The 57671-nt window shown below is 40.3% G+C and carries 50 protein-coding genes (2 of these 50 cut by a window edge); 31 read left to right on the forward strand and 19 right to left on the reverse strand.

Going from position 1 to position 57671, the window contains the following annotated elements:
* Positions 1-2: a 2-nt sliver of a SpoIIE family protein phosphatase gene (locus V7K53_RS05695; RefSeq protein WP_335196647.1), read on the forward strand. The gene continues 1672 nt to the left of window position 1, outside the view; a 2-nt sliver of its 1674-nt coding sequence is all that appears in the window; its start codon lies beyond the left edge, outside the window; only part of the stop codon is in view: it crosses the left edge, with 2 bases visible at positions 1-2.
* A 3-nt stretch (positions 3-5) separates the two neighbouring features.
* A complete protein-coding gene (locus V7K53_RS05700) occupies positions 6-431 on the forward strand; it encodes an ATP-binding protein (RefSeq protein WP_094351551.1) in 426 nt (141 codons plus the stop codon).
* 137 nt (positions 432-568) lie between these two features.
* Here V7K53_RS05700 and V7K53_RS05705 read toward each other — a convergent pair whose 3' ends face one another.
* Positions 569-1000, reverse strand: a complete 432-nt coding sequence (locus tag V7K53_RS05705; RefSeq protein WP_335196648.1) for a ketosteroid isomerase family protein — start codon at positions 998-1000, stop codon at positions 569-571.
* 238 nt (positions 1001-1238) lie between these two features.
* Between V7K53_RS05705 and queG the strand changes: the two genes are divergently transcribed.
* Both queG and V7K53_RS05715 read left to right on the forward strand, forming a co-directional pair.
* The gene (queG, locus tag V7K53_RS05710; protein WP_335196649.1) at positions 1239-2213 is read left to right on the forward strand and encodes a tRNA epoxyqueuosine(34) reductase QueG; all 975 of its coding nucleotides are present in this window, start codon (positions 1239-1241) and stop codon (positions 2211-2213) included.
* On the forward strand, positions 2188-2823 hold the full coding sequence (locus V7K53_RS05715) for an HAD-IA family hydrolase (RefSeq protein ID WP_335196650.1): 636 nt from the start codon (positions 2188-2190) through the stop codon (positions 2821-2823). Before queG ends, V7K53_RS05715 begins: the two co-directional genes overlap by 26 nt.
* A 133-nt stretch (positions 2824-2956) precedes the next feature.
* Here V7K53_RS05715 and V7K53_RS05720 read toward each other — a convergent pair whose 3' ends face one another.
* Entirely contained in the window at positions 2957-3334 is a 378-nt protein-coding gene (locus tag V7K53_RS05720) for a hypothetical protein (RefSeq protein WP_335196651.1), read from the reverse strand.
* Between the two features lie 223 nt (positions 3335-3557).
* On the opposite strand from V7K53_RS05720, the gene V7K53_RS05725 reads away from it, so the two are divergent.
* Positions 3558-4088, forward strand: coding sequence for an orange carotenoid protein N-terminal domain-containing protein (locus V7K53_RS05725; RefSeq protein ID WP_335196652.1), 531 nt, complete (start codon positions 3558-3560; stop codon positions 4086-4088).
* 65 nt (positions 4089-4153) lie between these two features.
* Here V7K53_RS05725 and V7K53_RS05730 read toward each other — a convergent pair whose 3' ends face one another.
* The 4 genes from V7K53_RS05730 to V7K53_RS05745 all read right to left on the reverse strand — a co-directional run bounded on the left by V7K53_RS05730 (position 4154) and on the right by V7K53_RS05745 (position 7434).
* Entirely contained in the window at positions 4154-4918 is a 765-nt protein-coding gene (locus tag V7K53_RS05730) for an ABC transporter ATP-binding protein (RefSeq protein ID WP_335196653.1), read from the reverse strand.
* Positions 4919-4988: 70 nt separating this feature from the next.
* Positions 4989-6011 (reverse strand): zinc-dependent alcohol dehydrogenase, encoded by a 1023-nt coding sequence (locus V7K53_RS05735; RefSeq protein ID WP_335196693.1) that lies wholly within the window; start codon positions 6009-6011, stop codon positions 4989-4991.
* Positions 6012-6121: 110 nt separating this feature from the next.
* Positions 6122-6307: a hypothetical protein gene (locus V7K53_RS05740; RefSeq protein WP_104909358.1), complete on the reverse strand. Its 186-nt coding sequence runs from the start codon at positions 6305-6307 to the stop codon at positions 6122-6124.
* A gap of 56 nt (positions 6308-6363) precedes the next feature.
* Positions 6364-7434 (reverse strand): glycosyltransferase family 4 protein, encoded by a 1071-nt coding sequence (locus V7K53_RS05745; protein WP_335196654.1) that lies wholly within the window; start codon positions 7432-7434, stop codon positions 6364-6366.
* A 457-nt stretch (positions 7435-7891) separates the two neighbouring features.
* On the opposite strand from V7K53_RS05745, the gene xth reads away from it, so the two are divergent.
* Positions 7892-8674, forward strand: coding sequence for an exodeoxyribonuclease III (gene xth, locus V7K53_RS05750; RefSeq protein ID WP_335196655.1), 783 nt, complete (start codon positions 7892-7894; stop codon positions 8672-8674).
* Between the two features lie 112 nt (positions 8675-8786).
* On the opposite strand, the gene V7K53_RS05755 is transcribed toward xth, so the two are convergent.
* The 3 genes from V7K53_RS05755 to V7K53_RS05765 form a co-directional block, all read right to left on the reverse strand.
* Positions 8787-9875: a T3SS effector HopA1 family protein gene (locus V7K53_RS05755; RefSeq protein WP_335196656.1), complete on the reverse strand. Its 1089-nt coding sequence runs from the start codon at positions 9873-9875 to the stop codon at positions 8787-8789.
* Positions 9876-9976: 101 nt separating this feature from the next.
* Positions 9977-11218, reverse strand: a complete 1242-nt coding sequence (locus tag V7K53_RS05760) for a phosphotransferase family protein (protein ID WP_335196657.1) — start codon at positions 11216-11218, stop codon at positions 9977-9979.
* Positions 11219-12156: 938 nt separating this feature from the next.
* On the reverse strand, positions 12157-12477 hold the full coding sequence (locus tag V7K53_RS05765) for a TMEM14 family protein (RefSeq protein ID WP_335196658.1): 321 nt from the start codon (positions 12475-12477) through the stop codon (positions 12157-12159).
* A gap of 102 nt (positions 12478-12579) precedes the next feature.
* On the opposite strand from V7K53_RS05765, the gene V7K53_RS05770 reads away from it, so the two are divergent.
* From V7K53_RS05770 to V7K53_RS05780, 3 genes are all read left to right on the forward strand, one after another.
* A complete protein-coding gene (locus V7K53_RS05770) occupies positions 12580-13938 on the forward strand; it encodes an ATP-binding protein (RefSeq protein ID WP_335196659.1) in 1359 nt (452 codons plus the stop codon).
* Positions 13939-14159: 221 nt separating this feature from the next.
* The gene (locus V7K53_RS05775) at positions 14160-15497 is read left to right on the forward strand and encodes a tellurite resistance TerB C-terminal domain-containing protein (RefSeq protein ID WP_335196660.1); all 1338 of its coding nucleotides are present in this window, start codon (positions 14160-14162) and stop codon (positions 15495-15497) included.
* A 94-nt stretch (positions 15498-15591) separates the two neighbouring features.
* Positions 15592-16920, forward strand: a complete 1329-nt coding sequence (locus tag V7K53_RS05780) for an ATP-binding protein (RefSeq protein ID WP_335196661.1) — start codon at positions 15592-15594, stop codon at positions 16918-16920.
* A gap of 51 nt (positions 16921-16971) precedes the next feature.
* Here V7K53_RS05780 and V7K53_RS05785 read toward each other — a convergent pair whose 3' ends face one another.
* Positions 16972-18348 carry a serine/threonine protein kinase gene (locus V7K53_RS05785; RefSeq protein WP_335196662.1) on the reverse strand — a complete coding sequence of 459 codons (1377 nt, stop codon included), beginning with the start codon at positions 18346-18348 and terminating at the stop codon, positions 16972-16974.
* A 334-nt stretch (positions 18349-18682) separates the two neighbouring features.
* Entirely contained in the window at positions 18683-19864 is a 1182-nt protein-coding gene (locus V7K53_RS05790) for an AGE family epimerase/isomerase (protein WP_335196663.1), read from the reverse strand.
* Positions 19865-20062: 198 nt separating this feature from the next.
* On the opposite strand from V7K53_RS05790, the gene V7K53_RS05795 reads away from it, so the two are divergent.
* Positions 20063-20962: an aspartoacylase gene (locus V7K53_RS05795; RefSeq protein ID WP_335196664.1), complete on the forward strand. Its 900-nt coding sequence runs from the start codon at positions 20063-20065 to the stop codon at positions 20960-20962.
* 201 nt (positions 20963-21163) lie between these two features.
* Here V7K53_RS05795 and V7K53_RS05800 read toward each other — a convergent pair whose 3' ends face one another.
* The 7 genes from V7K53_RS05800 to V7K53_RS05830 all read right to left on the reverse strand — a co-directional run bounded on the left by V7K53_RS05800 (position 21164) and on the right by V7K53_RS05830 (position 28149).
* Complete coding sequence (locus tag V7K53_RS05800; RefSeq protein WP_335196665.1) at positions 21164-21958, reverse strand: Tab2/Atab2 family RNA-binding protein; 795 nt, start codon at positions 21956-21958, stop codon at positions 21164-21166.
* Positions 21939-22142, reverse strand: a complete 204-nt coding sequence (locus V7K53_RS05805; protein WP_335196666.1) for a hypothetical protein — start codon at positions 22140-22142, stop codon at positions 21939-21941. Before V7K53_RS05805 ends, V7K53_RS05800 begins: the two co-directional genes overlap by 20 nt.
* Positions 22143-22163: 21 nt before the next feature.
* A complete protein-coding gene (locus V7K53_RS05810; RefSeq protein WP_114082327.1) occupies positions 22164-22433 on the reverse strand; it encodes a YciI family protein in 270 nt (89 codons plus the stop codon).
* 154 nt (positions 22434-22587) lie between these two features.
* A complete protein-coding gene (gene pheT, locus V7K53_RS05815; RefSeq protein WP_335196667.1) occupies positions 22588-25038 on the reverse strand; it encodes a phenylalanine--tRNA ligase subunit beta in 2451 nt (816 codons plus the stop codon).
* Between the two features lie 282 nt (positions 25039-25320).
* On the reverse strand, positions 25321-25818 hold the full coding sequence (locus V7K53_RS05820; RefSeq protein WP_335196668.1) for a hypothetical protein: 498 nt from the start codon (positions 25816-25818) through the stop codon (positions 25321-25323).
* Between the two features lie 510 nt (positions 25819-26328).
* Complete coding sequence (locus V7K53_RS05825; protein WP_335196669.1) at positions 26329-26532, reverse strand: hypothetical protein; 204 nt, start codon at positions 26530-26532, stop codon at positions 26329-26331.
* Positions 26533-26763: 231 nt separating this feature from the next.
* Positions 26764-28149 carry a response regulator gene (locus V7K53_RS05830; protein ID WP_335196670.1) on the reverse strand — a complete coding sequence of 462 codons (1386 nt, stop codon included), beginning with the start codon at positions 28147-28149 and terminating at the stop codon, positions 26764-26766.
* A 747-nt stretch (positions 28150-28896) separates the two neighbouring features.
* Between V7K53_RS05830 and V7K53_RS05835 the strand changes: the two genes are divergently transcribed.
* The 14 genes from V7K53_RS05835 (at position 28897) to V7K53_RS05900 (ending at position 46668) form a co-directional block, all read left to right on the forward strand.
* A complete protein-coding gene (locus tag V7K53_RS05835; protein ID WP_094351580.1) occupies positions 28897-29571 on the forward strand; it encodes a vWA domain-containing protein in 675 nt (224 codons plus the stop codon).
* A 52-nt stretch (positions 29572-29623) separates the two neighbouring features.
* Positions 29624-30406: a PP2C family serine/threonine-protein phosphatase gene (locus tag V7K53_RS05840; RefSeq protein WP_334837041.1), complete on the forward strand. Its 783-nt coding sequence runs from the start codon at positions 29624-29626 to the stop codon at positions 30404-30406.
* A gap of 57 nt (positions 30407-30463) precedes the next feature.
* Positions 30464-32626, forward strand: a complete 2163-nt coding sequence (locus V7K53_RS05845; protein WP_335196671.1) for a tetratricopeptide repeat protein — start codon at positions 30464-30466, stop codon at positions 32624-32626.
* A 453-nt stretch (positions 32627-33079) separates the two neighbouring features.
* Positions 33080-33853: a glucose-1-phosphate cytidylyltransferase gene (gene rfbF / locus V7K53_RS05850; RefSeq protein WP_335196672.1), complete on the forward strand. Its 774-nt coding sequence runs from the start codon at positions 33080-33082 to the stop codon at positions 33851-33853.
* Between the two features lie 104 nt (positions 33854-33957).
* A complete protein-coding gene (lhgO, locus tag V7K53_RS05855) occupies positions 33958-35172 on the forward strand; it encodes an L-2-hydroxyglutarate oxidase (protein WP_094351584.1) in 1215 nt (404 codons plus the stop codon).
* Between the two features lie 558 nt (positions 35173-35730).
* Positions 35731-36759 (forward strand): NAD-dependent epimerase/dehydratase family protein, encoded by a 1029-nt coding sequence (locus V7K53_RS05860; protein ID WP_292738779.1) that lies wholly within the window; start codon positions 35731-35733, stop codon positions 36757-36759.
* A 221-nt stretch (positions 36760-36980) separates the two neighbouring features.
* Complete coding sequence (locus tag V7K53_RS05865; RefSeq protein ID WP_335196673.1) at positions 36981-37934, forward strand: glycosyltransferase family 2 protein; 954 nt, start codon at positions 36981-36983, stop codon at positions 37932-37934.
* Positions 37935-37972: 38 nt separating this feature from the next.
* Positions 37973-38986, forward strand: a complete 1014-nt coding sequence (locus V7K53_RS05870) for a glycosyltransferase family 2 protein (protein ID WP_335196674.1) — start codon at positions 37973-37975, stop codon at positions 38984-38986.
* A 50-nt stretch (positions 38987-39036) separates the two neighbouring features.
* Positions 39037-39879: a phytanoyl-CoA dioxygenase gene (locus V7K53_RS05875; protein ID WP_335196675.1), complete on the forward strand. Its 843-nt coding sequence runs from the start codon at positions 39037-39039 to the stop codon at positions 39877-39879.
* 21 nt (positions 39880-39900) lie between these two features.
* Positions 39901-40746 carry a phytanoyl-CoA dioxygenase family protein gene (locus tag V7K53_RS05880; RefSeq protein ID WP_335196676.1) on the forward strand — a complete coding sequence of 282 codons (846 nt, stop codon included), beginning with the start codon at positions 39901-39903 and terminating at the stop codon, positions 40744-40746.
* 65 nt (positions 40747-40811) lie between these two features.
* Complete coding sequence (rfbC, locus tag V7K53_RS05885; protein ID WP_322660926.1) at positions 40812-41357, forward strand: dTDP-4-dehydrorhamnose 3,5-epimerase; 546 nt, start codon at positions 40812-40814, stop codon at positions 41355-41357.
* Between the two features lie 351 nt (positions 41358-41708).
* A complete protein-coding gene (locus tag V7K53_RS05890; protein WP_335196677.1) occupies positions 41709-43022 on the forward strand; it encodes an NAD(P)H-dependent oxidoreductase in 1314 nt (437 codons plus the stop codon).
* 188 nt (positions 43023-43210) lie between these two features.
* Complete coding sequence (locus tag V7K53_RS05895; protein WP_335196678.1) at positions 43211-44311, forward strand: glycosyltransferase; 1101 nt, start codon at positions 43211-43213, stop codon at positions 44309-44311.
* Positions 44312-44436: 125 nt separating this feature from the next.
* Positions 44437-46668 (forward strand): GumC family protein, encoded by a 2232-nt coding sequence (locus V7K53_RS05900; protein ID WP_335196679.1) that lies wholly within the window; start codon positions 44437-44439, stop codon positions 46666-46668.
* A gap of 191 nt (positions 46669-46859) precedes the next feature.
* On the opposite strand, the gene V7K53_RS05905 is transcribed toward V7K53_RS05900, so the two are convergent.
* The gene (locus V7K53_RS05905) at positions 46860-48488 is read right to left on the reverse strand and encodes a DUF6745 domain-containing protein (RefSeq protein ID WP_335196680.1); all 1629 of its coding nucleotides are present in this window, start codon (positions 48486-48488) and stop codon (positions 46860-46862) included.
* 667 nt (positions 48489-49155) lie between these two features.
* Here V7K53_RS05905 and hepC point away from each other — a divergent pair.
* The 7 genes from hepC to V7K53_RS05940 form a co-directional block, all read left to right on the forward strand.
* Positions 49156-49875, forward strand: coding sequence for a heterocyst development glycosyltransferase HepC (gene hepC / locus V7K53_RS05910; protein WP_335196681.1), 720 nt, complete (start codon positions 49156-49158; stop codon positions 49873-49875).
* Positions 49876-50071: 196 nt separating this feature from the next.
* Entirely contained in the window at positions 50072-51922 is a 1851-nt protein-coding gene (gene hepA / locus V7K53_RS05915; protein ID WP_335196682.1) for a heterocyst formation ABC transporter subunit HepA, read from the forward strand.
* Between the two features lie 184 nt (positions 51923-52106).
* The gene (locus V7K53_RS05920) at positions 52107-53267 is read left to right on the forward strand and encodes a glycosyltransferase family 4 protein (protein WP_335196683.1); all 1161 of its coding nucleotides are present in this window, start codon (positions 52107-52109) and stop codon (positions 53265-53267) included.
* A 64-nt stretch (positions 53268-53331) separates the two neighbouring features.
* Entirely contained in the window at positions 53332-54324 is a 993-nt protein-coding gene (locus V7K53_RS05925) for a glycosyltransferase family 2 protein (protein ID WP_335196684.1), read from the forward strand.
* 194 nt (positions 54325-54518) lie between these two features.
* On the forward strand, positions 54519-55721 hold the full coding sequence (locus tag V7K53_RS05930) for a glycosyltransferase family 4 protein (RefSeq protein WP_335196685.1): 1203 nt from the start codon (positions 54519-54521) through the stop codon (positions 55719-55721).
* Entirely contained in the window at positions 55639-56595 is a 957-nt protein-coding gene (locus tag V7K53_RS05935; protein WP_335196686.1) for a glycosyltransferase family 2 protein, read from the forward strand. The genes V7K53_RS05930 and V7K53_RS05935 overlap by 83 nt, the downstream gene beginning before the upstream one ends.
* 193 nt (positions 56596-56788) lie before the next feature.
* Positions 56789-57671, forward strand: partial view of an O-antigen ligase domain-containing protein gene (locus V7K53_RS05940; RefSeq protein ID WP_335196687.1) — the 5' portion only. It continues 587 nt past the right edge of the window; only the first 883 of its 1470 coding nucleotides appear in the window; it begins with the start codon at positions 56789-56791; the stop codon falls past the right edge of the window.

Raw genomic sequence — 57671 nt, forward strand, 5'->3', positions numbered from 1 at the left:
AAGTCATGAAAAGTGAGCTTCATGTACCAAGCGATTTGAATTTTCTGAATATTGTTGAAAACTGGTTGTTGGGATGTTTGAAAATTCAGCTAGGGGAATCTGTGGATTGGTCGCGGCAATCAAGTCGTTTGAGACTGGCTTTAGTGGAAGCCTACTCTAATGCAGTCCGTCATGCCCACAAGGATCAACCAAATTTACCCATATTACTACGTTTAGAAGTGAAAGACCGGGATTTTGCTCTAGAAATTTGGGACTACGGCGAAGGCTTTGACATGTCTAACTACTACGCTCCAAACCCGATGGAAAAGCAAGAAGGTGGTTATGGTTGGCTGATTATGAATCGTCTCATGGATAAAGTAGATTACAAGTTGCAGGTTAATGGCGCCAACTGTCTGAAGTTAGAAGCTACTTTACCCGAATTAGTCCAATAGACAAAAGTGACTATTTTTCAAGTCATGCTATTTATGAGTCAGAATTCAGAATTCAGGAGTCAGAATAAAGCTATGAATCCTGCGTGAGTAGGTGAGAAATATTGGTTTAAACTTTGCCCTTTGTAGTTATTTGCTACTTAATTTTCACGACGTAAAGTAAGTAACTCTTTGGGGGAAGCTAAAAGTTTAATTCTAGTATAAGAAATTTGCCGTTGTTGATTGAGGATAAATAGCCACAAGACATTGACACTACACCACGAAGTTTGTGCTTTGCCTGTTACCTGGACTTGGATATCACCATTTTCTAAAGTCTCGGCTATTCCTGTGTTGGGGTAAGCTTTGATGTTTTGACCTTCTTGTTTTAAGTAGGCTGCGATCGCATCTGTCCCGACAATATCAGATTCGAATGGCGGACGCATTACACCATCTATCGCAAATAAGGCAGCAGTTGCCTCAAATTCTCCTGCATTTAAGGTTTCAAAATAACGCAGTACGCTTGATTCTGTAATTCCCTCAATCTGGGATTCTTCTTTAAACTGCGCTGGCGATATAAATTCAGCAGAGGTCATAAAATTATCTGTATTATGGTATCTGAATATTAATTTCAATACAAAAATAAGTAAAAGAAAAGCTGCTGTTGAGATAGATTGCTACATATTAATAAATCTTCCTAACGATGGAAGTCTTGAACTGCTACGCAGTTTGCGAAAGGCTATATGTAGGTAAATTAACAAATCTTAATTAAAGGTATTAACTACTTAAGGTATAATTATAGCGCCTTTCTTTGGGCAAAATCCAGATAAAAAAATGAATCAGAATTCTGTAACGAGCAGCAGTCTGGTGAAAGAAAAAGCCAGCGAGTTGGGCTTTCACAAAGTTGGAATTACTGCTGTAGATCGGATAAATGCCACAGAAGCACAGAGGTTACAAGCATGGATTGAACTAGGTTATCACGCTGATATGAAATGGATGGCTAATCCAAAGCGTCAGGATATCCGCTTAGTGATGCCAGAGGTGCGATCGCTAGTGTGTGTAGCGCTGAATTACTACACACCACATCAACGTCCTGAAAGTGAGGAATACGCCAAAATTTCCCGTTATGGTTGGGGAAGGGATTATCACAAGGTGATGCATGGAAAACTCAAGCAGCTATCTATATGGCTAAAATCACTCGATCCAGGCGTATTGGCTCTTTATTATGCAGATACTGGCCCGGTGCCAGATAAAGTGTTGGCTCAACTTGCCGGAATTGGTTGGATTGCCAAGAATGGTAATGCGATCACACGGGAATATGGCTCTTGGGTATTTTTGGGAGAAGTGTTGACCAATTTAGAATTAGAGAGCGATCGCCCACATACAGAACACTGCGGTAGCTGTACTCGTTGTCTTCAGGCTTGTCCTACAGGTGCAATTACTCAGCCTTTTGTTGTCGATGCTAATCGCTGCATTGCTTATCATACCATTGAAAACCGTGACAAGGAATTGCCAGAGGCGATCGCGTCTAATTTGCAAGGCTGGGTTGCTGGTTGCGATATTTGCCAAGATGTTTGTCCTTGGAATCAACGTTTTGCCCAAACAACTGATATTGAAGAGTTTCAGCCTTATCCTGGGAATATTGCTCCCCACCTGCTAGAATTAGCCCAAATCTCAGATCGGGAGTGGGATAAACGATTTCCAGCATCTGCCTTGCGGCGGATTAAGCCAGAAATGTTACGACGCAACGCCCTAGCTAATCTTGACGCATCCAGGCAGAAGAATGACCCAGAAAGTAATTATTTTTGATTTTGATGGCACAATTGCTGATACAGTAGATGCCCTTGTAAGTATTGCTAATCGTTTAGCTGGAGACTTTGGTTATAGACAAATAAGCCCAGAACAATTAGCCTTCCTTAAGAACTTAACATCAAGGGAAATTATTAAGTACTCAGGAGTTTCTCTATTTCAGATCCCTTTTCTAGTTAAAAAAGTTAAAGGGGAATTAAAAAACAAAATCCCAGAATTAAAGCCAATTCTGGGTATTAAGGAAGCATTAACAGAACTCCAAAATCAAGGATATAAACTAGGTATTATCACTTCTAATTCTAAAGAAAATGTTACGCAATTTCTCACAATCAATGATTTAAATCACCTATTTGATTTTATATACTCAGGAATTACAATTTTTGGCAAGACAACCATCATCAATAATGTCTTGAGACAAAAGCAACTCAAACCTCAAGAAGTTATTTATGTTGGAGATGAAACTAGAGATATAGAAGCATCAAAAAAAGCAAATATCCAAGTGATTGCAGTGACTTGGGGGTTTAACTCACCGGAAGTACTAGCCAAGCAAAATCCAGATTATTTAATTCAACAACCTAGCGAACTACTAGGAGTGATGAACAGTCGTTAATTAATAAATAGTTAAAAGCGGATGAACAATCGAGCGAAACAGTAAAGTGGGCAATGTCTACTAATACCAAAAACCTCAATTTTTACATTGGTGACATTGCCCATCTGACAAAATAGCAAGATATGAGGAAAAATTAATTTTTCCGTTCACCCTTTTCTAAAGCTTGTTTTACTAAATCATCACTGACATTAGTTGCATCCCCAGTCTGAGAATTCCCAACTTCTTTTGCTGACTCGATAAAATCATCGGGATTGCCAGTTGACTGTGTTTGAGGTTTTGTCTCTTGTGGCTTAGAGGCTTTCTGATTAGGTGCAGTAGCTACTTCGGCTGCTGCTCCACCTTTACCTGTGCGATCGACTTCACTCACACTGAATTTTTGTGCAGCTGCATAATCAGCATTAAAATCCACCGTTGGCGCTTTTTCTTCACCACTAGCTATGCTTTCGGCAGCTAATTGTGCATCCTGGGTGGAAGCTTCATTTAAATTGGGCTTTACTTCTTGATCGGGCATAATTAAAACCTTTAGGTAAATTTTTTATTGCTTACTTGAGCAATCATAGCAAAGCAATTGGTTTCTTTATTGCTTCCTATAGAGAGACTTGTACCTCTATTAAAAGGTAGATTAAAGCGGCAATTTCCAATAAATTTAACTCTTTCTATCGATAGTAGAATCTGATTGTCAAACTCTGCTAACAATAAGTTTGCCTATTAAATTATTTTGGAAACAAACAATAATGACTGCAAGTTACGACAAAACTATTTCTCAAGCTCAGAGCAATGAAACTCAAGAATTGGTGGATAAGTTTAACGCCTTAGATACCGATGCCAAATTAGCCTGGTTCTATTTTGTTTATAAAAAAATGGGTGATTCGATCACACCAGCTGCGCCAGCTGCGGCAGAACCAGAGTTAGCACCACTTCTGCTCGGAGATTATTTTAAATTATCCGATGAGCAGCAACTAGATATTATGCGGGATATCGTTAACCGCAAAGACACAGAATATTCTCGTGCTTATGGAGCGATAAAAGAAAACAACCAGCTACTAGTTTGGTATGCTTGGGCGGTAGCTATGGGAGATACGGTGGTTGGAATACCGTCTAGCTACCAGCCAAGTCAGGCAGTTAACGATCTGCTTTCCGAAATTGAAGGACTAGATTTTGAAGAGCAAATGTCAGTGTTTCGGACAATAGCTGGTGAAGTGGGTTACACCAATGTTAAACCGATCGCAACGCAAGCAGAAACTGGGAAAACATCAAGTTTGTAATCAGCCTTGGCGACTAAAAGTTGCGGCTACACAAACTAAAGTCCGCCCCCGCGGACTTTAAGAACCTACGAGACAGCTAACTGACTCAAGTCGGCTGGGGTGAGGTTGGAGTGTACTACTTTACCATCACGGAACCAAACGATTCGCTGAGTTTGACGGGCGACTTCTGGTTCATGTGTCACCATGACAACTGTGATTCCACTGGCATTGAGTTCGCCAAAAATATCTAAGACTTCTTGGGTTGTGCGCGAATCAAGTGCGCCTGTAGGTTCATCAGCGAGGAGTACTACGGGACGATTGACGATCGCACGGGCGATCGCTACTCTTTGTTGTTGTCCACCAGATAGTTGAGTTGGTTTGTTGTTAAGACGATTTGCTAAACCTACTCGCGTCAAGGCTTCCGTGGCGCGATCGCTTCTTTCTTTCAGACTCACACTAGCATAGACCATTGGCAACATCACATTTTCTAATGCTGTGAGTTGGGGTAACAAATGGAATTGCTGGAAGACAAAACCCAGCTTTTTATTACGGATATGTGCCAGAGATTTATCATCCATTTGCGCCACATCAATATTATCTAAGTAATAATGTCCGCCTGTGGGTCGGTCTAGACAGCCGATAATATTCATAGCTGTGGATTTACCTGAACCAGAAGGCCCCATAATTGAACAATATTCGCCTTCGTTGATAGTTAAATTAACATCGTTAAGTGCTTTGACTTCAGTTTCGCCACTGCCATATATTTTAAAGATATTCTCCAAACGAATAATTGTTGATTTAGGGACGGGATTAGAAACTAGAGAATCGGTAATTGAAATAGTGTTTGCCATAAGGATTTAGTTATTAGATGGTAGAGATGCAATTATTATAAAAATTTTGTTAATCCATAAGGCGGGCTAACTAAGGAATCATTGCTACTTTAATTACTTTACGCGCCTTCATATCAGAAAACACCTGTTCTAAATCTTTTAATGGTCGTTGTTCGCTAATAAGTAACTCAAAGGGAATTTTACGACTAGCTATCAGTGCAAGGGCCGATCGCACGTACTCTGGTGTATTATGAAACACACCTTTAATGGTAAGTTCACTATAGTGTAGCTGTTCTGTACTGATGGTAATGCTGGTATCTCGTGGACATCCACCGAATAAATTGACTGTTGCACCAGGACGGGCGCAGGCGATCGCAGTTTCCCAAACACTGGGGACACCAGTGGCTTCAATTACTACATCTGCACCCCATCCTTGGGTAAGTTCTTTCACTACACTGGGAATATACGGGATTTGATGATAATTAAAGGTCTGGGTTGCACCCAATTTCTGACCAATTTCTAGTCTGTGGTTATTACCTCCCCACAGCAAAACCTCAGCTTTCTCACTCAGCACCGCCACAAACATTAACCCGATCGCCCCATCTCCCAACACGACGACTTTATCTTTGGGCTTAATATTAGAACGCGCTACACCATGTAATACACAAGCCAAAGGTTCTGTCATCGCTGCCAATTCCCACGGCAGCTCATCGGGAATCTGCAACATATTATGCTCTACTATCGGTGCGGGAATTTTTAGGTATTGGGCAAAAGTCCCATTATTCCAGGTCAAATTTGGACATAAGGAATATTCTTGACGTTGACAAAAAAAGCACTTCATGCAGGGAGCGGAATTATTAGCGACGATGCGATCGCCTACTTGCCAATTTGTCACTCCTGTACCCACAGCAACAATTCGCCCAGCCGCTTCGTGACCAAACAGGGTTGGCGGGATCAGCATCCTGGCATGACCACCACGCCGCCAGACTTTCAAATCTGTACCGCAAGTTGTTGCAGCCCCCACTTGGATTACAACCTCTCCAGCCGCCGGAGTAGGGTCAGAAACTTCCTCTAGGCGTAAATCTTCTTGACCATAAAGTAACGCTGCTAACAAAACTTTAAACCTATTAATTAGCTCCATCCGATTTTACCAGTTGGGGCTTATTGATAGGTTTAAACGAAATCAGTATTGATTTTTAGTAGGTTTTATATATTGTTGAAAAACTAGGTATTCACCGCTGGTTGAGGAACCACACCGGTGTTCCGGGTTTCCACATTAGGCAAGCGAGTAGCAGTTAACAGCGGTACTTCTTGTCGGCACGACAGGCAAAACCAATATAGTTCACCATGACGAGCATGACGCAGGAGGGAACCACCGCAGCATGGGCAAGTGTTGGCTCTCGTACTCATACCAATGTCCTCCTTAAAAAAATTGTTGTTTTAAACTAAGTCAAAAAAGCAGTTGATTAAAACTGAATGTTAGCTGCATGAATGCGGCCATTCGATTCTATGCGGTCTTTAATAATTTGTCTGTAAACAGCTTCATATCCGTTAACCATCTGGCTAACACTAAAGTTGTTTTCTACGTGTTTTCGACAGGTTTGACGATTGAGTTCCAAAGCTGGTGGAATCATTGCCGCCATTTCTGCATAGCTATTGCAGATAAAACCTGTTTTACCGTGGGCAATAACTTCAGGTACGGAGCCGAAATTCATGGCAATTACTGGCGTACCAGTTGCCATTGATTCAATCATTACTAAGCCAAAAGGTTCTTGCCAGCTAATGGGGAAAAGAGTTATCGCAGCATTGCCCAGAAGTTTAGTTTTTTGGGCGTGGTTAATTTCACCGAGATATTCGATTTGCTCACCATCTATGTGAGGGACAATCTCTTTTTCAAAAAACTCCGAGTTTTCTGCATCAACCTTTCCTGCCATCTTCAAGCGCCAACCACTTTGTTTAGCAATGGCGATCGCATGGTGCGGGCCTTTATCTGGCGAAAAACGACCTAAAAACGCTAAATACGGAGGTTGTAAAGGTTGGGCTACAAATGGGTAATCTGCTAGCTCAATTCCGTTATAAACCGTGCCAACATAATTAAGATCGATTTGACGCTGCGAATTACTAATGCTGATGTATGGTTGCTTTTGGTAGTAGCTAAATGCGTGACGGTTGTCAGTTGTAAAATTATTGTGCAGAGTGTGGACTGTAGCAGTTGCTGTTATCAAACTCGCTAAAGGTAATGCCGAAATGCCTACATGAGAATGGATGATATCGAATTGGTCGGCACGCTGGTAAACTTGGCTGAGTTCTAGCATTTCGTACACTGCATACTCTTTCACATTTGGGTCTAAGCGTAATGCACGTGGATAAACTGCTTCTAAATGAGCCAAAGTTTGAGAATCACCAGAGGCAAATAAAGTTACCTCATGACCGCGACGAACAAGTTCATCAGTCAAGCGACTCACTACCAATTCTATTCCTCCATAATTAGGAGGTGGAACCCTTTCCCATAAGGGGGCAACTTGAGCGATTTTCATAAGTTTTTCTGGTTCAGTCTATGAAATTGTCCTCAATAATGAGCTAGATCATTATTTTATGAGTAAAGAGCATTTGTACTTACTCTTTTGACATTTAAATTAACCTAACAGGCTATCAAAAGCGCAATAACGGTTAACCGTACCGCAAATTTTCTACGAACAAATCTAATTGACTATTGGCAAAAGTCAACTCTGAGCTACACTTCTAACCGTATAGCTAATCTATTATTTGTTGCATCTGTCTTGGGGATCATAAAGAGGTAGAATGTTTTGTAGCAGAACTTACAAAATTGAATATTTAGTAGCTGACAATACTAAAATATTCAATGGGATCAAGTCATTAAAGCTTCATTTAAAGGTAATTGGGAAAGGGAAAAGAAATTATAAATATTAAGTAATTGTACAATAATTACATAATTTGTAATTAGTAATTTACAAAAATCCTGATAATTAACTAATGAAAATCGCTACTTGGAACGTCAACTCAATTCGCACTCGCCTTGAACAGGTTATCGATTGGTTAACCCTAAATCCCGTTGATGTTCTCTGCTTGCAAGAAACCAAAGTTGTGGATGTGGAATTTCCGCGATCGCCTTTTGAGGAGTTAGGGTATAACCTTTATATGTCAGGACAAAAATCTTATAACGGTGTAGCCCTGATTAGCCGCCAGCCACTCGTAAATGTCAGTAGCGGGTTTAGGGCGATTTTGCCAGATTTACATCACGAATGGGACGAGCAAAAGCGCGTGATTACTGGTGTAATTGATGGTGTGCGGATTGTAAACTTATATGTTCCTAATGGAGCAGCGGTAGGAACGGAGAAATACGAATACAAACTGCGCTGGTTGACAGCGCTACACGAGTATTTACGATTGCTGGTGTTGTCAGAATCTGCAATTTGTGTATGTGGCGACTTCAATATCGCCTTGGAAGACAAGGATATTCACGAGCAAGTGAGTACAGAAAATCACATTATGGCAACAGAGACAGAGCGCCAAGCCTTACGGGATATTCTGAAACTGGGATTTGCCGATGCTTTTCGCAAATTCACCACAGAAGGTGGAAATTATAGTTGGTGGGATTATCGCTCCGCCGCCTTCCGTCGTAACTTAGGTTGGCGAATTGACCATCACTATCTCACGCCTGTTTTATATGAACGTGCTATAAATTGTATTATTGATGTCGCACCGAGAAAGTTAACCCAACCTAGCGACCATGTGCCAGTTATTGTGGAATTTTGAATTGGGCATGGATGGGGCGGGGCATAAGAGGCAGAGGTGCGGAGGGGCAGAGGAGCAGAGGGGAAAAACTTAGTGCAACTTCTCCCCTGCTCCCTTGCTCCCTTGCTCCCCATCAATTTAACGGCTTATATATATCTTCAGAACAGGGATTGAGATAAGGACGCTGCAAATCAATTAGATGTCGCGCAAAGTGTTGGTCAATAACCCTCATCCGTTCCTCCATCGCATTTTTACCTTTTTGCCAAGCTTCCAACAAAGCATTTGCGACGATTTGGCAACGGTTCATCCCAAAACTTTCTTGTGCCGCAAATTTTTGGGTTGGTTCTTCGGCTAAACCTAACCCTGGAGCTAAAAATTTGGTAAACAAAGGAATTTCGGGCTGGAAATGGGATTGATTTTCGATATAAACAGTCTGAAGGATTGCGCGGATTGCTGGATAGTCGGGGAGTTCAAAGTAGAGTAGCCCCGAATCATAGCGTCCGTATGCAGAAGGGTTGTGGAGAACCTGAAAACTAAAGGGAATCGAGGCTGCATTTAGTTGCAGTGTCAAGCTTTCCATGAGAGCGATCGCACCCGATGCCGTAAAGTTAAAATAGATTCGCCCTGCTCCTAAATCAGCATCTGGGTTGCTTTGCCGTTCCTGTCCAACATTGCTAACTGCTAAGTAACAGCCATTTTGCAGTCGATTTTTGGGCATCCAGATTGCTATCATGTCACCCACTTTGGTAGATTTCTTACTGGATTCTAGATGGCAATCTGGCTCAACATAAAGTGTTAAACCGCCTTTAGTCACAGCCATAGTCCCATCAGGTTCTTTCCGCAACACCTGCCATCGAGGGTCAAAATAACCTATGCCGTGATTACTGGCGTGCAGTTGCTCGTAAAAGTTCCAGTCAATCTCCAAAATAGAATTATCTGCTAAATTATGCTTTTGCGGGCAATTAGTATTATCAGTATTGACTGCCAAAGTACTTTGCAGGGAGCCATTGTAATAGATTCCATAGAGAAAATTTCGCAGCAGGAGAGTGAGATACTTCTGTTGTAAATCTACGGAATTTTGTTGAAATCTATCGGCTATTTTAGTCGGCAGAGCAAAGGGTTGATAATTGGGATGGTAAATACAAAAATTAGACTCAATCTGGATATTCTGAGCAATATCAAATAGAGAATTTAGCGATTGATTGATAGAGGAATTTAGCATTAATCCATTCAGAAATCAAACTGTAATAAAATAGAATTCAGGAGTCAAAATACAGAATTCAGAATTGTGTGTTCTGATTCAAATTGTTCTACTCTCTACTGCTAACAACCACGCAGCCGAGTTTTCTCGTAATAAATCCGAAGTAACTGCTGCTCTTTCACAGGCTGAGGAAATTTATGAATCTTTGCCACAGGATTTAGGATTTCTGACTCTGACATCCCGAAAATGGTCAATACAGCTTGCTCTGGCATTACAAGTAAACTTTTAGCTACTTGAAGCATACAGAGTTCAACATTATTAAAGTGTTTCCGGCACGTAATCATCTCCTGAATTTGATGAATTAGTGCCAGTCCCGCAAACTGGAGAACGCGCGAAATAAAGTCACTGCGGTATTCCAAAATCATCGGGAAAGCATTTATATAAGCCCTAATTAAGGCAATAATTGAAGGTTGTAAAATCTCTAACGGTGTTAACGCCAAATGTAAAGATTCTTCTAACTCAAGGGTGGGGTCTACTACCAGACTCTTAAGCCAAATTCCTAAATAGCTTGCCAGTAAAGTTCCTAAATCAAAGGCTGGGTCTCCCCAAGAACAAGCTTCCCAGTCAATTAGTCGTATAAGACAATTGTCTAATTGCTCCCATCTGGAATGAACCAAAATGTTGTTCAATTTCAGGTCGTTATGAGTTAAACAGCAAGGATTCCAGCTATATGCCAAATCTGCGATCGCAGATTCCAAACTCTCGTACTGTTGATAAAGAACATAGAATTTCAGTGCATCTGTGGGAACAGTCCCAAAAATCTCCGGCCCAATCGACCCTACCCCTTGCGCTGGATTGTAAAACCCGTAGCGAAACTCTCCTTGGGGAGCAGTTGCCATAAAATCCCGATATTCTCGGCGGTTGTAGGTGGCACGATGCAGTCCCGCCAAAGTTGTGCCGATGGCAGAAGCAATTTCTTGTGGAAAAATCTCATTGTTGTGGTATAATGTCGCAAGCTCTAGATATTCATTCAAGTAGCTACGGACAAGAATCGAATTTTCTTCGTCAAAATGCACTACCAATGGCGCGATCGCTGAAGTATTACCTAGAACTGGAAACTGTTGTAGCAACTGGTGAAATAGCCACTCCTGAAACAATTCATGAGGCGCGCCGTCATTGTTGTTAACGTTACGTTCTTGTTTAATGAGCAGTTGGCAATTATCTACTAAAGTCACTAGTAAATTGAAATTGTTCTGACTACTTCCTGGCAACTCAGATTTGTCTGATGGGCCATCTTCTGAGCTACACAGACCCGCCTCTTGCAGATACTGGATAACGTTATGAGAAGACAGTGATAATACCATGTATTATTTCCTACTTCATTAAATTACTTAAACTTATCGTGTCAAATTTGCTTGGTCTTAAGAGTTTTTAGTAGATAGGAACTAATGCAAGAAGAGAAATGTGAATAAGAATAAAGATTTCTACAATCTACTAATATCTCATATTTGGGAGTAAAACCTGCCAAAATGGCACCAAGTCCTTTGCAATTCCTTTAAAATTTGCTCCCAGATACCGTGACATCTTTACAAAGAAAGGCAGAGGGTCGAAGGCAGGAGGCAAAACGGATAAGTAGTATAAATTACAACTTTAGTTCTGGGTTTAAAGCCCAGTCTTAACGGATAATTATACCGAGACTGCTTGCAGCGAGGTATAAAACATCATTGTTTCAATCCCACTCTTTTAAGGGTGGGTTGCCTCCTGCCTCCTGCCTCCTGAAACTTTATCAGCATGGTTACTTAGATACATCTAGAGTAAGTTTTGTGGTAAAGCCTTTTTTTGTGGCCAAGAAGCATCCCCAGCAAAAAAACTGATTGGTAGCAGATGTGTTTGATGTTCAGTAGTCATCCTCAAAGCAGCGAAGAATTTGAATAATCCTTCGCGATACAAAGCATGACATTCAACACTATTACTTTTATTTATCATCACCAAGCCAAAAAAACCGGAGTTTTTTAGCAATTAGTAATTATTTTTTGATTTAATTTTCAGAATTGATGTCTAAAAAGCTTGTTATCACGTTATTTTCGTCACCTACAAATTGTAGATGACTATGGGCGATCGCAAACAAAGCCTACATGAGCGCATCTTATGTAAGTGTACTTTTGTCAAGCTTGAAACAGGGTATTTTTCCAAGGCAAGGGTAACAAGTCACAGTAATATAAATGTACTAATATAATTCAAAGCAGGGAAAATCATGCCATACCAAAAACACAGGAGGGTGGTTATTGCTGAGAGACTAATGCTACCTTAAAGCCACAAATTGATTCACCATCACCGCCAATGCCAGCATACCCAAAATTATCATTAATCCCGCAGGCATAAACTTGCGTGTTTTTGCCAGTCTAAATGCAAAGAAAACTACTAAAACAGCAGTAACTAACACTGCTAAAATCGCACCCCAGGTTTGTCCTTGGAGTTGAAAGTAAGCGGCAAGTATTAATAATAAACCGCTAATACTACCACTTAGGAGTGAAACTCTACTTGTAGCTTGAATGTAGCCAATAACCCCACCCACAATCGCTAATATACCGTAGGCAAAAGCAGCAACTATACCTAAATTCATTGTTAAAACCTATGTAGACTTTGACTTTACTGCCAGGGTCAGCAGACAATTTACCATAGCTATTTAGCTATACCACACAGTTGATTGATAAATAATCAAGCGATGCCAATGGCAATTACTTCCTCATATACAAAGGTTCAATATCTCCAGCGCCAAGCAGCCTCACTTTTACTGTACCAATCTGTTCTACAAGGTGAAGTGGGGATGGCATTTCTGGAACTGTTGCAAGCTATACGTTACACTGAAGCCGATGCACGAGGTTGTCTGCAAGCCTACGGCAGTTACTTTCACGCTTTGGCTGCTAGAAATCAAAACTGGGAAGACTATTTAATTACTCAAATTCTCTTCTCTGACAATCCTTTTACAAGATTGGCGGGAGTGCGAGAATTTGAAGATTTGCCCCCAGCTTTAGTAACAGCAGTTCAGCATGATTTACAAGTATTGCAAAGTCTCTATGAGTGTAGCAGCGCTTCTTTGAGCGAGTGGGTACAAAGCGTAGCTCACATGCCGATTTCACCAGTAGTGTGGTATAAAGAGCAAGAATTGGTAGGAGTAGAGACAAAATTCATTACATATCTACAAGAGTTAGATAATTGGGGTGATGCTGTAGAAGAGTTAGCAGCTTATTATCGGCAATGTGGCTCTGGTTTATTTGCAGAATATCGCGCTTTGCGATGGCAATCTGGGCAGTTTATCGGTATTAGGTATTCTGACCCGGTTAAACTGAGTTCGCTTGTCGGTTACGAATCTCAAAAAGATGCTTTGCTGAAAAATACAGAGTTTTTATTATCAGGAGAGATGGCACTGCATGTATTACTTTACGGTAGTCGCGGTTCTGGCAAATCTTCTTTAGTGAAATCTTTGTTGAATGAATATAGCGATGCCTCCGGCAAGGGCAAAGCCCAACGCAGCCTCCGCTTATTAGAAGTGGCAAAATCTGATTTAAAAGACTTACCAGAAATTGTGGAACATTTACGGGGTGTGTCACAAAAATTTATTATCTTTGTCGATGACCTTTCATTTGAAGAAGATGATGATGCTTTTAAAGCCCTTAAGGTAGTTTTAGAAGGTAATTTAACGGCGCGGCCTCAAAATGTAGTTGTGTATGCTACTTCCAATCGCCGCCACTTGATTCGGGAGTTTTTTGTAGATAGACCGACTCCCAAGGATAACGAGGAAATCCATGCCTGGGATACGATGCAGGAGAAGCTTTCGTTTAGCGATCGCTTTGGTTTAACCTTAACTTTTGAACCAGCCAATCAGAAAACTTATTTAAAAATTGTACAACATCTAGTGGCACAAGCTGAAATTAATATTACCCAAGAAGATTTGGAATTTCAGGCATTACAATGGGCAACTCGTCATAATGGTCGTTCTGGACGTACAGCACGGCAGTTTGTTGATTTTTTAAAAGCAGATTTAACACTTTTTAATGCAAATAAAAACATATCCAACACTTAACATTAAAATTTTTTCATTGATGATTACACTTTTTTGTAACTTACAGAACAATGTTATACAAATTTAACTAAAATCATGAGATTTCATAACAATTATGATACCAAATATAGGAGAAATATCTTGATTGACCAAACATAACAATGAATTACAAACCATTTAAAGTAAGTAAGTATTTTATGTATATATGTTTTTTACTGACGAATTACAAATTATAAATTACTATGAGAGCTACTTATTCAGATAATTTAACTACGCTAAAAATCAGCAATATGCAATCAGTAACGATCGGCAATAGATTTATACTAGTGATAGTTGCCTTTAGTGTGAGTTTTGGTCTTAGCCTTGTCCCAAGCTGGGATTTTAATAAAGCCTTTCTCACAGGTGTAATTACTGCCGTTACTATCCATGCAACAGCATTATTCATAGACAAGCGACGCAGAAATTATGAAATGTTTGTTTTAGGTTCTCTCCGCAAGCGAATTAAAGAAATGGAGGGATTAAAAGCTCGTGTTGTTAGAGAAATAAATCAAATTGAAGAACATCATAATTTACTATACGCTGAATCACAACAACTGCAAAATCAAGTTATAGAAAGCCGTAGCCAAAGAGATAGCCTGCATCGAGAATTAAGAACATTTGCCGGACAAAAGAAGCAATTAGAAACAGAAGTTAGTAGCCTGCAAACTGAAATTAATAATTTACAGAACAATCAAAATGAATTGAACAATGCTTTTTCTATCCTCACAGCAGAGAAGCGCCGTTTAGAGTCAAATTGTAATGTATCTCGCGCTGAAATCACCCAATTGCAAAGTCAAATTTCTGAGCTACAACACGAGAAACAAGAAATTGAAAGTAATTTAACTCTTTTAGGCAGACTCAAACCCCAGTTAGAAGAAAAATTATACGAACTGCGAATTGCAATTCAAGAGCTAGAAGTTGAGACAACCCAAAATAATCAATTGCTTGTAGCAACCAAAACCGAAAGAGAAAATATCGAAGCTACGCTGAGTTCTTCTAAAACCCAACTAGCAGAACACAAAGCTGAATTACAGCAATTACAAGCACAAGTTTCATTATTGCAAGAAGAACGAGACTCATTACAAAATCAAGTATGGGAATTACTACAACAAGTAGAAACATTTAATCCAGAGCCTTTGTCTGATAATTCCCAAGAGTATGATATCGAATTGTTTCCATTTTCGGAAATAATTGAATCTTCAGATGTCATTGAAAATTCGAAAGTTGAGACATCAGAAAATATCCCCGAAGAATGGACTAACTTTCTCGGAAATATTCCAGGACATGAGTTACAAGTATTAAAAGCTATAGTTGAACAAGATAATCCCAATAGTGCTATTAAAAAAATTGCCGAAGCAAATATTACTATGCCAAATTTATTAATCGATTCTATAAATGAACGAGCAAATGATACTATTGGTGAATTAATAATTAATTCTGATTTGGAAAGTCCAAAAGTTTATCAGGAGTATATAAAAAATGTCAAAAAAATGATTGCGATGTATGAAGGTCTCATGGCTAGACATACTTCGTCAAATTAAATTGTTATTGCCGTCGTAAGATTTAGTAGTAAGATGATGTACCTTACCTACTTACTGCGTGCTTCTGCGTTTAGAATAAAGTGAAGTGTAATACATGGCAAAGCTCAAAATCTCGAAGAAAATCTCCACTGCTTTAATCAATTCCCTTGGTGCGGGAGTAGTACCAAGAGTGGGAGTTGAATATATCGCAGTAGGTCGAGAAAAAGAACTCAAAAGCCTATTACAAAATCTCGATGATATTGCAGAAGGTGTCGCGGCATTCCGCTTCATAATTGGTAACTACGGTTCTGGGAAAAGTTTTTTATTACAACTAATTCGCAACCGTGCGATGGAGCAAGGTTTTGTCGTAGCTGATGCTGATTTATCCCCAGAACGCCGATTAGCTGGAAGCAACAATGAAGGTGTAGCGACTTATCGAGAATTAATGAGCCACCTAGCTACAAAAACTCGTCCTGATGGTGGTGCTTTAGTCTCAATTTTAGAAGGATGGATTAATAAAATTCAACAAGAAGTGGTTAAAGAAACTGAAATGCGTCCTAATGACGATGGTTTTGATGACCAAGTTGAAGCGAAAATTAGAGAAGTAGTTCAGTATATTGAAGATTTAGTTCACGGCTTCGATTTTGGTAGCGTGATTATCGCTTATTGGCGTGGCTATCGAATGGATGATGATAATTTAAAAAATGCGGCGATGCGCTGGTTGCGGGGAGAATTTACTACTAAAGTTGAGGCGAAAGCAGCTTTAGGAGTGCGGGTAATTATTGATGATGATAGTTGGTATGACTATATAAAACTGTTTGCAAAATTTGTCGCTGAAATTGGCTATAAAGGACTGTTAATTTTAGTTGATGAAGCCGTACATTTATATCAAATATCTACCACCGTTACACGAGAAAAGAATTACAATCGACTCCTCACAATGTTTAACGACACCATGCAGTGCAAAGCAGAACATCTTGGCATTGTTGTTGGTGGAACAACCAAGTTTTTAGAAGACCCCAAACGCGGACTTTTTGCAGACCAAGCTTGGCAAAGACGCACAAAAGAAAGCCGTTTTGTTGCCCAAGCTAATGTTCAGGAACATTTAGGGCCAGTGATTCGGCTAAATCCGTTGAGTGAAGCAGAAATATTGACGCTTCTGCAACGTTTAGCTGAGATTCATGCACTTAATTTTGGGTATGAACAGACTTTGACAAATCGTGAGTTGAAGGAGTTTGTACAAGAAATTATTAATCGCTTGGGTGCAGAAGCATTACTTACACCAGGGGAAATTGTACGAGATTTTATGAGTGTGCTGAATATTCTTCACCAAAATCCAGGAATTGTGTTTGGTGAATTAATTCATGGCTCTAAATTTAAACCTACTGCTATGGGTAAAGATGCAGAAGTAGATGAGGATGGGGCGGCAGAATTTAGTTTGTGATTAATGATGAAGAGACTGAACAATAAAAGTAAGCACATTACTCTACAAAGTTTACTTTTTTGTAATTGGTAAGCCTAGCCAATCACTAAGTTCATGAGCTAGCCAATCAAGTTCTAAAAGAGTTACAGTAAAAAGATCGAGTTCATTACTGGAAATTACATATTTTTTTATACCTGCCCATATTGTTAAATAATATTTATTGAAATCACTTTTGTTTATATCTAAACGTAGAATATCTTGTCTAGAACTTGGAAGCGGATTGTGACGTTCAAGCTTAAATATTTTATAAATCAAATAAATCTGCTGTCGATTGATGTAAAGTCGCTTTCGCCCAAATACACATATATAAATCAGAATAAAAGCTACAGGGGAAATTACTAAAATACCTCTAAGTAAACTACTCCCATCACCACCTAAAACCGGAATACTCATCATAAAAAGTATAAAAAAGTAGAGAATTATAAATGTAAGTGTTTGAATAGATAATAATCCTGCGCCTGGAATGATAATTTCTATAAAATTAGCATTCTTATTCAACAAAATTTTACTACCATGAGGTTTTTTAGGAATTGAATTAATTGCCGTGCCCCTAAGCTGACTCTGATTATCCTCTAAGCTTCGCATAGCATCTTCAGTGGAAGCCAAGCGTTGACTCATAATAGGTTCTGTCATCTGCCTTAACCAACTGCTAAAACCAAGACTAATATTAGCAGCCTGTTCAAATTCAATTCGTAGGTCTGTTTGTGGTAAATCGCCTGGATGCTGACCTGTTACTAAATAAATTAAAGTTGCTCCTAAACTGTAAAGGTCAGAAGCACAGGTAGCTCTACCATTAAATTGTTCTGGTGGCATATAGCCGTAACTTCCCACAACTGTCATAGTACTGCTTGTTCTGGCGATGGTTTGCACTGAACCAAAATCTACTAAGTAGACTTCACCCACACTATTACCAGAGCGATTTGTTAATAAAATATTACTTGGTTTGATATCACGATGAATTACGGGCGGTTGACGACCATGCAGATATTTGAGAATTTCTAGAATCGCTTTTGCTAGTTCCTTAACTTCTTCTTCACTGAAACTACGCCCAGCTTTTAGTTGTGCTTCTAGAGATTGGGCTGGGATATAACTTTGTACGAGTGCAAATCCTTTACTGTTGGGTGAATCTAGCTCAAAGTAGTTAAGGTAGCGGGGAATAGCTGGGTGGGATAGTGCTTTGAGAGTTTCAGCTTCCCGCTCAAACAGTTTGAGGTCGTTCCATTCAAATTCATTACCAAAAGACAGTATTTTGACCACTACTAATTTTAGAGTTTGTAAGTCACGAGCTAGCAGCGATCGCCGTCCGGCTTTTTTGCCTAGTTCCTGTTGCACTTGATACCTTTCCAACAGGATTTCTTGGTGAGAATCTGGCGATTCTTGACTTGTCATTTGCTCATGACTCCAAAGCTTTGTTGCTTTTATAGCTTTCCTGTTTATTACTGCCCCACTGTAAGATTACTTAAGTCAGCAACAAGTATTTAGGTTGGGTGGAGGCTTTGCGTAACCTAACATCCTGATATATGTTGGGTTGCGCTCCGCTCCACCCAACCTACATCTAATGAACTATTTTAAGCTTTCGAGACGCGATAAATCGCCGTCTCTACAAGTGTTTTAATCAATCGATGGTATTGTGCGATCGCAAATCGTTTCGGTGTCACAGCATTTATGAGACATCTTTCCAATACTATTTGTACACTAGCAGAGATTAAACTGACTGGGTTGTTTACTGCCGCAGGCGTTGCAATGACTCAAATTGCTGCCAACAAAGGTACAATGCACGTGGTACGTGAAAACATCCTTTCCATTTGCCACCTTTAAGGTTCAACAATACTTCTCCACGGCGATTCAGGTAGCCAAACCATTCACCATACTCAGAATCAGCAAAGTGTGACCAGGCGTAATCGTGCATCTTTTGATACCATTCCCAACACGCCTCACGCCCAGTTAGGTGATAACCCATCGCCAATGCAACCAAAGATTCTAAGTGAACCCACCACAGCTTTTGATCCCATTCCAATTGTTGTGGGGGATGACCATCTGCATCTATAAAGTAATACAATCCGCCGTACTCGCTATCCCAAGCAAAATTCAGGATGTTTAACACCACATCAACGGCTTGGTTAATAGTTTTGATGTCGTTTTGGCGACGGGCGATATCCATGATGAACCACATCGCTTCGATACCGTGACCTGGATTAATTAGCCGTCCCTCAAAACAATCGATGTGGGAACCGTCAGGGGCAACGTTTTCGTACATTAGTCCCCGTTCTTGGTCGAGAAAATCTGTCATCACTTCCCGGACTGTCTCAGCTAGGACATTCTCTAGTGTTTCTTTTGGTAGCAACCATTCCATTTCTAAAGTCAGGTTGGCTAAAATCATCGGTACAGCCAATGATTTCATCGGGCGTGTGCCGGGATAGGTTTTATTATATTTGCCCTTTGGGTTATCTTTGCGGCGTAATACGTTGTTATAAGCTTGTATCGCCACATCCTTTGCCCATTTTTCGCCGCCAGCGAGTGCATATTGACTAAATGCCATCGCCGCAAAGCAATCAGAAAAAATATTGTAAGGGTGAACCAATGGTTTCCCTTCACGGGTGAGGGCAAAGTACCAGTTACCATCGCTATCTCTGCCATGTTTGGCGAGGAAATTAGCGCCATTGCTGGCAATTTTTAGCCAATTTTCGCGCTTTTCTAGCTGGTTGTAAAGCATCGAAAAAGTCCACACTTGGCGGTTTTGCAGCCAGATGAATTTGTCTGTATCATAAATTTTGCCTTCGCGATCGAGGCAAGTAAAATAGCCGCCTTGCTCCCAGTCGAGGGAATATTTTTCCCAAAAAGGGAGTACGTCGTTGAGGAGAGCGTTTTTGTAAAGTTCAGCGATTGCTTGAAAATTATACTCCATAAATTTCCTCCCCTTTTGTGCTAAAACCAACAGCTTAACAGTTATCATATTTTGGCTCTAATATGGAGCGTAGGCGTAGCCCGTCGTAGACATCGCGTCAGCCTTTTACAAGATTTAGTCAGCAGAAGCTATACTTCTATCTTGGATCTTGCATCATTCTCAATAACCGTAGGGTAGTTTTTTAGAGATGAGGTTGTTATGAGTCAGATTGAACGAGTTGCGATCGTTGGAGGAAACCACGGTAATGAGTTAACAGGAGTACATTTAGTCAAAAAGTTTCAGCAATATCCTAATTTAATTAACAGGGCAAGTTTTGAAACTCTGGCATTACTTGGCAATCTCAAAGCTATTGAAGAAGGCAAACGATACATTGAAAAAGATTTAAATCGTTGTTTCACTAATCAAGGTTTACAAAATCCCCAACTCTCAAGTTATGAAGATATGCGGGCAAAAGCAATTCAACAGATATTGCAACCGCAAAATCAGCCCTTTGTAGATGTAATTGTTGATTTGCACAGCACAACTGCGAATATGGGGTTAAGTCTGATTTTTTGTGATATGCATCCTTTCTTGCTGCGGTTAGGTGCTTATTTAAGTTCTATCAATCCTTTGGTGAAAGTCTTTATTAATCAAGAATCCAAGGAAAATGGTTTTCTCCGTTCTTTGTGCGAATTGGGTTTTGTTATAGAAGTTGGGGCTGTGGCTCAAAATGTTTTAAACGCCGAATTATTTCAGGAAACAGAACAGCTTATTTATGCAGTTTTAGATTATTTTGAAGGGTGCAACCAGGGGAATATTCCGCAGACAACCAACCACCTTACACTTTATAAATACATTGAAACTGTCGATTATCCAAGAAGCGATGCCTACGATGAGCTGCGTCTACGCGGGGAAATTCAAGCCATGATTCACCCCCAGCTTCAGTTTAGAGATTATCAACCTTTGCATCCAGGCGATCCAATGTTTCTGACTTTTGAAGGAAAAGATATTTTCTATGAGGGAGCGTCTACTGTATATCCTATTTTTATTAATGAAGCAGCTTACTACGAGAAAGGAATTGCCATGTATTTAAGTCAAAAGCAGGAAGAAATAGTTTAATTTGTTCATCACCTTCGCCTCATTTTTATCTCTATTTTTATTCCCTAACACCCCTAAACCAAAAATCCCAGAACTAAATTTAAAGCTGTATGAATAAGTTCCCAGTAGTCTGACTCTAGTACACCAAGCAAACCCAAAATACGACTACGATCAACAACACGAATTTACCCAACATCAATAAAACCGTCTTGGCAATTAATATCAATTTTCTGCTCGCAATAACCAAAAGCCGCTATAAGTCATACCAGAATCATCGGGTTGGACTAACAGAAAATGCAATCCTCGGCTTTGCTGCTTGCGTTGTTCAAATGCTTGGGCTGCTGTTGTAACTTCTGGATCTTCAAATGTGGCAACAATCCATCTATCCACCAAGCTAGCTTCTAATATTAAGCCATCCGGTGCGCCAGAAATGTAGTTCAAGCTGACGGCACGGGCTTGCTGCAACCACCGTGCTAGACGCATTGATTGCCGTCCCCCATAAATGACTACACCAGGAACGGGGACTGTAGATGCCAAACCTAAATTGATGGGTTTGAAATGTTCTGGGATATGCAAAATGGGAATAGGGCGATCGCTAAATCTCGTTTCTACATCACTAGCAGCTAAACTTGCAAAACGCCATTGTTCTCCCCAGAGGTTTTCTGGTAATGGTGCTGGGGGTGGTTTATCCAGCGTTGAGGGATATTGCTTTTCTTGTAACCACTGCTTTAACGCCAAGGTGTGGCGGGTAGGTTCGACATTTATACTTAAGTTGCGTCCAGCCGCCTCAATTAAGCTTAGAGACTGAGGACGAAATACCTGAATTACATCTGGCAATTTTTCACCAGCAGCTAGCTCAAGTTGAGTCGCAACCCAATTAGAATTTGCTGCTGACTGGAGACAGGTGGCTTCATATTGAAAGCTGCGAGTTGCGTCACAAATCAACAACTCCCATAAAATTTGTCCAGACGCATCTTGTGAGGGACGACGATAAAAATCAACCTGCCAAATTTTCATAATTATGTGGGCATTGGGCATTGGGCATTGAGGTATGGGAGAGATCGATGAGAGTTAAAACTGAAAGTTTTAGGTTCAGAGGCTCAATGTTCATGCTCAGAGGTTCAACTTCCGAGTTCAGAGGCTCAATGTTAATGCTCAGAGGCTCAACTTCCGAGTTCAAAGGTTCAACATTCAATCTCATCTTCCCATGCCCAACACCAATTTATAAAGCCTGAATCCATTCTTTGACAGAATATTCAGTCCAGATGCCATTTTTCCAGTAGGGGTCATTTTCAATCAGCTGGCGTACAGTAGCTTCGTCTTCGGCTTCGTAAATCCCAAAAACTTTTGTGACATCCTTGGTGGGGCCAATAGTAATGAGTACACCGGATTCTTTCTGTTTTGCTAATCCGTCTAAATGAGCTTCACGGTGGGGGGCGCGTTTTTCGAGAACGTCTTCGCAGTAAGTTCCCCAGAGTACATATTTAGGCATAGCTAAGACTATTTTGGATTTTGGATTTTGGATTTTGGATTTTGGATTTTGGATTTTAGATTTTGGATTTTAGATTTTGCAGCCAGTGCATCGGGGAGTAAGAAATGATTAATTTCTCACTCCTAGCAAATGACAAACAACAAATGACAAATGACTAACTTCTCAAGTTGACGCCGAATTTTTCCACCAAGGCTTCGCGGACTTTATTGTGTACTGGTTCAACTTCAGCCTCAGTCAGAGTACGATCGCTAGCCCGATAAATTAAGCGGAATGCTAAACTCCGCTGCCCTTCGGGGACGTTTTCACCCCGATATTCATCAAATAATTCCACCGATTCGAGCAAATCTTTACCAGCTTTGGTAATTACTTTTTCAATTTCGACAACTGAGATTTTCACTGGTGCGAAAAAGGCGATGTCGCGATCGCTAGCTGGATATGTAGAATAAGGCTGGAATGTAGGAATGAGAATTTCATCTTCTCCCAGAGAATCTAAAAGCACATCTAGATCCAACTGAAAAACATAAACGGAATCTGGTAAACCTTTTTCTCGTCGCAGTTGAGGATGGAGTTGCCCAAAAATCCCCAGTTTGTTACCCCGAATCCACAGGGAAGCAGTGCGTCCTGGATGTAAGCGATCGTCGCGGCGGTCGGGTTGAAATTCGATTTGCAAGCTCAGTTGCCGAAATACACTTTCTAAAATGCCTTTGGCTTCAAACCAGGTGATGGGTTCTTCACGCCCACTTTTTGACCATTTGCCAAGGGTGCGATCGCCTCCAATTATCCCCGCCAGGGCTTCTGTTTCTTGCAAACCGTCTTCTTCTTGCCAGAAAATTTGCCCGATTTCAAAGCCGTTCAGCGCACCATTACCTTGCTCTAAATTGTATTGAAAGGCATCAATTAACCCAGAGATCAAATCGGTTCGCAGCGCTGAATATTCGACAAATAAGGGGTTTGACAGGACTATATTTCTGTCTTCTCCTGGTTTGACTAAAGAATAGTGGATTAATTCTGTCAATCCTTCAGCCCGGAGGAAAGCTCGTAATTTGCGAATCAATTCCTCATCTAAAGGCAGATAACCGGCTTCCGCTTTTTCTGGTAAAGTATCGCAGAATTTGTTGTAACCATAGAGACGGGCGATTTCTTCAATTAAATCAATTTCTCGCTCTAAGTCGCGGTAACGATAGGGTGGGACGGAAACTGACCATGTAGGTTGATGGCTGTTATCTTCTCCTGAAGAAGTTAACTGGCATCCCAATGCAGTCAGGATGCGCTCAACATCTTGTTTTTGCAGTTCGCCAGTGTCCTCTTCTAAATCGATGGGCCCTAATATCTGATTAACTCGGTCTAAACGCAGGGCGATAGAACGACTCCAGGTAGACGGATCGGGGCGGGTGTCGGCAATTTCCTGCTGGACAATAATTCCACTAGCTAATTCGCTAATTAAGGATAAAGCGCGGCGATTAGCTATTTCCAACTCAGCGCGGTTAACTCCGCGTTCATATCTGCCAGAAGCCTCACTTCTTAAGCCAACACTCCGGGAAGAACGGCGAATTGCCACGGAATCAAATAAAGCTGCTTCTAAAACTAGGCTTTGAGTCCCCTCATAGACTTCTGTTTCTTCCCCACCCATAACTCCCGCCAGTGCAACGGGTTTTTCGTTAGCGGTGATTAACAAATTTTGGGATGCTAGGGTGCGAGTTTGTCCATCTAGGGTTTTGAGGGATTCTCCATTATTGACAAAGCGAACGCCGATGGTTAAATTTTCGCTACTTGCAACAGATTTTAGGCGATCGCGGTCAAAGGCGTGCAGTGGTTGTCCCCATTCCAACAAAACGTAGTTAGTAATGTCTACAACATTACTAATAGGACGTACCCCAGCCGCCCTCAAACGCTGTTGCAACCATTCGGGAGATGGAGCAATTTTCACCTGTTCAATTACCGTACCGATGTATGCAGGACAAGCTTGGGTATCGGCAATTTTTAAAGCTAAATTTCCGGCATTTTTGGGAATAGATACTTCAGCAGGTTCAGGAATGCTCAACTTTCCACCCGTTAAAGCTGCTACTTCTCTGGCTACACCTACCATACTTAGGGCATCAGCGCGATTGGCAGTTGCGGTCAGGTCTAAAATTACATCATCTAAACCCAACAATGGCCGGACATCACTACCCAATGGTAAATTTTCCTGGGTAAAAATATGAATTCCGTCTACATCGGTGGGCAAACCGAGTTCCTTTAAAGAACAAATCATGCCCTGAGATGGGACACCACGTAGTTTTGCAGGTTTAATTTTTAAATCTATTTTGGGTAAGTAAGTACCCGTAGTTGCCACTGGGACATAGATATCTGCCTTCACATTGGCAGCGCCACAGACAATATTTAAAGTTTCACCTGTACCGATATCCACTTGGCAAACACTCAATTTATCGGCGTTGGGATGGGGTTGACGCTCAAGCACTTTGCCGATAACCACGCCATTTGCCCAAGTGCGGCGGTCTTCAATCTCTTCAACCTCAAACCCCGCCATTGTCAGGGTTTCGGCTAATTCTTCTGGACTAAGTTTTATCTCTACTAGTTCGCGCAGCCAATTTAGAGAAATACGCATGGAGTGTGCTTGTTTTAGGAATCGTCTTTTGCTCTTATTTTAGGGTGCAAGAAGCGCTCAATGGCTACTCGCCCTGCAAGGCTTACCTTTCACTTGAACAATCCTACTACGTTAGACAGGCAATGTAAAAATTAAGTAAATACTGAGAATGTATCTACAGAGGGAAGTATGACATTATTTTATTTGGTTGATTTTGACGTTCAACTACATAGGCCCGGATTTATCACAAATGATAAATCCGGGTGTTTTGTTTCAGACAAAAGCGTGTCAAAGGTTGGTCATCTACGGTTTACTAACAACAATTTTAACAATGTAGTCTTTGAGCGCGATCGCCTTTTTGCTATTTGGGTACGGGGAAACCCCTATCAACGTCACCGAATATTTATCTAAAAATTGAATTGGTAAAGCATCACGACCTGGTATTAGGGTTAGCGTTAATGTTGAAACTTGCTTACCATTTTTTATGATGTCTAATCCAATAATAACTTGCCCTTGCCAAATACAAGTTACATCAGAAGGACACCGCGAATCCTGGATAACTTTTGAAAATTTGATTTCAATATTTTCAGTGGGGAGGTAAGCTGTCCTTCCATATCTAAGATAAAATGGAGTATTTAAATTACTTCCAACTCTAGCCATCAATTGTTGATGATTACCTTGAGCAATTGATTTAACTTCTATGCTTGAAGGCTTGATATTTGATAATATTCCATAGCTAGGAAGACAATTTGCTCCACCAATCAATGTTAATATAACTGCTGCGCTTACTACACTTTTCATTTTTTATACTCCATAGTCAGGAAATTTTATTATTAGTTGAGCTAGAAAGCAGGCTTATAAATTGTTCTGTGTTCTGCTAGAGCGAAGCTTTAAAAGATAAAACGCAATTAGCTAACTTTTGTGCGTAGGCGCAGTCCTTCTCCTATTAGAGGGAGATGCTGCGCGTAGTTTGCTTCTTCGGAGGGGTACGGCTGCGCTCAGGAAGCACCCCTCGTCGTAGACATTGCTTCTTGGATAACCATTACGATTGAGAACCATTTTGTTTCTCACGCTTGAGCTAAAATACCATAAAACGAGCAATCTAAATACACAAGCTTTTTCTGATTTCAAAAACTTCAACAGCGCTTTTCCAACAATTCGTTGCTTAATTTATCTTGAGAATTCACTCTAATTTTACTTTCTAGCATTATTAATCCATAGTTGAGCAATTATTACATTATGTAAAAGGGACATTATTTTTTCTCTATTCTCAACAAGCCCAGCTTTTTGAGATGAGCAATGACTACGATTTCACAAGGCGTAGCCCATCGTAGATATGGCTTTGAGATTTGGAAAATAAATCAAATGAGAAATGCTGATTTTTTCGTTGGTTCTTAACATTGATTGCGATCGCGAGTAATTTAGATGCGTTTGCTCTGGCGATCGCAGAACTTGAATATTTAAAACTCGATAAAACCTCGCTTGAAAATGAAAGTAAAAAATGCTTTCATTCATGTCGTTGATATTCCTCTTAATAGAGAAATTTCAGTTTGAGTAAGTAGGAGTTTAATTCTAATGGCAACTTCTGACAATAACAATCAAACTGTTGGCTCACAAAGTACTAGCAACAGTTGAACTGGTAATGGCAATTTTTCTTTCAATGATGGCAAATGGCAGTCTACTGATGGCAGCAGTTTAGATAGTGGCAAAGTAATGTGCATAAAAAAACTCATTGGAGTGGTTAATTTAAGTCAAATGCATAAAGACTATTTTCAGTAATTCGGCGCGAGTAAACGGTTTAGTCAGATATCCAGATGCCCCAACTAATTTCGCTTTTACTTTGTCTACAATCCCTTTGTTCCCAGTGACAAAGATAATCGGAGTGTTTTGAAATAGGGAATTATTTCGTATAATTCGGCACAACTCATAACCATCAATTCCTAGCATGTTTAAATCCAACAAAATTAAATCCGGTTTGTGCCTTATAATTGACAAAACTGCTTTCACTGGATCGTTAATAGTCACTACAGAAAAATTTTCATTTTCTAAGAAATAACTGATTTCTTTAAGAATTGTAGGGCTATCATCTACAGAAACGATTTTGTGGACTTTTTTTACCGTTACCGTAGCAGCCGTTACTCTTTGGGAAGCAGAATTTATGTTATTTGATATTGTTGGTTCCTGAAAGTTTTCTTTTGAAGGGGTAGAAATCTGTGGTAATCGCTGAACAGGAACTATTTTCTCTTCAGGAATATTTGGGTAAGAATTGACAGTGCTACTTAGTTCTTGTTTGGTGTCAACTAACCCTGAAATCAATTTTGAGAAAAGCGATTGCTCCTCAAATATCTTTGGTAATTTATCAAATGGTGGATCGGGTTCATGGAGGATAATCGCACCCTTAAGGATGTAAGGGTATAAATTGCGAGCTAGTTGAATTTCATCTTGATTCAAAATTACAGCCAGATGACACAGGCTAAAACCCTTCATCCAGTTAATTAAATCTGGCTGTAGATTTGGTAAATCTTGGTCATCAAACTTGCTGTTAATTAACAGATATGGACGTTGATATGGGGAAGAAATTTTAGGTACAAAAGCCTGCCACTTCTGTAATCTTACTTGGCAATACTCTAGAATTTTGTCTACACCTAGCCGGCAAATTTTTGGCATTCTATCAAGTGGTTCTATTAATTCATAAGTCCCTTCTTTGATGAGCAAAAATGATTCAATGACCTCTTTAACTAATTCTTGAACCAGCACTGCTGCTTGTGTAGAATGTAGATGTTGTTGACTAACAAGCCAGGATATAGCCTGATACTCAGGAGGGTTACTTCTGGAATTAGTGTCATCTTTGATTAACTGACTGTGTGAGTCAGGTTCAAACATCAGCCTTACTTGAACGCGAACCTCATTAGTAAGGAGTGGAATTTGCTGGCTGAGGCGTCGCAAATGGCGTTCTAGTCGATCGAAGGGTTCCACGGAATGGGTAGCGTAAGTTATTTTGCCCTGTTCTAAGTAAATCGACCAAGAAACGGAGTTACTCAATACTTGTAAACAAGTACTGTCGGAACAATTGGATAATTGTCTTAACAAACTTAGAGGACGTAGTTTGGTGAATGTACCTGAGTTATTCATATTTTTCAAGTTTTTTGCGGAATCAACAACCGAACATTTGTAGATTGAAAATATGAGCTATAAAGTATTCTCTTCTTTGTAATATTTTTCTAACCACAAATTATTTATTTGAAAATATGTACATATATTAAAAAATGTAAGGCTTCTAAGTCCTTTGTTACATTTGGCACATTTTACTTAATCTATCTCAAAAAACAAGTAGGTGTGAATAAAGGTAAGCATCTATCATAGCTAGATTATCAGTAGATGTTGGTTATTTCTGGATTTTACTAACTACTGACAACTCTTGAGTGAAGACCTTAATAATGATGTTTATTTATGCCCACTCACTTCCAGAGGTAAATTTGATTCCAAGTTCGCGTAGTTACACTGGTATAGTTCTAGAGTTAACGAGCTTAATTATGGTTAATTACTTTTCCTTAAAGAAACGATTCTTCTACATAAAATCTTTAAAAACTTATCTAGGAAAGTTTACGTATTTATTGTACTGTAGGTTTAATGGATATAACTTTTTGGTAGATACATTACAACAGGTAATGCTGGGTTTTGATAAACTCTTTTTTGCTAAACTAAGCTGTACTCAAGTTCATCTTAAATATATAGAGAACTTCATGAAAATAATTTGTTTAATAAAGATTAGAGCATCTACCAATAGATACTATATTCTATAGTCGCCTCGGCGATTGAAACTATATACTCTGAGCAAAGGGAAATAAAGCTTTGGACTTTAACATAACACAAAAAGTTATGCATGATACATTAAGACTTGATGAAGTAGTAGAATTTGCTGAGAACCCAGAACCACGTTGTCCGTGTGTACTTTTACTAGACACATCTGGGTCGATGCAAGGAGAGGCGATTGAGGCTTTAAATCAGGGTTTACTAAGCTTAAAGGATGAACTAGTCAAAAATTCCTTAGCCGCCAGACGGGTGGAAGTGGCGATCGTCACTTTTGACAGTAATATCAATGTAGTACAAGACTTTGTGACTGCCGATCAATTCAATCCGCCGATTTTGACAGCCCAAGGCTTGACGACAATGGGTGCGGGAATTCATAAAGCTTTGGACATAATTCAAGAGCGGAAATCTCAGTATCGTGCCAACGGGATTGCTTACTATCGTCCTTGGGTATTTATGATTACCGATGGAGAACCCCAAGGTGAATTAGAGCAAGTGGTAGAGCAAGCATCCCAGCGCCTACAGGGAGACGAGGCGAACAAGCGGGTAGCATTCTTTACAGTTGGAGTAGAAAATGCGAATATGACGCGTTTAAATCAAATAACTGTACGTACTCCCTTAAAGCTTAAAGGATTAAATTTTATCGAGATGTTTGTCTGGCTGTCAACTAGTATGTCGGCTGTTTCTCATTCACAAGTAGACGAACAGGTAGCACTACCGCCCATTGGTTGGGGAACTGTTTAATGAAAAATCGCAGCTTGATGTTTACACAGCTAGCTGCTTGAAAAAAAAATTTATGAACATATCAAAACAGATTGCTCAATGGCGGATTGTGGCTGCGTCTGTATGTGGTACAAGTCACTTAAAAAACAATCAATTATGTCAGGATGCTCATCACTGGCAAATATTGTCAGATAATGTTTTAGTGGCGGCCGCAGCAGATGGCGCGGGTTCTGCTAGCCTTGGGAAAGTGGGAGCGATGGTTGCTGTGGAGACAGCAATCGAAAACATTTCTACCAAAGGGCTGACCCGAAAAAGTTTGACTGATGATACATTGGTGCGATCGCTCTTAAATGATGCCATATTCGCCGCCAAAAAAGCTGTCGAGGATGAGGCGGCTACTTGTGACAAACAGCCTCAAGATTTAGCAACTACCTTAATTATGCTGGTTGCCACACCAGAAGTTGTAGCTGTAGTTCAGATAGGCGATGGTTTGGCAGTGGCTAAAGATAGTATGGGCAACCTGCTGGCACTGACGATGCCTGATAGTGGTGAATACATCAACGAAACTACTTTTTTAACTTCGCCCAATGCCTTAGATACAGCACAAATGAGATTATGGCGCACAGACATAGTAAACGTTGGTATCATCACCGACGGATTACAAATGCTGGCTTTGAATATGGTTGTTGGCGAACCTCACAAACCATTCTTTTTTCCACTGTTTGAATTTGTTGCCAATACCGAGGATAAGACAGAAGCGAAGGAGCAATTAGTAAAATTTTTACGCTCAGAGCGGATTACGCAACGCACTGATGATGATTTAACACTCATTATAGCAGCATTCAACGACTCATGAGCAATCGATTTACAGGTTTCACATCTTACAATAACTTCCGTTAGCGGTAATTTCATTATGCAGGTACTACGTTGTTCCCCCAGAAAAGAAATCCTCAGTCTCAATGTCAGTTTGGGACGTGGCGGTGAAGCTTGTGTTTATGCTGTGCCATCCGATAACGATTTGGTGGCGAAGATTTACCACAAGCCAACGACTGCCCATGCAGAGAAACTCCAGGCGATGCTTGCTAACCCGCCAGAAAACCCTACGGCGAGTTTAGGGCATATCTCTATCGCTTGGCCAGAGGATTTATTACGGGCGGCAGATGGCAAAAATAGCATCCTGGGCTTTTTAATGCCACGTATTCAGGGGATGCGTCCAATCATCGACTTTTACAACCCCAGAACTCGTCGGCAACATTGCCCCCTATTCAACTATCAGTACCTGCTCCGCACGGCTCGAAACCTGGCGGCAGCTTTTGCCGCTTTGCACGCCAGTGGATATTGCATTGGTGATGTAAACGAGTCTAATATCCTCGTCAGCGATACAGCACTGGTGACTTTGATAGACACAGACTCTTTCCAAGTAACCGACCCAAACAGCAATGTTGTTTATCGCTGCCCAGTAGGTAAACCAGAGTTTACTCCACCAGAACTACAGAATAAAACTTTTGCCCAGCACGATCGCGAAATCTCTCACGATTTATTTGGGTTAGGGGTGCTAGTATTTCAACTCTTAATGGAAGGCACCCACCCATTTTCGGGAATTTTTCAAGGTGCGATTGAGCCACCACCTTACGAAGCACGAATTGCATCGGGTCATTTCACTTACAGCGAAAAGCGTTACGTACCCTACCTGCCGACACCTATTGCCCCCCCTTGGGAAATTCTCCATCCCAGCTTACAGGAATTATTTGTCCGTTGTTTTGAAGAAGGTCATAACAACCCACAACTACGCCCCAGTGCCCAGACTTGGCTCTCAGCTATCGCTGAAGCCGAAGAGTCCCTAATTACCTGTACGACAAATCCCCAACATCGCTACAACAACCACATGCGTAGCTGTCCGTGGTGCGAACGTACCGTGCGATTAGGTGGACGCGACCCCTTCCCATCACATCGGGCAATAGAAGCTAGAGAACATCTCCAACCGCGAATCAAAGCGAGAAAACGCTACAATCAGACACCGCATTTTCCCCAGCGAGCCATGTCACCGCAGCTAGCTAATTATTGGCAGCCAATGACTCCCAGCGGTTCATATAAACCTTCCAAAAAGTCAAAGTTGTACCCGATTATTTGTTGTTTGCTGGGTTTTGGTTTATTGGGATATGCAGATGTAATGATTAAATTTACTCAGCCGTTGGTTTCCCAAAATGCTTACACCCAACAAACAATCAAGTCTACCCAGCCAAATAATAAACTCAGCTTCGCTGATTCTTATCAGCAAGGTTATATTGCTTATAAAGAGCGGGACTATGACAAGGCAATTGTCAATTTTAGCCAAGCAATTGAACAAGAACCGACACACGCTAGAGCAATTGTAAATCGTGGTAATGCCCGCTATAACCTGAAAGACTACGAAGGAGCAGTTACAGATTATAGCCAAGCTCTGAAAATCAATCCCAATCAAACCAAAGCTCTGGTAAATCGGGGCAATGCCCGCTATATGCTCGCCGAGTATAGCAACGATCCCGATCGAGAATATAATCTAGCGATCGCAGACTATAATCGAGCCATCGGTCTGGATAATAATGAAATTGAAGCTTATGTCAGACGGGGGATTGTCCGCGCCCAAATGGCTAAATACAGTGGTGAATCTCAACAAGCTTACAAAAAAGCGATCGCAGATTTTACTCAAGCCATACAACTTAATGTCTCAAAAGCCGAAGCTTACTTCCAGCGGGGTGTTGTTTATTATCAAATCGCTCAATATAGCAGCAATTATCAGCAAGAATATAATCAAGCGATCGCTGACTTTAACCAAGCATTAACTTTAAGCCCTAAACTAGCAAAAGCATATCTCAAACGAGGTATGGTTCGCTATGAACTGGCACAGTATGGCGGTAGTGAAGCTAACAAAAACCAAGCGAAAGCTGTCGAAGATATACAGGCATCTGCCAAAATATTTCTTGAGCAAGATGACATGGATAATTATCAACAAGCACTCAGTAATATGTGTGTAGTCATCGAAAACAAATGTGACCCTTTATTCCAAGGCTCAAGTAATATGGAAAAAACTAACTAGAAATAAGTATTTTTTGTTACTAGCATATTATTGGTTTTGATTGAAAAAATCAAGCCTGACTAGGGTTAGCGCCAGCTAATCCTAGTTATTTTATAGGTAACATTTTTATTTCATTAGACCTCTTGCAAAAGTCCCTAACACCCCACCCCCTACCCCTCCCCGCAAGCGGGGAGGGGAGACAAAGCGTAGCTTTGGCGGGGTGGGGTTCTTTCTTATTTTTGATTTATGCAAGAGGTCTATTGAGTAATTTATTTCTGTATTTATAGATATTCATAGAGCTTTTATATAGAAAAGATTTTAATTTATCTTTCCTTTATAATTTCATCAGAAATTACAGTTAGATTATTGACGGAGAAACAGAAATCAGAAATACATTTCTCTCCCCTGAAGTGCATCCTCTTCATCTCGAAAAAGTCGAATAATCATATCCCTACAAATCTCCGAGGTAATTGCATGAAAGCGGTGATTTTGGCTGGAGGTCTTGGTACACGCCTCAGTGAAGAAACCAGTGTTAGACCCAAGCCGATGGTTGAGATTGGTGGTAAGCCAATTCTCTGGCACATAATGAAAACATACTCTGCCCACGGCATTAATGACTTTATTATTTGTTGTGGTTACAAAGGTTACATCATTAAAGAGTATTTTGCTAATTACTTTTTACACATGTCAGATGTTACCTTTGACATGCGCTTTAACCAGATGAACGTGCATTCTGGTTATGCAGAACCCTGGCGCGTCACCTTAGTAAATACGGGTGATAATACAATGACAGGTGGACGTTTAAAGCGAATCAGCGAACATCTTGGTAACGAGACTTTTTGCTTTACTTATGGCGATGGTGTCAGTAATATTAATATCACTGAGCTAGTTAAGTTTCACAGAGAACAAAGAAGCTTAGGAACACTTACCGCTGTTCAACCAGCCGGACGTTTTGGTGCCATTTCTTTAGGATACGAGCAAACTAAAATCACCAGCTTTCGGGAAAAACCGGAAGGTGATGGAGCTTGGATTAATGGTGGTTATTTTGTGTTAGAACCAGAAGTAATTAACTTAATTGCTGATGACTCTACAGTGTGGGAACAAGAGCCATTAGAAAAGCTAGCTGATATGGAACAGCTATCTGCTTTCAGACATGATGGGTTTTGGCAACCAATGGATACTTTACGCGATAAAAACTATCTTGAAGGGCTGTGGAAGAACAATCAGGCTCCTTGGAAGGTATGGTAAGAGAAGAGTTAGGAGTTAGGAGTTAGGAGTCAGGAGTTAAATAACAAATGACAAATGACAAATGACTTTATAGATTTACTGTAATTTGAAGTGCGATAAGACTAATGTATGATTTTGCGATTATAGGTGGGGGAATAGTTGGACTCTCGACAGCGTTGGCTTTAGGAAAACGCTATCCCAATGCTCGTATTTTAGTACTAGAAAAAGAGAGCCAATGGGCATTTCACCAAACTGGCAATAATAGCGGGGTAATTCATTCTGGTATTTACTACAAGCCAGGGAGTTTCAAAGCTAAATTTTGTCGTGATGGTTCTCGTTCAATGGTAGAATTCTGCCAAGAGCATGGAATTGACCATGAAGTTTGTGGTAAGGTAATTGTTGCAACTGAAGAACAAGAGCTACCACGCTTAGAAAATCTCTACCAACGCGGCTTAGACAATGGCATAGAAGTCCAGAGAATTAGCCCCGAAGAAGTCAAGGAAATTGAACCTCACGTAAGATGTGTAGGTGGAATTCGCGTATCTTCAACTGGTATTGTTAATTACAAGCAAGTTTGTTTGAAATATGCCCAGCTAATTCAACAGCAGGGTGGGGATTTGCACCTCAATACAAAAGTCCTGAAAATCTCTCCAAGTGGTAAAAATCAGGTATTGGAAACAAACAAAGGTAGCTTTGCAACCCGCTTTGTAATTAATTGTACTGGATTGCATAGCGATCGCACCGCCAAACTAGGTCAAGTTGAACCCCAAGCCAAAATTGTCCCATTTCGGGGAGAATACTACGAACTCACCCCAGAAAAACGCTATCTAGTCAAGACACTAATCTATCCAGTTCCCAATCCAGATTTCCCCTTCTTGGGTGTCCACTTTACCCGGATGATTGATGGTAGCGTCCATGCAGGGCCAAACGCGGTTCTATCACTCAAACGCGAAGGTTACAAAAAAACCGACTTTGACTTACGGGATTTCCTAGAAGTCATCACCTATCCGGGTTTCTGGAAGTTAGCAGCTAAACACGCTGATGAAGGCATTCAAGAAATCATTCGTTCTTTTAGCAAAGCAGCCTTCACCAGAAGTTTACAAAAACTAATTCCCGAAGTGCAAGCAGAAGACTTAGTTCCCACCCATGCAGGAGTTCGCGCTCAAGCCTTAATGAACGATGGCAAGCTTGTAGACGACTTTTTGATTGTTTCTGGTCAAAACTCCATTCATGTTTGCAATGCTCCTTCTCCTGCTGCCACATCCTCTCTAGAAATCGGTAAAGCACTTGTGGCAGAAATCCCCCAACTTTCGCATCTAGAGAGTGTAGTCACTGCATAGATATCATAGTTGTTATTTCCGGGACTGCTGAATTAAGGGATGAATCTTGTATAGTGGGCATCTTTCTTTGCCTCGAAATACAAGGGACGGTTAAAATACTCATCCCACAAGAAACAAAAAAGTGTCGTGCATCAATTCAGAACCGCTATAGAGTGTTGCTACCCAATGGGTTAGTCAGCAAACTATGTAATAACTTTATATATAGCGCTTCTAGGTTGAGTCCAATGACCTCCAACCCAAACAAAAGGGATAAGATTCAAAGCCTCTCTCCTAATAGGAAAGAGGTTTGGAGAGAGGTCAAGTTATTGCATACAAACTAAAAATATAGCGGTTCCCTTCTAGATGCAACACACTCTACTAGTTCGCCAAGGAAACTTGGCGGGGTAAAGGGCAAGGGGGAAAGGGAAAAGATGTTTACTCCTTTAACCTTTAACCTTTCCCCTTTCCCCAGCCCTCACCTAACAATTTTGGGTTGGCAGACTACTAGGGCGTACATCTGTGCGTCCATGCTAAACGAAGAATTTAACTCATCAACACAATACAAAGGAATTAACCACAATGAAAATATTAGTAACTGGAACAGAAGGCTATCTAGGTTCATTATTACCGCCTCTGTTAATCGAAAGAGGACATGAAGTTATTGGTCTAGATACTGGCTTCTATAAAGTTGGTTGGCTGTACAACCCAAGTGGAGTGACACCCAAAACCCTCAACAAAGATATCCGCAACATCACCCCTGATGATTTGGAAGGTATTGAAGCCATAGTTCACATGGCGGAACTCTCCAATGACCCAGCCGGACAATTAGCACCAAATATTACCTACGAAATTAATCATGTAGGTTCAGTTCGTCTAGCTAGTCTGGCTAAGGCTATGGGTGTGCGTCGCTTCGTATATATGTCTTCGTGCAGTGTCTACGGTGTTGCTACCGCAGGTGATGTCACAGAAGAATCCCCAGTTAATCCCCAAACAGCCTACGCAGAATGTAAAACTCTCGTAGAAAGAGATGTCAGACCACTCGCTGACGATGACTTTTCTCCCACCTTTATGCGGAATGCAACAGCCTTTGGTGCTTCTCCCAGAATGCGCTTTGATATTGTTTTAAACAACTTAGCAGGGTTGGCATGGACTAGCAAAGAAATCAAAATGATTAGTGATGGCACACCTTGGCGGCCATTAGTCCACGCATTGGATATTTGCAAAGCAATAGTTTGCACCTTAGAAGCACCACGAGACATTGTACATAACCAAATCTTCAACGTGGGAGATACAGCAAATAACTATCGCGTTAAAGAAATCGCGGAAATTATTGCTGATGTTTTCCCAGATTGCAAATTGTCCTTTGGTGATAACGGCGCAGATAACCGCAGCTATCGCGTATCCTTCGAGAAAATCAACACAATCCTACCTGGATTTAAATGTGATTGGAATGCCCGACTTGGTGCCCAGCAGCTATTTGATTTATTCAGTCAAATACACATGGCTGAAGATACTTTCTTGTTTAGAGGATTTACCCGCTTAAAACAGCTAGAGTATCTAATTCGGACAGAGCAAATTGACAAAGATTTCTTCTGGAATAAAAAATAGCTAAAGTTACCTAGCCGCAACTGAAAAGGAATCTAAGCTTCCGAATCAAATAGCGTTGATTCGGGCTTATTCCATCCATCAAATCATTTGCAATCAGCGAGTTAAATTTTATGGCGCTCATCTCAGCATTAGTAAACGAGCTAGCCATCTGAAAGCTAAAGAGATTGCTGCTGGACTGCATCGCTACATTTTGAGAAAAAACCAAATAAACAAAGTAGAAGATGAATAAATTGCTGACTATCGCAATTCCTACATTCAATCGTGCCCAGATTTTAGATAAACAACTTACTTGGTTAGCCAAATCTATTAAAGGGTTTGAGTCTGAATGTGAAATCTTTGTTTCTGATAATTGTTCTACAGATAATACCCAAGAAATTATTAAAAAATGGCAGATAATTCTTAGTAATGTAACATTTACATCAAATAGTAATAGTGAAAATATTGGGGTAATGGGTAATATTGCCTGTTGCTTAAAAGCTCCAACTAGTAAATATATTTGGACAATTGGTGATGACGATCCAATTCAAGAGAGAACCCTAGATTATGTGTTAACAACACTTAAAAAACATTCAGATTTAGCACTAATGTTTTTAAACTTTTCTGGTCGTCAAAAACAAACAGGTCAACTTGTTGTCGAACGCTGGTTGAATAGTGATAACGACGAATTAAGAGTTGATGGTAAAACTGTATTTCAAAGTTATCTGAATGAAAACTTTGGTGGTGTACTTTTTATATCAGCAGCAATTTATCGCACAAATTTAGTGCAACGTGCTTTACAAAAATGGCCGTCTGCTACTAATAATTGGGCATCTCAAGCATATTGGACTGCATTTTGCGCTGCTCATGGAAGTGTCATCGTCACTAAAGACACTTATTTAGAATGTACTATGGGCGCTAGTCTTTTGGATCTCGACCCAACATGGAACTTTAAAATGCGATATGCCTACATACCTGAAGTTTATATAAAACTACTAAAGGTAGGATATCCTCATAAATTTTGTCAGGAAATGATTTGGCAGAATTTCCATCAAAAAACTGACTTAAAAATCTTATTAGGTGCTTTAAAACGTTGGCCTTTATTGACAATCAAGATATTTATTCCTTACCTACGTTTGTTAAGCATATCAGCTTGGGCAATTCTTTTTCCACCCAAACAGCTAGAGACTAGCCTATAACCATTCATACATCAATTTATTAACTACTATTTTTTACCATGCAGAAATTACTGACCATTGCTATACCGACTTATAATCGTGCTGAATTACTGGATAAACAGTTAGCATGGCTAGCTCAAGCTATCAAAGGTTTTGAAGATGATTGTGAAATTTTAGTTTCTGATAATTGTTCAACAGACAATACTCAGGATGTGATTAAAAAATGGCAAATAATACTTAGCAGCATCCCATTTAAATCAAATAAAAATCCTCAGAATTTAGGCGTTGTCAAAAATATTATGTATTGCCTAAATTCTACTACAACAAAATATGTTTGGACGATTGGTGATGATGATCCAATTCAAGATAGAGCTATTGCTTATGTGATTAGCAAACTTAAGCGATATGAAGATTTATCATTATTGTTTCTCAACTTTTCCGGTCGGAACCAAATTACTGGTGAACCAGTTCATCCACCAACAATTGTTGGTAATCGCTGGTTTGATATAGATAGTGAAGATGGTGATGGTGATGGTGATGGTAAAGCTATATTTGAGCATTGTTTCTCAAAAAGTGTCGGTGCAGTCATTTTTCTGACTGCTACAATCTACCGCACTGATTTAGTGAAACGCGCTCTCCAAAATTGGCAAGATGCTGAGAATAACTGGATATCTTTAGCATATTTAGCCGGATATTGTGCTTCTAATGGTCGTGTAATTGTCACGAAAGAGACTTATTTGGAATGTGTTGTGGGTGTGAGTTATTGGCAGAAAGAACCAAAATCTGCACTTTTAATGCAATACAAACATATACCCGAAGTAATTTTGAAATTGGAGCAGAGTGGATATTCTAAGCAGTTTTGTCGGCGGATGCTTTTGCAAAACGGTAAAGAAGTCAACTTGAAAGTTTTCTTAGGTGCTTTAAGAAGATGGCCTATGTCTGCTATTCAGACAGTAGTCCCATTTTTGGCTTTAGTCGGTTTATGTGCTTTTGACGTGATGATTTCTAAAGAATTTAGTTTAGCAGAATCAAGTGAAATACCTGCTCAAGAAATACGGAGCTATAAGCCATAAACTACTGAATGGCTGATAAATCGACATTGAAAATAGAAAGAATTTACCACATGTTTAATCTAATTAAACGCAAATTATCTACGCTATCTGCTGACTTTGAATATTATGTAGCTTGTTGGAAGCATAGCAGAAATCTGCCAGCATTGGAAGGGCGCGATCGCAACATTCTCAAGGCTCTCAAAAAAGACGGTGTTTATGTCACAACACTGGCAGATTTAGGCTTAAACTCTAGCTCCGAACTGCTCAAAGCTGCTTACCAGCAATTATCTCAGATGGAAAATCCCAACAACGGCCATCTAGACGAAAAGTTGCCACAAATTTCCACAGTTACAGGTTTACCAGAGTTTTATGCCTGGGCAATGGAGAAAAGACTTCTCAATCTCATCGAAAATTATATTGGTCTTCCTATTGCTTTTCACGGTGTACATTTACGTAAAGATTTCCCTAGCAAACATCAGTTTGGTACATTACTATGGCATGGTGATTCCGAAGACCGCCGCATTATCAAAATCTTTATTTACTTGAATGATGTCGAAGAAAAAACTGGGCCTTTTGAATATATTCCCCGCTCTTTAACTTCCTTATTTAGTTGGAATTATATTCGGCTGTTCTACAAACTTTGGAAGTCAGGCTATAGGGGAATCGATGATGAAGAAGTGAAAACAATCATCCCCAAATCAGCTTGGAAATCCTGCCCAGGTCCAGCAGGTACTGTCTTGATTGTAGATGCGAAAAATACTTTACATCACGGCACAGTCCGCACAGAAGACCGCTTAACACTATTCTTTTGTTACACCGCCAACCCTCCTGAAAAACCAGAACTCTGCACCCAATACTGGGATGATACTTATCCCAGAGCAGAGTTAAGGCAGCAAGTCGAAAATAGCCGATAGTGTACTAAAGGTAGTCATGCAATGCTGATCAAGATTAAACGTAAAATATCTTCACTTGGATCTGAATTAGTTTACAGATTAGCACTTTTGAAACATGCTGCTAATTTGCCTGCACTAGAAGCAAGCGATCGCAAAATTCTTAATGACCTTAAATGTGATGGTATTCATATTACCACACTTGCTGAATTGGGATTCGATTCAACAGCAGAATTGCTCAAGGCAGCTTATGGTTATTCCTCCCAAATGGAATCTGGCAATCATGACGATTCAAAAGAAAAATTTCCCCAAGTTTACACAGTTACATATTTACCTGAATTTGCTACTTGGGGAAGCGAAAAAAGGCTTCTAAACATCATTGAAAACTACATTGGTCTGCCAATTATTTTTCATGGTGTACATCTCCGCAAAGATTTTCCTAATAAAAGTCAGTTTGGTACACAACTATGGCATAAAGATGCAGAAGACCGCCGGATGATCAAAATCATTATTTATTTAAATGATGTTGAAGAAAAGCACGGGCCATTTGAATATATCCCAGCCTCTTTAACCTCTTTATTTAGATTGAACTATTACCGTACTTACTACAAGCTTTGGCAATCTGGTCATTTAGGAATCACCGATGAAGAACTAAATGAAATTATCCCGAAAGAGGCTTGGAAATCTTGTACAGGATCGGCAGGAACAGTGATTATTGTCGATCCCAAAAAAGCCATACATCACGGTACATCACGCACAGAAGATAGGCTAACTTTATTCTCGTGCTACACTTCTACTTCTCCCGATCGCCCAGAAGTTTGTACTCAATATCGAGACAATACTTTTCCCCAACCAAAGTTAACTGAACCAGTTAGTAATAGCGCCATCTAGTTCAGTTAAAGCAAGCTACTTGTTAATATCAAAATCCCCTCAAGACTATTCAAGGTTATTCATTCATGATCTTCACTCAAACTGCACTCAAAGACGCATTCATCATTGATTTAGAAGAAAAGCCAGATCACCGTGGTTTTTTCGCTCGGTCTTTCTGCGCTCAAGAATTTGAAGCACACGGATTAAAGCCAACAGTTGCTCAATGTAACCTGTCTTTTAATTACAAAAAAGGTACTATCCGAGGAATGCACTATCAAATTCTGCCAGCCGCAGAAACAAAATTGATTCGCTGTACTAAAGGCGCAATCTACGACGTAATTATTGATATGCGTCCTGAATCCCCTAGCTTTTTATCACATATTGGTGTAGAGCTAACCCCAGAAAATCGCCGCGCTTTATATGTTCCAGAAATGTTTGCTCATGGCTATCAAGCGCTCACCGATGAGACTGAAGTTGTATATCAAGTGGGTGAATTTTACACCCCAGGATATGAAAGAGGTTTACGCTATGACGATCCATTCTTTAACATTGATTGGCCTCTAGATGTGACTGAAATCTCCGAGAAAGATTTAAATTGGCCTTTGTTGAGAATGATGACTGTTGGCGTATAGACTATTTCTCTGTGCCAGGTGTTTTCCACACAACACACTGGCTCCTCTGTATGAGGTAAGGTATTTCCAAAAAATATACCGCAGGGAGCAGGGGGAGGAAATATACAAGAGCAAATTAATACCAAAGAAAAGTTTGCCCAAGCCTACAGAAATGCTGTGGAGCAAATTATCAAAAATCATAGCTGGAAAAACAGACTGCTGTTATGGCATCTAGCAAGCAACCAGTTAGTAGCTATCATTAATGATAATTACCATGAAAATGTACTTAATGTTTAGCTGTAAAAAATTATTAAGTGCAAAATTATCGAGAATTTGTAACACAACAAACAGTTCCAAAAAGGAGTTTAGTTCATGATTATTATCGATCGCGCCTTACAAACCCGTGCAGCAGCAGGAAATCCTATCAAGGTGGGAATGATTGGTGCTGGTTTTATGGGTAGAGGAATTGCCAACCAAATTGTCAATTCAGTGCCAGGAATGGAGTTAGTTGCTATCTCTAATCGCCAGATTAGTGCAGCTAAACAAGCTTATTCGGAAGCAGGAATTGAAGATATTCAAGTTGTTGCAACTGTCAGCGAATTAGAAGATGCGATCGCTAACGGTAAGTATGCAGTCACAGAAGACGCTAAGTTACTGTGTCGGGCTGAAGGCATCGATGCATTAATCGAAGTCACGGGTGCAGTTGAATTTGGCGCTCAGATCGTTATGGAAGCGATCGCCCATTGCAAACATGTGATCATGATGAATGCCGAACTCGACGGCACCATTGGCCCCATCCTGAAAGTGTATGCCGACAAAGCAGGTGTGATACTCAGCGCTTGTGATGGCGATCAGCCAGGGGTACAAATGAACCTTTATCGCTTTGTAAAAAGCATTGGTTTAACTCCCTTATTGTGCGGTAACATTAAAGGACTCCAAGACCCCTATCGCAATCCCACTACTCAAGAAGGATTTGCTAAACGTTGGGGTCAAAAGCCCCACATGGTGACTAGTTTCGCCGACGGAAGCAAAATTTCCTTCGAGCAAGCGATCGTTGCCAATGCCACAGGCATGAAAGTCGCCAAACGGGGAATGTTGGGATATGACTTCAGCGGTCATGTCGATGAAATGACCCAATTATATGATGTTGAACAACTCAAAGAACTGGGCGGTATTGTCGATTATGTAGTTGGAGCCAAACCAGGCCCAGGCGTATATGTATTTGCCACTCACGACGACCCCAAGCAACGCCACTATCTCAACTTATACAAATTAGGCGAAGGCCCACTTTACAGCTTCTATACTCCTTATCACCTCTGTCATTTTGAAGTTCCCTTGTCCGTAGCGCGTGCTGTTTTATTTGGTGATGCCGTTATGTCTCCACTAGCAGGCCCGCTAGTAGATGTTGTCACCACCGCCAAAATCGACCTGAAAGCAGGAGAAACCTTAGATGGCATCGGCTACTACATGACCTACGGACAATGTGAAAATTCCGATATCGTCCAACAGCAAAATCTTCTACCAATGGGTTTAGCTGAAGGGTGCCGCCTCAAACGAGATATTTCTAAAGATCGAGTCCTCACTTATGAGGATGTAGAATTACCTGAAGGCAGACTCTGCGACCAACTACGAACTGAGCAAAACAATTATTTTGCTCCAGAAAAAATCTTAGTAGCAGTTGGATAATATCGGTTCTCAAAACATTTGCCACAAATGAATTAGCTGTAGGGGTGTACAGCTGTACGCCTCTATATGTTCGTCGCCAAAATTTCATCAAGAGGATAGAAAGCTATACTGCGGGACACTAAAGTTGTTGATAGTAACTTGCTGGGGAGCGTTTCAACAAACCCGATCGAAACTTTAGGTCAAATTTCATGAAAATTGCTCTCGTCCATGATTATTTAACCCAGCGAGGTGGGGCAGAGCGTGTGTTTGAACTGCTTTGTAAGCGCTATCCCGAAGCAGATATTTTCACATCTTTGTACGACCCCCAAAAAACTATCGATCTAGGCGATCGCATCGTTAATACAACCTTCTTACAAAAGATTCCTGGTGCAGCAAAATATTTTAGGTCGATGGCTCCTCTATATTTTCCTGCCTTTCGTGCCTTGGATCTGCAAGACTACGATTTAATTATTAGTAGTAGCACCAGCTTTGCCAAAGCAGTGCGAAAAAATCCCAATGCCCGCCACATTTGTTTTTGCCATAACGTCACCCGTTTCTTATGGGATACAGCAACTTATTTAAGAGAGTACGGGGACTATAGATATTTTGCTCCTTTAATCGAACAAGTATTTCAAGTCATGAGAAAGGTAGACTTGAAATATGCACAAGAGCCTGACCTTTACATTGCTAATTCTAGTGTTGTTGCCCGCCGAATTGAAAAAATTTATGGCAAAAAGGCAATGATGGTGAACTATCCAATTGATACTAGTAAATTTGTTTTTTCAGATATAAAAGATGAATATTATCTGGCCTCCGCCCGGATGATCGGTTATAAGCGACTTGATATAATAGTCGAAGCTTTTAATTGGTTGGGGTGGCGGCTATTAATATCTGGTGACGGCCCAGAACTAGCACGGTTAAAATCCAAAGCATTACAAAATATTGTGTTCTTGGGACACGTAAGTGATAGAACCCGCAAAGACTTGTTTTCCAAAGCCAAGTCTATTATTGTCGCAGCCTTAGAAGATTACGGGTTAGTTCCAGTTGAGGCTAATGCTAGCGGTACACCAGTCATCGCTTATGGAGCGGGTGGAGTATTAGATACTCAAATTCCAGGTGAAACAGGAGTCTTTTTCAAAAGACAAACACCCGACTCTCTCCAAGTTGCCTTACTAGAAGCTAACGGCATTTCTTGGGATTACGATCGCATCCGTAATCATGCAGTAGCAAATTTTTCAGAAAATGCATTTTTTGGCAAGGTTGAACAAATTATCAACCAAGCTTGTGGCGTGCAGCAATTATTCATTTGATTTCTGAATCTCTTTCCACTATCAGATTACCTATTTATTTGCTCTCTCCTCATTGGCGGTTCGTAAAAAAATAGGTATTTTTCGGAGAATCTCTTAGCGTAAGTCTTGAAGACAAGGATATAAAAGTGGTTCAAACTAGTCTAAATCCTCATCTAGCTCCAGCTTCTGAAAATGAACCAAGTTACGGGCAAATGTTTGCCGTATTTGTGCGAAGATTTCCTTGGTTCTTAGCAGTATTAATTAGTTCTATTGCGATTGCCAGCATAGTAACTGTAAAAACAAAGCCTACTTATAAAAGTTCTATGCAACTGCTAGTAGAACCTAACTATCAAGGTAAAACGGAAGGTGGTGCGGGGGTAGACAATCAGTTTACTGACTCTAACGTGGTCATAGATACTGCCACTCAGCTTAACTTGATGCAAGGTTCGGGACTTATCCAGAAAGCAGTTGATAAACTTCAGTCTAATTATCCAGATATAACTTCAGCTGAAATTAAAGCTTCTTTGGTCTTAACTCAAATCAGGAGCAAAGAAGATAATGTCGCTACTAAAATATTTCAAGTTGAATATACTGCTGGAGATCCTGAAAAAACCCAAAAAGTTCTGGATGCAATTCGACAAGTTTATCTGGAATATAACAAACAACAACAGACTTCGCGTTTACAAAAAGGTCTGCAAATCATTAGGGAACAGCTAAGTAAAGCTAGTGAAGAAGTAAACGCATCTGAAACAAATTTACAAAGATTTCGCAGAAATCAGAACTTAATCGATCCAGAGTCACAGGCCAAAGCGATTGAAACAGCTTTGAACAATCTTTCCCAAGAAAGACAGACAACTCGCGCTCAGTATGGAGAAGCTTTAGCACGTCAAAAATCTTTAGAAGAACAACTTAACCGTTCTCCCCAAAATGCTCTAGTTGCTTCTCGTTTGAGTCAGTCTACTCGCTATCAAGGCTTACTCAACGAAATCCAAAAAAGCGAATTGGCACTATCACAAGAACGCTTACGCTTTACAGATCAAACTCCGAGTGTGCAAAAGCTGAAAGAACAGCTTCAGGGCCAGAAGGAGTTATTGCAACAAGAGGTAGGAAGAACTTTAGGCGGAAAGTCTTCTGGTGCTTTCACTTCTGGAGACTCTCTTCTCGAAAAAGGACAGTTGGGCCAAATCGATCTCAGCCTTGCCGGTCAGTTAGTAGAAACGCAGACAACTATAGTTGCTTTAACTGCTCGCGATCAAACTTTGGCTCAGAAAGAAAACGAGCTACGTTTGGAAATCAAACGCTTCCCGCCTCTGTTGGCTTATTACAATCGGATGCTACCGCAGTTGCAATTTAGTCGTGAAAGATTAGAGCAGCTTTTAAGAGCAGAACAACAATTACGGCAAGAACTTTCCAAAGGTGGATTTAACTGGGAAGTGGTGGAAGATCCCCAAAAAGGCGCACAATTAGGCCCCAATCTCCAACAGAATTTGCTGTTAGGTGCTGTGGTTGGCTTAATGTTAGGAGGTATTGCTGCCTTTATTCGCGAATCGGCTGATGATGCAGTTCACACCACTGCTGAATTAGAGAAGCAAATGGCTATGCCGTTGTTGGGAACAACTCCCAAGTTACCGCCAGCCAAGCCCAGAGAATCAATGATCAAGTTGCCTTTTGGTAAGCCAGAAGTTCTCGCCCCCTGGACAATTCAGGTATTGCAATCTCCACCGCGTTGGGAATCGCTGGATCTGATTTACAAAAACATTGAACTTTTAAATACTGTTACTAATTTAAAATCTTTGATGATTACCTCGGCTTTAGCCGATGAGAGTAAATCAGCTTTGGCGTTGGGTTTGGCAATGAGTGCTGCTCGTTTACACAAAAGGGTACTGCTGATTGATGCCAACTTACGCGATCCCAGTTTGCACCATCAACTGAACCTTCCTAATGAGCAGGGACTTTCAACTTTATTGGCGAGTGATACAACTCTACCCAACCAAATTAGTCTTCAATACTCAGGCTCCGCCTACATCGATATTTTGACCGCTGGTCCCAAACCTACAGACCCAGCTAATCTGTTGAGTTCTCCTCGGATGATGCAATTAATGGCAGCATTTGAGGAAAACTATGATTTGGTTCTGATAGATGCGCCCCCAGTTCTCGGTTTGGTGGATGCCATGCTTACCGCATCATCTTGTCGTAGTGTGATTATGGTGGCAAGCATTGGTATTGTGACGCGAAGTCAGCTTAATCAAGCGACAGCTATGCTGAGTAAGTTAAATCTGATTGGGGTTGTAGCTAATGGGGTATCAAACTCTAGTAGTAATTACGTACCCAATGTCAAACAACAGCAATTAGCTCTACGTCAAGCTGTAGAAAAGTAGCTAGTACCGCAAGGCGTAAATTCAGCTACCATCTTAGCTAAACAAGGGGCTTAAGCCCCTTGTTTAGGAAATGAGAATAACTCATTGTTTAGTTCTTATTTATGTTCATGTATAAACCATATTTTCTAGATTATGTGCCAGAAAAACCTAATTTCAGATAGTCAAATTAGCAACCTGATAAACGAAAAACCTTATTGAGGGGTTTGGAAATACTTTTTGGGGTGCAGTCCGTGACGCGCTCTGAGTCTGTAACCATCTGCGTAGATAATAGCGGGTTCATTCTCAGCATGAAGTCGATCTTGATCATCTACAGATAATTTGACCGGACGCTCACAAACAATACAAGTACGTTTAAATGGCAAGAACCAACCACATTCTGTAACAACTGCTTGCAGAATTGACCACAAATTTGAGTCATGAACACATCCAAGAACGGAGACACAAAAATCAAATAGACTACACCAGACAGTTAATTCCTCAGATTTAATCCAACCAGAAGAGGGTTCTAAACTCCAAGAACGCTTGCAGATAAGGGCGTTGCGAAGTTGTTGAAAGACACTATCACTCAGTTGTACAGCTATTGCGCTCCAAAGTTTATCGATGAGAATAAGGTTTGGATACTCCTCTCTATGATATCTATACAAATGACTGCTTGATATTTGTCCACGACATTTTTGTTTTACTAGTCTTCGAGCAGTGTATAACCCATCAGCAAATATAATTTCAGGGGTGTATGTGTATGATAAATTGTTAACAGTATAGAACTGCTCAATTGCCAAGGTAGCTTTCTGACGATCAATAGGAGCAAGTTGAAGTGCTACTTCTCGCCATTGCCTACGATAAGCTTCCAAAATAGTTACTTGATCGTTAGTAAGAGTTTGAACCTCGATACCTAACTTTTGAACCAGTAGCTTCTTCAAATCTCTATCTGGTTCCCATAAAAGCCAATTCTGATCGAGCAAGTGGACTGGAAGATTCTGCAAAAGTAGTTTTCTAACAGAGAAATCTTTTTCTGCTTGATACCATTGAGCTTTCCATTGATTTGGCAGAAGTATTCCATACTGTTTTGGTAATTTGATTCCATGATGAGCGTATACCCTAAACCCATCCAAAAATTCCAGTGCAGGTTCTCCCTCTGCATGTAAGCGTTTTTCAGTATCAAAAGAAATGCGTATGGGGCGATCGCAAACAATACAAATTTCTTTAAATGGAAAAATCCAACCACACTCTATTAATAAAGCTTCAAAGAGTTCCCAGTGTTTGGGGCTATGTTCCCAATTTAGACAATTACTCAGCCAATCAAGATAACAGCCGTCACATGCCCACGATTCAGGAGCAATATAACAATAGTCATAATGCCAAGATTGGGTTTGTAAAGTTGTCCATACTTCTGGTTGTTTCCCTAACTGTAACCATACTTCTCTTCTCAATAAAGAATTTAACTGGTTGTGTAACTGAGAACTCAGCGCCTGGTTTGGATATTCAGTAAGTCCTGCTGGATATACTCTTACATCTGAATATCCGGTTAGTTGAAAGGTTAATTCTCCCTTAATATCTTTGTGAATTTGCTGACTTAAATTATTGAGCGGAGCGTAATTCCGACTCTCAATCAATTCTTTCAGTATTAAAATAGCACTGTACGGGCTATTTGTGAATCGCAATAAAGGAGCATTCACATTAAGTAATTGATATATCTGATTAATTACTGTTGTTACTTTATCATAATCGATTCTATTTGTATTGGTAGCAATAGCTCTCCACTTTTCTTTGTAGTTTGAAACTAAAGCAAGTTGCTCAACTGTAGGAGGAGTAAAGCTCATTTTTGTCTAAAGAAAGTTATATAAACTAAGTTCAATAAATCTGAGTAGGGATTGGGGTTTAAATGTAATACATAGTAGGGTAGCATAGCTATCTACCCTAAGTTTTGATGAACCAAATTGAATTTGGTTGCTATCAGGAAAATTTCAGTATATTTATGCTATCTTCACATATTTTCCGAGAAATCACTGGCTCTTTAAAGAATAAATAAAGAAGTTATTTGAGCGATCGCTATTTCTACATAGTCTTATATTCTAGAGATTAAAGCACCTTCATAAAGGCTAGAAGACAAGAGCAGACTAGTTTTGTTAAATCTATCGACAGAATGAACACCTCAGCGTAATTAAACGTAGATATAGATTCATGGGTAATTTCCCTCTACACTTCTCTACTGTCAGTAGTTTCCGGAAAATCAAGATTTGCCCATGAATGTTAATAGTAGCGGTGATTGCTACCTATGTAATTAGTATCTGTCTAATTTGTACATCTCTACACCAGCAGAATTCTACGCAATACGTGCTTGGCTGAGTGGCAAATACTATAGCATATTTTTGCTCTCAATTCTCTCCAACTTTTTGGACTTACAACAAGATTCGGATTTGGGTCTTTGGCATTAATAGCCTTTGATAACGCCTCAGTAATTCACTCCTGTATAAACCCAAAGACATTATGACAACTTCAATAATTCCAACTCTAGAGAATTTATATGATGTAACCCAGTCACAGCAAGATAATCGTGGGTACTGCACACTCCAGTGGCGACGGGGTAAGCTGTTGGTGAAGCCACTTGGAGGAGTGAAACAACCATATCTGGCTTCATTAGATAATAAGCGATCGCTAGTAGAATGTTTACAACATTCTCCAGTAAGTTTGGTCAGCATAGATCCAAAATTGGGTGAGACTTTGCTCAAATTTTGGGCAGATGCATGTGAAGCAGCTCAAAAACCAATATTCTTAAGTATACCCGCTGGCAAAAAACTTCCTAACCAACCCTTCAGACAATTGCAGCGAGTAATTGATTGGATTGCTGCTTTCGTATTGCTGCTATTAGTAAGTCCACTCATGTTGGGATTGATTGTATTAATGCAGATTTACTCACCAGAGTCACTTTTTTGTCATGAATGGCGTGTTGGGGAACGAGGTAAACTCTTTCAAGCAATCGGCTTTTGCACCGAAAATACCACACCGCTAGGGCGTTGGATGGGTAAATACAATCTCGACAATCTGCCACAGTTATTTAACGTGCTACGGGGCGACATGAGTTTAACCGGATCTCGTTGTTGGACTTTGGAAGATGCAGTACAGCTAAATAAATTACCAGAAATTACAGCTTCCTGGGAAGTAGAGGCACAGTCTCATCTGTTACATCTGGATAGCCAAACTCTGTAATTTATCGGTGCGGTAATTGATGATTTCATTTATCGCACTGAGGCTAAAAAAAATTATTTATGTAGCATCCGATTCTAGATAATTAGTTTTCCAAACGCGATAAATCGCATCTATACATCAGGGTTTTGTTGCTCATTCCGAACTGTATCGATCTATAGAGGTCTATCTACCTTGCCAAACTATTATGATAAAATCCATGAATTTCCAGCTTCCTCAACCACTCAGTAATCTGCTCAAAGCTAGCAGCTTTTGGCAGGAAAACTATTTGATATTGCGAGAATTTAAACATTTTCGAAAAATTGCAATTTTAGCTCTGGTATTCTCAATTTTGGCGGCAACCTTTGAAGGTGTAAGTATTGGTTTTTTACTTTCCTTTTTGCAAAGCTTAACTAGCCCCAATGCTCAACCCGTCCAAACAGGAATAGAATGGTTCGATCTTTGGATTTTAGGAGCTAAGACATCAGCAATTAATCGTTTATATCGCGTATCTTTGCTGATTTTATTGAGTACTTGGTTACGTGCTACCTTCAATTATTTTTCTCAAGTTTATACTGAACTATCTCAACTACATCTTGCCGATCGCTTACGTAAACAAATTTTTGAACAGTTACAATCCTTATCTCTAAGTTACTTTAGTAAAACTCGTTCTGGCGAACTAATTAACACAATTACCACCGAGATTGAAAGAATCAGACAAGGTTTTAGTGGCGGAGCTTTTTTAGTAACTAGAGGACTCACAACCTTTGTCTACTTAATATCAATGTTTTTGATCTCATGGCAATTGACGATAATATCAGCATTGCTATTTACACTTTTAGGTGTGGGGTTGTCAAATCTGAATGCCAGAGTCAGAGAATCAAGTTTTGGCATGACAACTGCTAATGCTAATTTTACATCAACAGCCATAGAATTTATTAATGGTATCCGCACTGTTCATTCTTGTGGTACTCAAGAATTTGAGCGTCAGCGTTACTATAAAGCTAGCGATAAAGTAATAAGTAGTACAACAAAGGTTGTATTTACCTGGACACTAGTGAAGCCAATTGCCGAAGCAGTAGCGACTACGGTATTGATCGGAATGATTATTTTGGCATTCACTAGTCTTGTCACTAATGGAACGCTACAAGTTGCTTCTTTGCTAACCTTTTTCTTTGTACTATTTCGCTTTATCCCATTTGTTCAAGATATTAATGGTACGAGAGCATATCTTAGTACCTTGCATGGTTCAGCAGACAATATTAAAAATCTGTTGAAAAGTGATGAAAAATATTACTTTCAAAATGGCAGAGTTCAGTTTAAGGGATTAAACAGATCAATAGATTTAGTATCTGTGGATTTTGGCTATGATGATGAAAATTTAGTGTTGCATAATATTACCCTGACCATTGAAAAGGGAAAAATGACAGCATTAGTCGGATCGTCTGGTGCTGGTAAAACAACTCTTGCTGATTTGATTCCCCGATTTTATAATGCTACAGATGGATATATTTACATTGATGAAATCGATATCAAGCAGTTTGAAATTAACTCTCTCCGTCGCAAAATAGCTGTTGTCAGTCAAGATACCTTCATCTTTAATACTAATGTTTGGCAAAATATTTCTTACGGAACTCCAGAAGCGACGAATGAGGAAATTCAAGAAGCCGCTAAACTAGCGAATGCACTAGAATTTATTTTGGAAATGCCCGAAGGTTTTGATACCCAATTAGGAGATCGGGGTGTTAGGTTATCTGGAGGACAAAGACAGCGAATTGCTATTGCACGAGCTTTACTGCGGAACCCAGAAATTTTGATTTTGGATGAAGCAACTAGCGCTTTAGATTCGCTATCTGAGCGCCTAATTCAAGATTCATTAGAAAAGCTATCTGTGGGTAAAACAGTAATTGCGATCGCTCACCGTCTTTCTACTATTTCTAAAGCAGATAAAGTTGTAGTTTTAGAACAGGGACGGATAGTAGAGCAAGGTAAGTATCAAGAACTATTGGAACTAAAAGGCAAGCTTTGGAAATATCATCAAATGCAGTATGAGCTAAGGCAGCCAGATTAGAAACAACATCTAATTACCAAAGTAATTAGAACATATTTATCGGCTGTATATCTCTACAGCCGTAAACCCCTAAATATGTATCAGTAATTTTGCGAAATTGTCAAACAATAAGATTTTAAACACTTATTACTTCTACAAATAAGTTATTAGAATTAGTCCTATATACTTAAAATTAATAGAAAATATGCTCCAGGAAACCTTTGACAAAGACCTAATTTATCAATGCTCAAGTTTTGGTGTCGGTGGCAGCGGAGGCGTTGAAACTTATTTAGCTTCCTTGTTTAAACATCGACCACCTGATGTTAGCGATCGCGTGATAAAATCACTTAAAAATATCGATCAAAAACAGTTCAAACTGTTGCACATCCACAGTCCAGATTTGCTATTGCAGCTTACAGGCGAATGTCCTGCTATCTTCAGCGTTCATAATCACTCATTTTACTGCCCTAGTGGCACAAAGTATTTAGCAGAGCAACGGACAATCTGCGATCGCAACTTCTCTTACTTAGGATGTACCTGGGGTAAATTAGTAGATAAATGTGGTAGCCGCAGACCTTTAAGAACTCTTAGAGAACTTCAAACAACTCATCAGTTTTTAGATGTCTTGAAAAGGCTAAAAATTACTTTCATTGCAAATAGCGAATATGTGCGACAAGAGTTAATTCAAAACGGTGTATCCCCTGAACAAGTTATAACGCTACATTGTGGAATTTCTATCCCAGAAACAGCAACTTCCCCCCTAAGCGTGGAAGTACATCAAAATCATCGAATTTTGTTTGCTGGACGAATTGTTTCTGATAAAGGTCTGGAATGGTTACTGAAAACTTTAATACATACAGACCCAAAAATTCAACTTGATATTGCAGGTGAAGGTTGGGAACGACCGCGGTTAGAAAAGTTAGCAAGCACACTCGGATTGAATAAGCGAATCACTTGGCATGGTTGGTGCGATTCGGATCAATTAGATAAACTTTATCAACAGTGTTTTGCAGTCATCTTTCCTAGTGTTTGGCCTGAACCTGCCGGTCTTGTAACTCTAGAAGCATACTCTCGTTGTCGACCTGTAATTGGTAGTGCAGTCGGAGGGATTCCAGAACATTTACGAGATAGAGAAACGGGTATTCTTGTTCCAAGCAATAATATCCAAAAGCTGGCTGATGCTATTAATGAATTGTCTAAAGATTATCAAAAAAGCCGATACATGGGTGAGCAAGGTCATACTTTATTGATGAAGGAATTTACAATGGCTGCTCATGTAAATAATCTCCGAACAATTTATGCAAAAACAATAGCTGAATTTTCTTCGCAAGCCAACAAACTATATAGTATCTCTCCAGCTAAATAAGCTGAATTTACTAAAAACATAAATTATTGCATCTTTTACTTAGAAAATATAAAGGGAGAAAAATATGTCATTACATCAAGAATGTCAACAACCTTTAGTCAGCGTTGTTATCCCCACCTATAATCGACCAGACTATCTCAAGCAAGCGATCGCAAGTGCTATAAAACAAACTTATCAAAATATTGAAATTATTATTTCTGATAATTGTAGTTTAGAAAATCCCCAAGCACTTGTCGCATCTTTTGGTGATTCACGCATCAGATTTTGGCGACATCAGCAAAATGTGGGTATGTTAGCTAATCAGCAGCATGGTTTCAATATGGCGCAAGGTAAATATGTTGCTAGTCTCCATGACGATGATATTTGGAATGAAGATTTTTTAGCAAAGCTTATACCACCACTAGAAGCTAATTCTGATTTGATTCTCGCTTTTTGTGACCAATACATTATAGATGCCAATGGCATAATTAATCATGCTGATACCGAAGAAAACACACGCGCTTACAAGCGAGACAAACTAGCAAAAGGAATTCATCAACCTTTTTCCAAAATTGGATTGGTAGATAAAAGTATACCTACTGCTGCATCTTGCGTGATTCGGAATAATTTGGTGGATTGGGATACTATTCCCTCAGAAGTTGGTGGCATGTGGGATTTATATTTAACCTATCTATTCTGTATATCTGGTTATGGCGCTTACTATTGTCCAGAAAGATTGACGCGATATCGTGCCCATGAGCAAACTGATACTATGCTCAGTGGTAGTCGAGATGTACAAGCAAAAATTCGCAAAGCGAAAAGCGAAATGTTTTGCTATCAAGTATTTATGGAAGACCCTCGGTTACAGGAATTTAGAACTCATTTTCAACAGAAATGGTTAGAAGCTAATACTACTTTGGGAATTGGTTTGCTACGAAGCGAACAGATAGCAGCAGCACGTCCTTATTTTTGGCAAGCGCTGAATCAACAAAAATTTAATGTGCGAACTATGGCAGCACTTAGTCTTAGTTTTACACCGCGATTTTTAACAAGTAAGTTAATAGGAATATCGAAATAACATCTCAATATCTCTGAGTTGAGGAATTTATTTTACCCCACCCTAACCCTCCCCGTATGTATTGGGGAGGGAACAAGATTCTCTTGTTTCCCCCCTTTATAAGGGGGGATTAAGGGGGGTAATTCGACTTGTGTGTACACCGCCTTCCCAAGGGGAGAGGTGATTCAAGGATTTTATCCTTAAGGAAATAGTGTATGAAACTTTGTATTGTTACTCATAAAATCAAAAAAGGTGATGGTCAAGGACGGGTAAACTATGAGGTTGCTAAAGAAGCAATTCGTCGTGGTCATCACTTGACATTATTAGCTAGTGAAGTCGCACCAGAACTAGAAGAAAATAGCCAAGTTAATTGGATTAAAATTCCAGTCAAAGGCTATCCTACAGAATTTGTGCGTAATTTCATCTTTGCTCAAAAAAGTGCAGATTGGTTACGTAAACATCGCTCTGATATTGATTTAGTTAAAGTCAATGGAGCAATTAATCTGGCTACGGCTGATGTGAATGCTGTACATTTTGTCCACAGTTCATGGTTGCGATCGCCTGTTCATATTTCTCGCAACCGCCGCGATTTATATGGTTTCTACCAGTGGCTATTTACGGCTTTTAATGCCCGTTGGGAAAAACAAGCTTTCCAAAAAGCGCAGGTTGTGGTGGCTGTATCTGAAAAGGTAGCCCAAGAATTAGTCAACATTGGTGTACCGCGTTCTCGGATTAAAGTAATTGTCAATGGCGTTGACTTAGAAGAGTTTACCCCTGGTGAAAGCGATCGCCAAAAATTAGGTTTACCGGAGAATGTCTCCTTAGCCCTGTTTGCCGGAGACATCCGCACACCCAGAAAGAATTTAGATACAGTACTACACGCCTTAGTGAAAGTTCCCGATTTACATTTGGCGGTGGTAGGTCATATCGAAGGTAGTCCCTTCCCACAATTAGCGGCATCATTGGGGTTAAGCGATCGCGTGCATTTTGTCGGATTTCGCCGTGATATCCCCGAAATTATGCGGTCAGTAGATTTATTTATTTTTCCTTCCCGATATGAAGCTTGTAGCCTCGTATTGTTAGAAGCACTTTCTTCAGGACTACCAGTAATTACTGCCACAGCTACCGGGGGTGCAGAGTTGGTGACACCAGAATGTGGCATCGTCTTAACCGACTCAAATGATATCGAAGCTTTAGCTGTGGCGATGATGTCCTTGGTAAGTGTAGATATGCTCATGCAGCAAATGAGTCAAGCTGCTCGTTCTGTGGCAGAACAACACAGCTGGACTACTATGGCACAAACTTATGTGGATTTATTCGAGGAGTTAAGCAAGAATGCGGAACACCGTTCTTATACCGACTTATCGCCGTCCACAAGACCTCTCACGCTGCCTTTTGGCGCTACAGGAGCAAACTAAACCAGTCGATCAAGCGATCGTGGTTGTCCGCGATACGGATGCAGAAACTTGGCAATTTCTTGCCCAATACACAGCGCACAACTTGCCACTGCATCCCGTGAAAGTGACACAACCGGGGGTAGTAGCAGCTCTCAACGCCGGACTGGCAGCAGTGGAGGGCGATATTGTTTCCATTACTGATGATGATGCCGCACCCCACCCCGATTGGTTAGAGCGGATTGCGGCTTACTTTACCTGCGATAGTCGCCTCGGCGGGCTGGGAGGGCGTGATTGGATATATCACGGCAGCAAATTAGAAGACGAATCCCGCCCAGTAGTGGGACAGTTGCAATGGTTTGGGCGAGTCATTGGCAACCATCACCTGGGAGTGGGAGAACCCCGCGAAGTCGATATTCTCAAGGGCGTGAACATGAGTTTTCGTACCCAAGCTATCGGACAACTACGCTTTGACGAGCGGATGCGCGGTACTGGAGCGCAGGTACACTTTGAAATGGCATTCACCCTGGCATTAAAGCGGGCTGGTTGGAAGATAATTTACGATCCTAGCGTTGCTGTAGATCATTATCCAGCCCAACGTTTTGACGAAGATCAGCGAAATAACTTTAATGAAATTGCCTTTATTAATTTAGTCCATAATGAAACCTTAGTTTTACTAGAACATTTACCATTTATCCGCCGGATTGCCTTTTTGTTCTGGGCAGTATTTGTGGGTACATGCGATAGTTTGGGCTTAGTACAATGTCTGAGATTTTTACCCACCCAAGGGCAGTTGGCGGGGAAAAAGTTATTAGCATCTTGGCGTGGACGTTGGCAGGGATATAAACAATTCAAAATTCAGAATTCGCAATTCAGAATGAGGCAGAGCCTCGAATGACTTCATTCCCAGGCTAGTAGTCTGCCAACCCAAAAATGCGCTCGTGAGGACTGGGAAAAGGGGAAAGGGAAAAGGGTAAGGGATTTAAGCCCTTTCCCCCTTCCCCCTTACCCTTTACCCCGCCAAGTTTCCTTGGCGAACTACTAGAGCCTGGGAACGAGTTGAACTTATTTATATGTACATCTAAAATTGAATGAATTCTAAGCAGATACTTTTCAATAGTTTTTTACAAGAAAACTATTCTCCCGAAGAGCGATCGCTACAGGGTTGGATGGCGATCGCAGGCTTTATATTACTAACTGTAGTTTGCTATTTTGGTGGTGTTACTGCCGGATTGCGCCTAATTTACCCGGCGACAGCTTTAGTGGTAGCCTTATTTTTATACTTGCGGCATCCCATTCTCTACATTGGCTTTACCTGGTGGATTTGGTTTCTCACGCCCTTAGCTACTCGCTTAGTTGATTATCGGGTAGGGTGGGATGCTAGCCGTCAAATGCTCATAGCACCCTACTTAGTGGTGTTTATTACTATAGCAACATTTTTGCGACACTTTCCCCGCGCTTCTCGCCAAGGGGGTTTGCCGTTTGTTTTGGCTTTTATCGGAGTTTTCTATGGCTTTCTCATCGGTCTAATTTACAACGCACCTATTCCTGTAGCACGCGGATTGATGGATTGGCTCAGTCCGGTTATTTTTGCTTTTCACTTATTTATCAACTGGCGAGATTATCCCAGCTATCGCCAGAATATTCAGCGAACATTTCTCTGGTGTGTGTTGATTTTAGGAACTTATGGCGTATATCAATTTGTAGTAGCTCCTGAGTGGGATAGGTACTGGCTCATACAATCAAAATTATTCATGAGTTCTGGAAATCCTGTACCTTTCGGGATGCGCGTCTGGAGTACATTACACTCAGTCGGCCCCTTTGGTTCTGTTATGCAGGCTGGATTACTGTTGTTATTTACCGGTTCAGGAAGCTTAATTTTTCCGGCTTCAGCTGTTGGTTACTTATCTTTTCTATTAACACAAGCACGTACTAATTGGGGAGGCTGGTTATTTGGAATAATTATGATTATGG

Origin of the sequence: Nostoc sp. (assembly GCF_036917355.1) — a bacterium.
Taxonomy (GTDB): domain Bacteria; phylum Cyanobacteriota; class Cyanobacteriia; order Cyanobacteriales; family Nostocaceae; genus Nostoc.

Coding starts and splice junctions, on each gene's coding strand:
- V7K53_RS05700 (WP_094351551.1), top strand. CDS start 6: ATGAAAAGTGAGCTTCATGTACCAAGCGATTTGAATTTTCTGAATATT.
- V7K53_RS05705 (WP_335196648.1), bottom strand. CDS start 1,000: ATGACCTCTGCTGAATTTATATCGCCAGCGCAGTTTAAAGAAGAATCC.
- queG (WP_335196649.1), top strand. CDS start 1,239: ATGAATCAGAATTCTGTAACGAGCAGCAGTCTGGTGAAAGAAAAAGCC.
- V7K53_RS05715 (WP_335196650.1), top strand. CDS start 2,188: ATGACCCAGAAAGTAATTATTTTTGATTTTGATGGCACAATTGCTGAT.
- V7K53_RS05720 (WP_335196651.1), bottom strand. CDS start 3,334: ATGCCCGATCAAGAAGTAAAGCCCAATTTAAATGAAGCTTCCACCCAG.
- V7K53_RS05725 (WP_335196652.1), top strand. CDS start 3,558: ATGACTGCAAGTTACGACAAAACTATTTCTCAAGCTCAGAGCAATGAA.
- V7K53_RS05730 (WP_335196653.1), bottom strand. CDS start 4,918: ATGGCAAACACTATTTCAATTACCGATTCTCTAGTTTCTAATCCCGTC.
- V7K53_RS05740 (WP_104909358.1), bottom strand. CDS start 6,307: ATGAGTACGAGAGCCAACACTTGCCCATGCTGCGGTGGTTCCCTCCTG.
- V7K53_RS05745 (WP_335196654.1), bottom strand. CDS start 7,434: ATGAAAATCGCTCAAGTTGCCCCCTTATGGGAAAGGGTTCCACCTCCT.
- xth (WP_335196655.1), top strand. CDS start 7,892: ATGAAAATCGCTACTTGGAACGTCAACTCAATTCGCACTCGCCTTGAA.
- V7K53_RS05755 (WP_335196656.1), bottom strand. CDS start 9,875: ATGCTAAATTCCTCTATCAATCAATCGCTAAATTCTCTATTTGATATT.
- V7K53_RS05760 (WP_335196657.1), bottom strand. CDS start 11,218: ATGGTATTATCACTGTCTTCTCATAACGTTATCCAGTATCTGCAAGAG.
- V7K53_RS05765 (WP_335196658.1), bottom strand. CDS start 12,477: ATGAATTTAGGTATAGTTGCTGCTTTTGCCTACGGTATATTAGCGATT.
- V7K53_RS05770 (WP_335196659.1), top strand. CDS start 12,580: ATGCCAATGGCAATTACTTCCTCATATACAAAGGTTCAATATCTCCAG.
- V7K53_RS05775 (WP_335196660.1), top strand. CDS start 14,160: ATGAGAGCTACTTATTCAGATAATTTAACTACGCTAAAAATCAGCAAT.
- V7K53_RS05780 (WP_335196661.1), top strand. CDS start 15,592: ATGGCAAAGCTCAAAATCTCGAAGAAAATCTCCACTGCTTTAATCAAT.
- V7K53_RS05785 (WP_335196662.1), bottom strand. CDS start 18,348: ATGACAAGTCAAGAATCGCCAGATTCTCACCAAGAAATCCTGTTGGAA.
- V7K53_RS05790 (WP_335196663.1), bottom strand. CDS start 19,864: ATGGAGTATAATTTTCAAGCAATCGCTGAACTTTACAAAAACGCTCTC.
- V7K53_RS05795 (WP_335196664.1), top strand. CDS start 20,063: ATGAGTCAGATTGAACGAGTTGCGATCGTTGGAGGAAACCACGGTAAT.
- V7K53_RS05800 (WP_335196665.1), bottom strand. CDS start 21,958: ATGAAAATTTGGCAGGTTGATTTTTATCGTCGTCCCTCACAAGATGCG.
- V7K53_RS05805 (WP_335196666.1), bottom strand. CDS start 22,142: ATGAGATTGAATGTTGAACCTTTGAACTCGGAAGTTGAGCCTCTGAGC.
- V7K53_RS05810 (WP_114082327.1), bottom strand. CDS start 22,433: ATGCCTAAATATGTACTCTGGGGAACTTACTGCGAAGACGTTCTCGAA.
- pheT (WP_335196667.1), bottom strand. CDS start 25,038: ATGCGTATTTCTCTAAATTGGCTGCGCGAACTAGTAGAGATAAAACTT.
- V7K53_RS05820 (WP_335196668.1), bottom strand. CDS start 25,818: ATGAAAAGTGTAGTAAGCGCAGCAGTTATATTAACATTGATTGGTGGA.
- V7K53_RS05825 (WP_335196669.1), bottom strand. CDS start 26,532: ATGAATGAAAGCATTTTTTACTTTCATTTTCAAGCGAGGTTTTATCGA.
- V7K53_RS05830 (WP_335196670.1), bottom strand. CDS start 28,149: ATGAATAACTCAGGTACATTCACCAAACTACGTCCTCTAAGTTTGTTA.
- V7K53_RS05835 (WP_094351580.1), top strand. CDS start 28,897: ATGCATGATACATTAAGACTTGATGAAGTAGTAGAATTTGCTGAGAAC.
- V7K53_RS05840 (WP_334837041.1), top strand. CDS start 29,624: ATGAACATATCAAAACAGATTGCTCAATGGCGGATTGTGGCTGCGTCT.
- V7K53_RS05845 (WP_335196671.1), top strand. CDS start 30,464: ATGCAGGTACTACGTTGTTCCCCCAGAAAAGAAATCCTCAGTCTCAAT.
- rfbF (WP_335196672.1), top strand. CDS start 33,080: ATGAAAGCGGTGATTTTGGCTGGAGGTCTTGGTACACGCCTCAGTGAA.
- lhgO (WP_094351584.1), top strand. CDS start 33,958: ATGTATGATTTTGCGATTATAGGTGGGGGAATAGTTGGACTCTCGACA.
- V7K53_RS05860 (WP_292738779.1), top strand. CDS start 35,731: ATGAAAATATTAGTAACTGGAACAGAAGGCTATCTAGGTTCATTATTA.
- V7K53_RS05865 (WP_335196673.1), top strand. CDS start 36,981: ATGAATAAATTGCTGACTATCGCAATTCCTACATTCAATCGTGCCCAG.
- V7K53_RS05870 (WP_335196674.1), top strand. CDS start 37,973: ATGCAGAAATTACTGACCATTGCTATACCGACTTATAATCGTGCTGAA.
- V7K53_RS05875 (WP_335196675.1), top strand. CDS start 39,037: ATGTTTAATCTAATTAAACGCAAATTATCTACGCTATCTGCTGACTTT.
- V7K53_RS05880 (WP_335196676.1), top strand. CDS start 39,901: ATGCTGATCAAGATTAAACGTAAAATATCTTCACTTGGATCTGAATTA.
- rfbC (WP_322660926.1), top strand. CDS start 40,812: ATGATCTTCACTCAAACTGCACTCAAAGACGCATTCATCATTGATTTA.
- V7K53_RS05890 (WP_335196677.1), top strand. CDS start 41,709: ATGATTATTATCGATCGCGCCTTACAAACCCGTGCAGCAGCAGGAAAT.
- V7K53_RS05895 (WP_335196678.1), top strand. CDS start 43,211: ATGAAAATTGCTCTCGTCCATGATTATTTAACCCAGCGAGGTGGGGCA.
- V7K53_RS05905 (WP_335196680.1), bottom strand. CDS start 48,488: ATGAGCTTTACTCCTCCTACAGTTGAGCAACTTGCTTTAGTTTCAAAC.
- hepC (WP_335196681.1), top strand. CDS start 49,156: ATGACAACTTCAATAATTCCAACTCTAGAGAATTTATATGATGTAACC.
- hepA (WP_335196682.1), top strand. CDS start 50,072: ATGAATTTCCAGCTTCCTCAACCACTCAGTAATCTGCTCAAAGCTAGC.
- V7K53_RS05920 (WP_335196683.1), top strand. CDS start 52,107: ATGCTCCAGGAAACCTTTGACAAAGACCTAATTTATCAATGCTCAAGT.
- V7K53_RS05925 (WP_335196684.1), top strand. CDS start 53,332: ATGTCATTACATCAAGAATGTCAACAACCTTTAGTCAGCGTTGTTATC.
- V7K53_RS05930 (WP_335196685.1), top strand. CDS start 54,519: ATGAAACTTTGTATTGTTACTCATAAAATCAAAAAAGGTGATGGTCAA.
- V7K53_RS05935 (WP_335196686.1), top strand. CDS start 55,639: ATGCGGAACACCGTTCTTATACCGACTTATCGCCGTCCACAAGACCTC.